The sequence below is a fragment of the Sphingobacterium alimentarium genome (assembly GCF_004342685.1).
Taxonomy (GTDB): domain Bacteria; phylum Bacteroidota; class Bacteroidia; order Sphingobacteriales; family Sphingobacteriaceae; genus Sphingobacterium; species Sphingobacterium alimentarium.
In genome coordinates, this window is record NZ_SMBZ01000019.1 from 1 (window position 1) to 57,671 (window position 57,671).

The following is a 57,671-nucleotide window of genomic DNA, read 5'->3' on the forward strand; positions in this document are numbered from 1 at the left end:
AAACGTAATAAAAGCGGTTCCACTAGTGTTCAGATTATTGATAAATCTTCTGGTCGGTATATTGTTCATCAAACTGTCGGTAGTTCTTCAGATCAACAAGAGATCGATCGTCTTATAAAAAAAGGTAAAAGGATTATTGAAAGTAATGGTGGGCAAACTAGTATTCCATTTCAGCGTTCCCAAGAACTAGACTTCATAGATACCTTTCTGAATAGCTTAGATACAATGAGTCTTGTTGGTCCAGAGTTGTTGCTAGGACATATTTTTAATGATATTGGCTTCAAATAAGTTTTGCACATACTCTAGGTATTCTTGGAGGAAAACTATCCATTGTTTTCTACGATGTAACAACCTTGTATTTCGAGGCCAGTGATGAAGATGACTTGCGTAAAAGAGGTTTTAGCAAAGATGGGAAACACCAACACCCACAAATCGTACTTGGTTTATTAGTAAGTGAAAATGGGTACCCACTGGATTATGATATTTTTGAAGGGAACAAGTACGAGGGAGAAACCCTGCTTCCCATCATTGAACATTTCACTTCTAAATATTCATTTGAAAATTTGGTTGTTGTTGCTGACTCAGGTCTGCTATCTAAGAGTAACATACAAAAACTTAAAGATGGCGGCTATCAGTATATTTTAGGTGCTCGTATAAAGAATATGGGAAACAGCATAACCGAGCAGATCTTGAACCTTAAACTGGGGGACAAAGAGAGTGCAGAAATTAAAATGGAGGGGGAAGATAAATTGATTGTTGGCTATAAGAAAAGCCGTGCCTCAAAGGATGGGAAGAATAGGAAACGAGGTCTTGATAAACTTGAAAAGGCTATTCAAGGTGGGAAGTTGGGGAAAAGCAATATTAACAATAGAGGATATAATAAATACCTGACAATGAGCGGAGAGGTAAGTATTTCAATAAACCATGATAAGTACAATGACGATAGTAAATGGGATGGATTGAAGGGATATATGACGAATTGTAATCTTTCAAAAGAAGACGTAATCAAACAGTACAGCTTATTGTGGAATATCGAACGAACCTTTAGGATATCCAAATCAGATTTACAAATAAGACCTCTTTTTCATCGGCTCAGAAAAAGGATAGAATCGCACATATGTATCTCGTTTGCGGCGTGCAAAGTCTACAAAGAACTGGAACGGCTACTGAAAGAGAAAAACGCGGGATACAGTGCAGAACAAGCAATCGAGATAATCAAAACGATCTACAAAGTGAAAATACAGACCCCATATTCTGAACAGATATATGAAAGACTGATTATCAAAAATGATGATCAAAAAGCAATTGTTGATTTCTTTGATCTAGACCTAAATTGAGAAAATTTATCTTGGGTGTCCCATTGCACAAAACAGGAGACAGTGAATAGAAAATATGTAATAAAAAGAATAGGGCTGAGAAATCAGCCCTATTCTTTTTATTATTTAACTCGCGATAATTGATATTTTTCTGCTAGATCACCCTTAATTTCATTGCCAGAAAGATCCAGTTGCAACAAATAGTCTGAATTGACTTTATATTGATAGTCCACCCCTTCCAGGCTGAGCGTATTTTTCTCCATAGACCACTCCCCTTTCTTGACGAATTGATCATTTGATTTACCTTCGTAGATATACCGAAGGACATAGGAGTTATCTGGGTTCAATTCCAACATCGTATTGATAGCTTCGCAATCTACGCAAGGTAAATTGCCGCTGTACATACCAGAAATATTCACGGACAACTGCTTCATAGCTTCATTATTTTCCTTGGCCGCAAGGCTTTTTTGATTGTTGACACAACTAAGCGCTATTGTCAACAATAGGAAAACAAAAGATATGTAAATGAGCCAACGCATAATACTCTCTTGTAGGCAAAAATAATACCAAAACGTTAGTTTTTTTTCCTTTGTCTAAAATTTAACAATCTTCGTCTTCATCGAGCCCCATCAGCATATTCAACGCACCCATTAATTCACTCTTAGCATGCGCATTACGTAGTCGTGTGGCGAGAAGAATTCCTTGCTTATACACCTCTTCTGCTTTAGCTGAATCACCCTGCTTTTCCAAGAATTTCCCAAAATGGTAATATGTCCCTACGTAGTCAGGAAAGTTAGTCACTAGATTCTCAAAACCTGCGATTACCCGCGCATTATCGTTGGCCTTTAGGTATTCCATAGTCAATGCATAATGCAAGAATGGATCCTGTGGACTTTCACGCAAAAATTCTTCTAATTGTTCTATCCGATTCATAGTACAAAAATAAACTATTGCAGTACAAAAGGATAGAAACATGGAAATAATTTATTATGCACGCATAGGAATTTAAAAACTATTGACTATATTTGATATATAAACTTGAATGATAAGCATAAACCTTTAAATCATTAAAACATGAAAATATTAGTTTGTATAAGTAATGTTCCAGATACAACATCTAAAATTACATTTACTAACAATAACTCTGAATTCAATACGGCTGGCGTTCAGTACATCATTAATCCTTATGATGAGATTGCTTTAGCGAGAGCCATTGAATTGACAGATGCAGGCACTAGTGGTACAGTAACTGTGATCACCGTTGGCGATGCTTCGACAGAGGCTACTATTCGCAAAGCCTTGGCTATTGGTGCTAACGATGCCGTACGTGTGGATGCGCTTCCTTCGGATGCATGGTTTGTAGCCAATCAAATTGCAGATTATGCGAAAAAGAACAATTTCGATTTAATCCTTACGGGTCGCGAATCTATTGATTACAATGGCGCGCAAGTTGGCGCAATGGTTGCCGAACTTTTGGGTTTACCTTCTGTCTCTATAGCCAAAGGACTAGCTATTGAAGGCAATCAAGCACGCCTCGAACGTGAAATTGAAGGCGGCAAAGAAGTCGTATCTGCTACGCTGCCATTAGTAGTAGGAACAGCAGAAGGCGTTGCAGAACCAAAAATCCCGAATATGCGTGGTATCATGGCTGCTCGAACCAAACCTCTCTCCGTTGTCGAGCCTATAGCCGTACAGCCATTAACTAAAATCAACAATTACAGTACGCCTCCGGCGAGAGGAAACGTCAAATTGGTTGACGAGAATAGTATTAATGAGTTGGTGAATTTATTACATAGCGAAGCTAAAGTTATCTAACGTAGAATCAGAATTAATTATGTCAGTTTTAGTATATATAGAAAATACAGATGGCCAACTTAAAAAGTCAGCTTTTGAAGTTGCTACCTATGGAAAAGATATCGCAACACAATTAAATACCGAAGCAATTGCTTTATCCATTGGCGATATTTCAACCGATGAATTGTCAAAGTTAGGCGCTTACGGTATTTCGAAAGTGTACCATGTCACGAATGATGATTTAAAAACTTTTGTAAACCAGGCTTACGCATCTATTGTAGCCGCTGCAGCGAAGCAAGAGAATGCATCAGTGGTGGTATTATCCAATACCTTCAGCGGAAAAGGATTAGCTCCACGCTTAGCTACTAAGCTGGAGGCAGGAATTGTGTCGGGTGCGATTTCGTTACCGACGATCAATGGTAATACTTTTGAAGTGCAAAAGACTGCGTTTTCAAATAAAGCTATTGCGACTGTAGTGGTAGACTCGGCTGTCAAGGTAATCACGATCAATCCAAATAGTTATACCGTAAAAGAAGTGGGTGGCTCTGCTGCCTTAGAAAACTTTACAGCTCCTGTACAATCGAGCGACTTCAGCACGGTGGTGAAAGATATCGTGCGTGCAACAGACAAAATCTCATTGCCTGAAGCAGAAATCGTAGTTTCCGCAGGGCGAGGTATGAAAGGGCCAGAAAACTGGTCTATGATCGAGGAACTTGCAGAAGTATTGGGAGCCGCTACGGCATGTTCGAAACCGGTTTCGGATGCTGGGTGGAGACCACACTCAGAGCACGTAGGACAGACAGGTATCGTGGTGAGCCCGAATTTGTATATCGCAATCGGTATTTCTGGGGCTATACAACACCTTGCAGGCGTAAGTTCTTCTAAGACTATTGTAGTGATTAATAAGGATCCTGAAGCACCATTTTTCAAAGTGGCAGACTATGGAATCGTTGGCGATGCCTTCACAATCGTTCCGAAATTGATCGAAGCACTTAAAGCACATAAAGGAAACTAAACAAAAATCCTTACTATAAATCATGGTAGCATGTACAAAAAATCGCATGCTACTTTTTTTTTGGCATTAATATTCACATCTTTGTATCATTGAAGGTGTTCGGATGAAGAAACTTAAGTTAGATATCGTTGGCTTATCGTATAGCCAAACACAGTCAGGCGCATATGCACTCGTCTTGGGCGAAATTAACGGCAATAGACGTCTTCCTATTATCATTGGAAGTTTCGAAGCGCAGGCGATTGCAGTCGAAATCGAGAAGATGACGCCAAGTCGTCCCCTTACACATGATTTATTCAAAACATTTGCCCAATCTTTCGATATTACGGTAGATGAAGTCTTGATTTATAATCTTGTAGATGGTATTTTCTTTGCCAAATTAATCTGCAGCCAAGGAAGTCAAACTTTTGAAATTGATGCACGTACTTCCGATGCCGTAGCGTTGGCTGTGCGATTTGAATGTCCCATTTACACATACGATTTCATCATGTCCGCTGCAGGAATAGTCATAGAGAGTAATGATTTCGCCTTTTTGGAAAACATGAATACTCCCGCTAGTGATGAATCCGCCCCGGCAGCAGCAGCACCGCAAGAATATAACAAACCAAAAGAGGTGTCTCCCTATGCCTCTTTGACGATGGAGCAACTCGAAAACACACTAGAAAAAGCGATTGCAAACGAGCAATACGAAGTTGCTGCAAAAATTCGTGACGAAATAGAAAGAAGAAAATCATAATTTAATAATATGTCAATCAAATTGAGACTCACCATCATGAACTTTCTTCAGTTCTTTGTATGGGGAGCATGGTTAATCACAATAGCAAACTATTGGTTCGGGACAAAGAGTTGGGATGGAACACAATTCGGTGCTATTTTTGCCACAATGGGAATCGCTTCCCTATTCATGCCTACGCTGATAGGGATTATAGCCGACCGTTGGGTGAATGCCGAAAAATTGTACTCTCTTCTTCATTTCCTCTATGCCATCTGTTTAATTTATCTTGCCCAAGTCGATAATCCAAGCACTTTCTTTACGGTCATATTAGCGGCGATGTGCTGTTATATGCCGACGCTGGCTTTATCAAATTCCATTGCTTATAGCTCGTTAACGGCTGCCAAGTATGACTTGATCAAAGCCTTTCCACCGATTCGGGTGTGGGGTACCGTGGGATTTATCGCTGCCATGTGGATTACGAACTTATCGGGTAATAAAGCTACGGAATTCCAATTTTATATTGCGGCAGCAGGATCTATTGCGCTTGCTGTGTATTCCATTTTTATGATTCCAAAATGTCCACCACAGCGCCTTATCAAAGAGAATGCGAAATGGACAGAACTGCTGGGCTTAGAAGCCTTCAAGTTGTTTGCCAATTATAAGATGGCTCTCTTCTTTATTTTCTCCATGTTTTTGGGTGCAGCTTTGCAATTGACCAATGCGTATGGTGATGTATTCCTAAGCGAATTTGCCTTTTATCCAAAATATGCTTCCTCGCTGGTAGTGGAAGGATCTACTATTATTATGTCCATCTCCCAGATCTCGGAGACCTTATTTATCTTGGCTATACCTTTCTTTCTGAAAAGGTTTGGGATACGTAATGTTATGTTGTTTGCTATGGTAGCTTGGGTGTTGCGATTCGGCTTATTTGCTTATGGCAACCCTTCTGATGGACTATGGATGATTATTCTGTCCTGTGTGGTGTATGGACTGGCTTTTGACTTCTTCAATATATCAGGCTCTCTATTTGTGGAAAGTTCTACCGATTCAAAGATTAGATCTTCTGCTCAAGGATTGTTTATGATGATGACTAATGGTTTCGGTGCTGTATTTGGCTCTATCTCATCAGGATGGCTGATAGACAAATATTTTACACACGGCTATAGCAATGCGAATGAACTAGCCAATCGTCTAGAGACTACAGTGGACAATTCTAAATTCTTAGAGTTCATCTCTAGCCGAGGTATCAATATCGAGAATGGTTTATTTAATGAAATAATAAACTTAAAGGACTGGCACAGTATATGGCTTGCATTTGCAGCCTATACGCTAATCATCGTGATTGCTTTTGCTTTACTATTCAAGCACAAACACAATCCGAATGATATCGAAGGTGTAAATCATTAAGGGAAATAAAAAAGGGAAATCAAATCTGATTTCCCTTTTTTTATGCTTATTTAATTTCTGTTTATTTAGCGAGCTTGTGCTTCGGCGATCATGGTAATCACGGCGTCAATTGTGGACTTTGCCGCATCTTTCATTTTCTGTGTACCGTTATAATCAGCATCTAAAACGACTTCTTTTGATTTTTCTTTGTATGTATATTTTAAAATATAGCGAGGAACATTTTTACCATCCGCCTCAGCTGTTCGAGTAGTAGTCATATCATCATCTACGTTCCAAAATCCCAATTCCATAGCCTTGCGGTGTAAATACAGTAAATCATCTTTGCGCATTTTTACGGTATCTTTCATCACGCGGTTATCTTTTGTCAAATACTGATATTCAGCAGTCTTTGAATCATATTTATTGAGCATCTCTCCAGGCAACCCATATGTCAACTCAATGGATTCGAAATCAGAAAAACGGTAAGGAGCATTTTTTACCATTGCAGAATAGTACACCCAACAATAAATGATGAAAGGTACAATCACACAAATGGCTAGAAAAATTCTTTTTGATCTACTTGTCATGTTGTTTTAATAAAAATGTAGGCAAAAATACACAAATTGTGGGCATTATCCCTTTGTTTGTATACTAACCTTTTACAATTGACATTGTTATTACTTCCAAGCTAAATTTGAGGTGTACCGCATCGCGTAAAGTATTTGTAATACCAGGTATCTTTTAGGTTGGAAATGACAACTCCTTGCTTGGTCGAGACATGCACAAACTTGTCATTATGCAAATAGATGCCCACATGATCAATATTTTTCCCTCCAAAGGAGAAAAATACCAAATCCCCTTCCTGAAGTTGATTATCATATTTGCGTTTGACTATTTCAGCCATATCGCGGGAGGTGCGCGGCAGGTTCTTACGGTATACTTCTTGATAAATCATGCCTACGAAGCCGGAACAATCAATACCATTTTTACTTTGACCGCCCAAGCGATGGGGACTTCCCATCCAATCGTCTATATACGCGTAGAGATTCTCATTCAATTCTTTAGGATTCGCATCCAACAATTCAGCATAATATTGTTTAATATTCGCTCTTTTGCCTGAAGGTCGTTCTATTGTGGTTTTCGTAGGTCCGGTGATGGTGGATTTTTTTCTAGCACCACAAGAACTCAAAATCAAGGCTATACACAGGGGAAAGACAAGCAATCCTACTATTTTGGAGGTCATTTTATGCATAAACAAATCTACATTTCAAATGCAATATAGTGGATTCTTTTTATCCACATTAGTTAACTACTTTTGCAGGATGAAACATTTAAAAGGTGCTCTAGCCGTGTTTATAGGAGCTGCAAGCTTTGGGGTATTGTCTACTTTTGTGAAAAAAGCATATGCCGCAGGTTTTTCTTTGGGTGAGGTGACAGGCGTTCAAGCATTATTAGGAATGCTTATACTGTGGATAATTTTTATCGTTATGAAAGTTATCAAAGTAGATTTTAACAAATACCCCCGCAAAACAGCAAGTTGGAAAATAATGATGGCCGGCATTTCAACAGGTATCGTGAGCATCATCTATTATAAATGTGTACAGCTAGTGCCTGCATCCATCGCAATTGTCTTGCTCATGCAATTCATTTGGATCGGCGCGCTTATAAATTATCTGGTATTCAAACAAAAGCCTACCAAAAAACAAAGCATAGGGATTGTACTCATTCTCGCTGCCACACTTCTAGCTACTGGCGTATTCGAATCAGCTATTCAAGATTTATCTGCTCTTGGAATTTTCTATGGTATACTTGCAGCCTTAGCGTATTCGATATTCATTATGGTCAATGGAAAAGTCGGCAATGACTATCCTCCTGTACAAAAAAGCGCCTTGATGGTAACGGGTGCCTGTATACTGATTTTTGTTGTACTTCAACCTTTTTCATTGTTGCAGACCACTGTAGATTTAGAAATTTACAAGTATGGGGTTCTATTAGCTGTTTTTGGAACCGTACTGCCTCCTTTTCTATTTGCCTATGGTATGCCCAAGATTGATTTGGCTTTAGGATCTATATTGAGTGCAGTGGAATTGCCTGTAGCGGTAGCCATGTCATATTTTGTATTATACGAAAATGTATCCCTGCTTCAATGGTTGGGTGTCGCTTTTATTTTGGCCGTAGTGATCTGGACGAATTATAATAAAAAGTCTAATTTGTTATAAAAAGATCTCCTGAGCAAACTTTTATTTTAAAGGGATTCGGACAATACGCCCAGTGTTTGTTAAAACAGCACATATCGTATCTTCCAAAGACTGTGAAGGCATACCCGATGGATTACACTTCAGTCCTGCAGGCTATAGACAATTAGGAAAAAATTACGCGAACACTATTCTCAATTTATATCATTATTAGTTTCAGTAAATGTGGCCACCCTCGGCCACATTTACTTTAACTCCGCACTGTCTTAATTCTCGCTAATTCTTTACTATTTCATTGCTTTTCATCAATACTTTGGCGTTTTCTGCAATTTTTATAAACTCTGCGCGGTATCCCTCTTCATCATATCCTTTACTTTGTTTAGCACGCTGAATGAGTGCGTCAAAACTAGACTGTTGCTTGAATGAGGAATTGCGCAAAAGCATACCCAATTCAGCTACTGCTGACGCAAATTTGAAATCCGTGCTCATAGGCTGTACCGCATCATGCATCACAATATGCTGCTGCAAATTGGATTTATTCCCTTGAGGATCCTTGTATCGAAACTTAATAGTAGCAAGCTCGGATGAATTATTGGTATTCGACTGGTCTTGGCTCTTTTGATATTTCAAAGGATCTACATTTCCTACCTCTTCCGATTGAACACCCGCGGGAATGATATCATAAATAGCAGTCACCACATGCCCCACTCCCATATCACCACCAACTTTCTTGTCATTATTAAAATCTTCTGCATCCATCAAGCGGTTCTCATAGCCTACCAAACGGTAATATTGTACATATTTCGGGTTGAATTCTACCTGTATCTTGACATCTTTGGCGACCGTGAACAGTGTACCACCAAACTCATTAATCATTGCCTTACGTGCCTCCGCAATATCGTTAATGTAAGCATAGTTGCCACGACCTTTGTTGGCCAATAGTTCCAACTTACTATCCTTATAATTTCCCATGCCATATCCCAGGATGGAAATGTTTACACCGGATTCACGTTCTTTTTCTATTAATCTTTCCATATCCGAATCACTCGACGCGCCGACATTAAAATCCCCATCTGTAGCCATCACGATGCGATTATTTCCGCCCTTAATAAAATTTGTGCGAGAGAGATTGTAGGCCATTTTCAACCCATCACCGCCTGCAGTAGATCCACCCGCTTCCAGCCCGTCAATGATTTCCTTTATCTTCATTTTCTGATTGCCCGCTGTACTTTCTAGACGCACAGAAGCATTCCCTGCATACGTCACTATCGCTACCTTATCTTTATCGCGCAACTGATCGACAAGTAGTTTCAGAGAAGATTTCACTAAGGGCAGCTTATTCGCATCATACATCGAACCCGATACATCGATCAAAAAGACAAAGTTGGACGATGGAAGATTTTCCGTAGGAATATCTTTTGCTTTGAGAGAGACCCGCAACAATTGGTGTTTGGAATTCCATGGTGATGGAGAAAGTTCCGAATAAATAGCGACAGGGCTATTGCCCTGGGGCGAAGGCATATCATATTGAAAATAATTAATCATTTCTTCAATACGTACGGCATCAACGGGAGGTAAATTCCCGCCATTCAAAAATCGTTTTATATTGTTATAAGAAGCCACATCTACATCCGCTGCAAATGTTGATAATGCTTCCTTGAGCGGACTTATAAATTTATTTTCTTTAAATTCTGCGTAAGATTCGGTGTTGGCTGGTGTCCGGCGCACCTGGCGTACAGATAGACCAGCTACATTACCTTGCAAGACGCTGCCCACTTGCATAGCTCTTTTTGGTTGAGATGCGTAAGCTGTCACAACGACCTCATCGAGTTGAGTCGGCGCACTTTGCAAATAAATTTTTATTTTTTCTCCTTTTTTGACGATATGCGTGGTGGGTTCATACCCAATAAATAAAAAGGTTAAGGTATCATTTACAAATGATGATATCGTGAATGCACCACGCTCATCGGTGAGCACTTGGTTGTTATTACTGGATTTTACCATGACACCACGAAGGGCCGTTTTACTATCCATATCACTCACCGTACCTTCGATTGGCATCAAATTTTGACCTTTAGCTACTATAGCCGTAAGTGTCAGAAGAAGTATCCATAGCTTTTTCATATTGACTCAAGATTTAATTTTTCTTAACGGATGCAGGAAGAATGAAATTTCCATAATCAAGAAAAAAAAATTATTTTGAGCCTGATTATGAAATTACATGACTCGTCCATTTCGAATGAAACAGATGAATCTTTATTGGCTAAATACTTGGCCGATGAAGATTTGACTTCGCTAGGTAAGTTATACACGCGACATAGCGAGATGGTGTACTACGTCTGTCTGCGCTATTTCAAGGACGAGGAGAAAAGCAAGGATGCAGTGATGCAGCTTTTCGAACAGCTGATCGCTAAAGTAAAAAAACAGGAAATAAAAGTATTTCCGAAATGGCTTTATGTAGTGACCAAAAACTATTGCCTCATGGAATTGCGGTCTTCCAAAAATAATTATGAAATTTCGACGGATGAATTTGTGGAATTTCCACTTCATATGCATCCATCAGAAACGTACGAAGAAAAAGAAGTACGATTATCGCAATTAGAACATTGTATTGAAAAGCTACCTGACAAACAACGTATTAGTATTGATTTATTTTTTATCAATCAAAAATGCTACAAAGAAGTCGTTGACATCACAGGATATAGCATGAAAGATGTGAAAAGCTATATACAGAATGGGAAGAGGAATTTAAAAAATTGCATGGAAAAATCAGATGAGTAGATTTACTTCAGATATCAAATATTTGCGTCAATATGTGAATGGCGAACTTTCTCCTGCAGAGATGCATGAGATCGAACGGGCTATGCACGAAGACGAAATGTTGATGGATATCATCGAAGGGTTAGAACATGAGAAAATGCAAGGGTATCCAAACCCTATTGCGGACCTACAGTCTCAAATCAAGTCGAGAGCCCTAAAAGAAAATTCCACTACCCTCTTTACCTTCAAAAAACTGGCGATTGCGGCCTCCATTATGGTTGTCCTATCGGCTGCGGCTATTTATTTCTTCACCCCGCGTATGGATGTAGAATTAGCCAATACGGTTATTAAACCTGCCGAAGTTCCTACAGAAATACAAAATAATAGTGATGTTGCTTTAGATTCTTCATGGATTGCACACTCCGAACAGGTAGAGCAATCCCAAGGTATGACTGCGGCAACGTCCAGCCCACAATCAAAAACTCCAGCTGTCGTACCGTCCAAAAAAATTGACCCTCAAACTCTAATTGTATATGAAGCAAAACCGAAACTTCCCGTGGTAATCGAGGGGTCTAGAAAGTTCGATCTTCCTCAGCAAGAGATCATACATACAAATGAAGGTCGACAATCACAGATGCCGCAAACGGAACTATTGACTTCGCGCGCTGTTGCTGCCCGCCAGCCTACTCCTTCTACGACTTCTGTGGCTAAATCCCAGGCAGATCTGCAACGAATGAACTTGGATCCAAAAACTAAGGCGGATCTGATGAATATTTTAGCCAAACAATCCCAAGAGGAGAAAACGGAGGTGACGGAAAAACTTGCTGAAAATACCATTAGCGATATACTATTTAATGGAAATTCATTAGCAAATCGAAAAACCGAAGAATCCATTACGCGGTCCTCCACAGCATCGGAAAACATTCTACCAAAAACCATTCAAAATGGTAATCCTACGGTGGGCTGGAAAGCTTTTCATCAGTATATCAGTGAGCAACTTCAAAAAAGAGGATTTGTACATTATTCGGCAAATATTTCCTTTGATTTGGACAAGGCAATGAAACCGACTCATATCGAAATCAAAACTTCATCAGACCCTAATCTGAATAACCATATTTTAGAAATCCTAAAAAAGGGGCCAACTTGGGAAAATAAAGACCCAAATCACCCCATTTTTATACGCATCGATTCTGCTGACAACAAAAACTAGTACCCATGCATAGCATATATGCTATTCGGTGCTGAGACGAATAGGAAGCGTAAATGCGACACGAACAGGTCTGCCATTTTGCACCCCAGGATTCCATTTTTTAGCACGCAGTAGTAGTTTCACCGCTTCTTGTCCTGTGCCAAAGCCCATATCTCTCAATACTTCAAATGAGCTCAGACTTCCATCTTCCTCCACCACAAACTTGATTTGAATCAATCCTTTTACATTATTATCTGCTGCAGATTGTGGAAATGTATAATTCTTAGCAATCCACTGCACGAATGCACTCATGCCTCCTTTTGGCGTCGGCATGACCTCCACACTGATGAATGGAGTGTTGTCTTTGCCTGCAGAACCTTCGATATCACCCATAGAATTTCCTCTAGAACCTCCATCGCGTGTGGAGGTCCCAAAGGTTCCACGTGTAATGAGCTCACCTCCCGGTTGACCTTTCATTCGGATGGAAGCTACTAGCTTTCTCTTGTCTAGCACTTCCGACTGATCTGCAATATCTTCCTCGGCTTTAGGCTGTGCCGTAGGATTGATCTCTGTGAATTTTACCAGATCCCGGGCCGAAATATCTTGTGCTACTTGCTGTACTTTCGTGATCGCCGTTTGTTCTTCCGCTATAGGTTCCTTTGGGACTTCTTTTTCTATTGTTAAAGTTACAGGTTGTGATATTTCTTCTAAGGTCGGGGATATATCCTTCGCATTCGGCCGAGATATAAACGATAAACCCGACAGCCCGAGCGCAACACAGACCACAATCAACAAAGCCACCGTAGTCGCCTTTCCCGAAAACAATCTTAACTGATAGGCACCGTAGGCCTTATTGCGATTAGCAAATACAATATCTAACCACTCTTTTGAATAAATTGAAGATTTGAATGACACCATAGCTTTAGAATTAAGGTTTATAACTACTTTAATACATGATGTTGTGTTTCGATGAATTCCATAAAAAAAGCTCCAAATTTAATTTGGAGCTTCTTTAAGTATTGTTTATATGCACTAATGCAATCGTGAGATTACTTTAGAATAGACTTTGACAAGTACAAAACCTGTTACACCTAAGCCTACCATACCTATTACAGCTACAGAAGGGTCGTTCAATAATTGTATCATAATTTATCGGTTTGAGTTAGACTAATATATTAAATAATTTTATTTACAAAAAAAATAATTACTATTTTTTATTAAGTTTGTAGTGATGAGACTGCTAATATATTTTATGTGTTTGATTTTCACCTTTGTTTCCATTGGTGGGAATATTTATATACATAAGTGTGAAGAGGCCACATTACTTAGTATTTATGAAAAGGTAGGTATAAACAGTTGTCCGTTTTGCGCGCAACATCATCAGGAAGAACATGCCAATGATTCGCATTGCGCTGGGGAGTGTAAAGATGACGTGTTGCCTATCGATCAACTGAGTCATACCGAATTGAGCACACAGCAGGCTTTTTTTGCGCATATTTATCCCGCTATTATTCCATTGTTATGGATTACAGCGTTCCCCACCCCTGCTGAGCATACGACTTATATTTCTTCACACGAATATTTATATGCGTATTCGGACTCATCCCCGCCTATATATCTTTTAAACCGTATTTTCAGAATCTAGGATTTTCTATTCCCCAATATTGATTAATCAGTTCTCGCTGATTAATAAATCATTTATTGCATTAGAATAGAAAATATCATGAACACATATATAAAATCATTTTTACTAGTATTTTTTTCATTCCTTACTATTACTTTATATGCCCAATCCGATAGTACGACAACATTTGATGTTGCTGGAAATTGTGGAATGTGTAAACAAAGAATAGAAAAAGCCGCCAAACTACCAGGCGTAGAGCATGCGGAATGGAACCTCCAAACCCATAAGGTCACCGTTAAGTACAATTCCAAAAAGGTTAAATTAGCTCAAATTCAGCAAGCAATAGCGAATGCAGGGCATGACAATTCGGGCTATAGAGCTCCAGATGAGGTCTACGAGAAACTGCATGAATGTTGCTTTTATGACCGACCGAATTTTGGTAATAAAGAAGATCATGTCCATGATGATCACGACGACCATACGGGAAATAATCACCAAAATGAGCAAAATAAGGAAACTCATGACGATCATGCTGACCACGACCATGAGCATATTATTACAGGAGTAGTCGTTAATGAAAATCAAAAAGCCGACTTATCTCCTATTGCAAACGTCAATGTAAAATGGCTTGAAGGTCCACAAAGTAGCACTACTACCAATGAAAATGGGGTTTTCAAAATCAAACATGACAAAGGAAATAAAAATTTAGTATTCTCTTTTGCGGGAATGCAGGCAGATACAATCGAAGTGAAGAATCTTCACGAGGTATTGGTGGTACATGCACAGAATAATGTCCTTTCGGAGGTAGTCGTGTCCCGACGCAAAAAATCCAACTATATCAACGCATTGTCCGCTAATCGTGCGGAGATTCTTACGGCACAAGAACTTTTTAAAGCGGCATGTTGTGACCTGAGCGAAAGTTTTGAAACGACGGTGTCGGTAGATGTAGTGAGCAATGATGCGGTAACCGGTAGCAAGCAGATTCAGTTGTTAGGATTAAGTGGTATATATACGCAACTAACGGTTGAAAACCTGCCTGGTCCGAGAGGTTTTGCTACACCATTGGGATTAAATAGTATTGCGGGCACTTGGATTGAGTCCATAGAGATTAGTAAAGGTATCGGATCGGTTGTGAATGGTTACGAGAATATGGCTGGGCAAATCAATGTGGAACTTAAAAAGCCTCACAATTCGGAAAGACTATATTTCAACACGTATGTCAACAATATGGGACGTACGGACGTCAATCTTAATCTTGCTCAGAAGATTAATGAAAAATGGTCGGTAGGCCTCCTTTTGCATGACAATTTCATGTACAACAAAAACATGAACTTCAGTAACAATGGATTTAGAGATATTCCGGTAGGTAATCTATTTTCCGGTATCAATAGATGGCATTATGAAAATGGCAAAGGTACTATAGCACAATTCGGCGTTAAATATCTAAAAGACAACCGTACAGGCGGTAAAGTAGATTTTAACAAGAGTCTTGACAAAGGTGACACCAAGGTATATGGATTAGGCTTTGACAACGAACGTATAGAGGGTTTCGCTAAAATCGGTTATGTATTCCCGAAGAATCGCCTGAGAAGCATCGGATTCTTAGTATCTGCTTCCAATTACATCCAAGACAGTTATTTCGGAATTCGCAATTACAATAGCGAGCAGACCAACGGTTATGCCAATTTAATATTTCAAGATATCATCGGTAGTGTGGCGCACAAATATAAAGTTGGCGCTTCCCTCACCTACGACAAATATAATGAAAATATAGAGTCCAATGTATTTGACCGCAGCGAATCCGTAACGGGCGTTTTCGTAGAATATACGTACAGTCCGAATGAAAAGATGGATGTGGTATTGGGTCTACGCGAAGACTATAATTCCTTGTATGGGTGGTTCACTACACCTCGGTTAGTGGCGCGTTACAATCCATTCACAGGTAATACCATTCGATTTAGCACAGGACGTGGTCAGCGGACGGCTAATATCTTTGCCGAAAACTTGAGTATGCTTGCGTCCTCGAGAGCGATTAATTATGCGGAATTACAAAATCAAAATAATGCCTACGGACTGAAACCAGAGGTGTCTTGGAATACAGGCATTACCCTTGATCAGAATTTTCAATTGTTCGGACGAGAGTCAGGACTATCCGTAGAATTGTTTCACAATAACTTCCAAAATCAAGTCGTAATCGATTGGGAAAATCCACGCACGGTATCCATTTATAATTTGGAAGGAAAGTCATATTCCAATAGTGTGCAAGCAGAATTTAGATTCATGCCCGCTCCGCATTTTGAAGCACGAATGGCTTACAGATTGTTGGATGTACAGACCGATTATAAATCAGGCAAATTGCAAAAGCCGTTGACTGCAAAACACAGGGGTTTTATTAACTTAGCTTATAATCTACATAGCGGATGGAGCTTTGATTATACTTTCAACACGGTAGGGTCCAAACGTATCCCGTCGACACTAGGTAACCCGGATCAATATCAATTGGCTGCGAACTCAGATGCCTACATCACTATGAACGCACAGATTAGCAAATCTTTTGGTGTAAATAAAAACTTCACTATCTATGTGGGAGGAGAGAATCTTTCCAACACATACCAAAAAGATCCAATTTTAGCAGCTGAACAACCATTTGGTCAGCACTTTGACACCAACCTCTTATGGGGTCCATTGACAGGAAGAATGTTTTATTCCGGTATTCGATACCATATCAAATAATAAAAAAGGAGGCTAAGCTAGTCATGGTCGGAAGAAATTCCGACCATTTTTTATGTTTTGAAAACTTTAGCTGGGTCTCCTCCTGCAAATATAATTAGAATGGCCGTTATCATACCTCTAAGCCCCATTACTATTCTTCGTTTGGCTGTTTTTTAGCCCAAATTATTTGATTTTTTATAAATCAACAAAAGCATCGCTGCTATCATTGTCATATAGACCATCACTTCAATTCCGTTCCTGTTCATTGAAACCAAATGACTTAGGTTGAGTTCTTGTTTCAGGAACCTGAAAAACACTTCAATATCCCAGCGTTTTCTGTAATAATCAGAAATTTCCTTGGCTGATAGTTGAAATTCGTTAGTTAGAAACCAAAATTCCTTGTTTGTTTTTTGACTTTTAATGACCACCAAACGAAACTCAGTTTCTACTTTCTCTTGCCGAAAATGCACTTTGCCTCGTTGGTTTTGTATGGGACTTCCGGTATAAAGCTTTACCTTGCTATCTTTTAGTACTTCCCAGTCATTCCATTTTAGAGGTTTTTTCGGCTCGAGAAATGATTCCATCTCTTCAAATTTTCTGTTATCTTTCGAACGAATGATAAATTTCACAGATTGTCCATCAAATTCTTTCATTGACCGTGTTGATTGCAAGCCTCTGTCTATGACATAAATATTGTCGTGATATTCTTCTTTCTTTACTTGTTTTAAAATAGCTTCCGGGAGTGCGGACTCTTCGGAAGAGTATTTCTGAGCAGTGAAAACTTCTACTCCCGAAGGTAAAATGCCGTCAAACGAAAAACTAAACTTCACTAATTTCTTACCGCTTTTCTGGTCAATGCCTTCTTTTAGCTTCGTGCAAGCATCAGCAACAATAGTGCTGTCAACTCGTATAAGATTATACTTTTCGATTTCGGTCTTCGAGTAAACCCCTGAAAACCGCTGGTAAATCTGCTCATAGATTTCTTTGAAATAACTGGGATCAATCTTGGAAAGTCTATCGGAGATAGAGCTTCTGCGAGCCCTTTCTTCTTCTCCCAATCCAAATAGGGCTTTTAAATCCACTACTGTTAAAAGTATCTTCTAATGTTCGCTGACTTAATCTTTCGTTATCGAAAATACAGAACAAAAGCAGATAAAACATCTTTATCCCATGGAGCACTTTGCTATAATAATCAACTTTAGTGGTTGCCGAAAGATGGCTTAAAAGAGCTTCGGGTATAAATGCTAAAACTTGGCTGAGAGAGATTTTGTGATCTTTAAATACGGACATACTATATAATTACTAGTGATAAATATACAAAATTCAAACTAAAAAAAACAAAATAAATATTTGATAATCAATTAATTAAGATAATTTCCTGTTTTACTAAAACACAAAAAAGTCGGAAGAAAAATCTTCCGACCATGACTAAGGCTAAGCCTCCTTTTTTATTTAATCAATTCTTTAATCTCTTGGTATAAGCGAACCGTGGGTAATCCCATCACATTTTCATACGAACCCTCAATGGATTTTACAGCGATACGTCCTATCCATTCTTGGATGCCATAGGCACCGGCCTTATCTAAAGGCTTATACTTTTGGACGTAATAATCAATCTCATCAGTATGGAGTTTTTCAAAATGAACGCGTGTCTCTTCCGTAAAACTTTGGGACTGACCTTTGTAAGACAGTGCCACACCCGTATAAACGGTATGCGTTTGGCCAGATAGGGATTGCAACACCTCTACCGCTTCTTCGGGAGATGCTGGCTTACCCAATGTATTGCCGTCTTCATCAACGACTACTGTATCTGCCGTAATGACTAGAGTATCCTGCGTCACATTATCTTTAAACACGGCTAATTTTTGCAAAGCAATATATTCAGCCGCTTGTGCTGGAGGCACCGATGATGGAATGGATTCGTCTATACTTTTCACGACCACATCAAAATCAATATCCAATGAGGCTAAGAGTTCCTTTCTACGCGGTGATTGCGAACCTAATATCACCTTTATATTTTTAATTGTATTTAGCAACATATTAGACACTTGTAGTAAATACATCAATATGCCATTTTTCCTGCAAACGCAAAGTCTTCTCAATAATATCCCTTGCGACGCCTTCCCCGCCTTTGAATTTGGAGATGTAATGACTGATTTTCTTAATATCCTCTACAGCATCAGATGGAGCCACCGCCACGCCAACTTGCTTCATACAAGCATAGTCGGGCATATCGTCGCCGACAAATAAAACCTCAGCTAGTGTATATTGGTAACGCTGTAACAATGAGGACATAACAGTCCATTTATCACTTATGCCTAGAAAGATTTCCTTGACACCCAAACCTTCAAATCTCTTCTGAATACCCAGCGATTTGGCACCTGTAATTACAAAAATATCAAACCCTTGTTTGATCGCATATTGAATAGCATAACCATCTTTTACATTGAATGTACGAAGTTGATTACCTTCTTCTGTGACTAAGATATTGCCGTTAGTAAGTACGCCATCTACATCTAAGACGATGCATTTTACACTTTTTAGTTTAGTATATATCATTTCAGAGGCCAAAGTAAATGCTTAATTTCTAGTATGCAAATATAATTTTTACTCAAAATAGTCAAATAATTATTTTGCACAACACCTAAAATCATAGGAGTGTCACAAACTAGTTGTTTTTACAACTTTTAAAAAGAAAACTCTTGACGTGTGTCAAAAGTTGATGTACCTTTGTACCAACAATTCGGAAATAATCTGGATTGTTCTTAAAAAAGTCTTTTCATAATTTAGGTTTATAATTGGTTAGTAGCAAACCTTGGCGCCCATCGTCAAGGTTTTGTTTTTTTTAGCCTAAGCCCAATTATATTCCTCGCAACTATTTCTTGTCATTACTTTTTGGCGTCGATATTGACGAGCGCATATCAGTATCTGCTTGGATGTTTTGCATTTTATAATAATCCATTACACCTAAGTTTCCACTTCGGAAAGCTTCGGCCAATGCAAGTGGGACTTGTGCCTCTGCTTCTATCACCTTAGCTTTTGCTTCTTGTGCTTTAGCACGCATCTCTTGTTCGTTAGCGACAGCCATTGCTCTACGCTCTTCAGCACGCGCATTTGCCACTTTCAAGTCAGCTTCGGCTTGATCCGTCTGCAATTTCGCACCTACGTTTTCACCGATATCAATATCTGCAATATCAATAGAAAGAATTTCGAATGCGGTACCTGAGTCAAGACCTTTGGATAATACCGTTTTGGAGATTTTATCTGGATTTTCTAATACCTCTTTATGGTCTTTTGACGAACCAATTGTCGTTACAATACCTTCACCGACACGGGCAAGGATAGTTTCTTCGCCCGCACCACCGACCAACTGATTTATGTTGGCACGAACTGTTACACGTGCTTTAGCAATTAATTGAATACCATCCTTAGCTACCGCCGCTACTGGAGGTGTATTAATTACCTGTGGATTTACGGACAATTGCACCGCATCAAATACATCACGTCCAGCCAAATCAATCGCTGTAGCAAGTTTGAAATCTAATGGAATGTTGGCTTTGTCTGCTGAAATTAAGGCTTTGATTACTTTATTTACATTTCCACCGGCTAGATAGTGGGTTTCGATATCGTTGGTAGTGATACGCAAACCTGCTTTAGTACTGGTAATCATGGCATTAGTCACCAAAGAAGGTGAAACTTTACGTAGACGCATGAGCACCAGATTTAACAAACTGATACGTACATTTGAAAGTTGCGCCGTAAACCAAAGGTTTACTGGCAAAAGATATAGCAATACGGATAGAGCTATGACCGCTCCTACGATCGTTAGAATTACACCAAATTCTGGATTCATATTTATGTAATGTTTAGTTTAAAATTACCTTCCTAAAGATATTAATTAATTTTATTTATCTAATTTTTTATCTTAAAAAAGCTAAAATCTCTTAATTTTACGAAAACATTATTAACTACGTTCTCTTTTTATTGCGTCCAATTATTAATTTTACCCCCGATCTAAATATTAGAATGGATATAAACATCACCAAGAATTCGAACACTAAAATCATGAGTAGAAAGAACACCCTGAGGGCTCAATTGACTACAAGCAGTATAATTTCTTTGGTATTAATGCTCGTGGGATCAGCATATTTATTTTTTAGCATCAATAGATTTGTCAATACAAATAAAGATGTGCTATTTCATACCCAAGAACAACTATATATTGCTTCTGCAATTAACGTTCACACCAAAGAACTTATTAAGGTCAATATTACCTATCCAAATAACCAAACAAGACGTCTATCCGAAATAAAAGCTCCTATTAACAAATTAAGAGATGAACTCTTGAAGCTGCAGGAGTACCGCGGCGAGATTGGTACGACCGAAACAATCATCTTACACGTCAACGAAATAATCAATAAAGCCGAATCGAATGTAGAAGATCCCGAGGCGCACTTGGCTTATTGGCAAGATAAGGATTCACATTCCCTCAATTTGGTCAACAGCTACATCCAAGACCTTATTGAGTATAGGGTGAAGATGATTGATGCGAATGAGCGCAAGTTTAATATTGCCAAATATATTATCGCCTTTCTGATTATCGCTGTTATTTCATTTATTGCATTCACCTTCCGCAGGGTTGTTCAAGCTTTAAATAAACTTCGCGAAACCACAGACAACCTTACCGTCATCAACAATGAATTCTTACTGGCCAAAAACGAAATCGAAAAATCGAATTGGGTGCTAGAGAAGAGTTCATTGATTTCCGAAGGCATTAGTGGATTAGATGATGAACGGGAAATATGTAATGTGGTAATCCAAATCATAAACAATCACCTCAGCACACCTGCCCTAGCGATTTACATCCGTCAGCCTCAGTCACAAGCCTTCCGATTATCAGGAAGTCACGGTATTAACAAGTCGTTAGCTGTCAAAGAATTCATGATGGGCGATGGTTTTTTGGGTAAGGTCGTCGAAGATCAGGCACAAGTATTACTCAAAAACCAACAAAAATCGCATCTTAATATTCAGAGCTCATTAGTAACCGAAAATGAATACACGATATTGTATTCACCACTAGTGAATGATGGGGAGACCATAGGACTTATAGAGATTGCTATCGCAGATTATTCACAAGCAACCGCTGAAAAATATGATGCCTATTTCAAACGCATAAGCCGTTCGATAGCTACGCGTATTAAATTTGGTCAGAATCACTTAATGGTTCAAGAGCTATTGGACGAAACCCAAAGGCAGACCGAAGAGCTTGAAGCACAACAAGAGGAATTACGTATTACAAACGAAGAACTCGTACACAAGACCAATCTTTTAGAATCTTCAGAAGAAGAATTACGTGTCCAACAAGAAGAATTGACACAGACCAACCTCGAGCTTAACAAAAAAGCCGAAGAACTCGAAACCCGAAATAAAGACCTCAATCATACCCAAGAATTAGTGGAGCAAAAAATTCTTGAAGTAGAATTGGCGAGTAAATACAAGTCCGAATTCATGGCCAATATGAGTCACGAACTACGTACTCCACTAAATAGTATATTGATATTAGCCAAGCTGCTACACGATAACAAGCATCAAAACCTCAATACCGAACAGGTCAAATATGCAAAGGTCATTCACGATGCGGGTGCCGATTTGCTGGAGTTGATCAATGAACTATTGGATTTAGCAAAAATCGAAGCAGGCCACGTGGATCTCAACATCAGTAAAATTCGTTCTGAAGAATTTATACATAATATTGAAGACCTATTTAAAGCTATCGCCAAAGACAAGAATATTGCCTTCAATGTGTCGATCGATCAGGATATTCCCGCCGAATTCTTGTCCGACGAATACAGACTACAACAGGTCCTTAAAAACTTCCTATCGAATGCTTTCAAATTCACCGAAGCAGGTGGCAATGTTGACTTCACGGTAAGTTTACAATCCAACAATTTGTCATTTGAAGTCAAAGATTCGGGTAAAGGAATTTCGAAAGAAAAGCAAGACTTAATCTTTGAAGCATTTAGACAAGAAGACGGCTCGACCAGCCGCAAGTATGGTGGCACAGGCTTAGGATTGTCGATAAGTAAGGAGATCGCAAGTCTATTGGGAGGTCGCATCACATTAAAAAGCGAACTTGGCGTAGGTAGTACTTTCTCTTTGATTATCCCTATCCAGACAGCGGAAGCTTTCAATATCCAAGAGATTGCCCCGAAAAGAGAAAAAGTAGAAAAAGTGGCTACAAAAGACTTAGCTCAGCCGGAGGCAGAAAATACGCCAGTATTGAATGAGGATAATCGTACCATCCTCATTATCGAGGACGACATCAACTTTGCAGATATTTTGAAAGGATTTGCTGAAGAGTACGGATTCCATGTCATCGTAGCACACGACGGCGCTAAAGGGATCAATATGGCAAAAATGCATATGCCTTCAGCAATCATCTTGGATGTCATGTTGCCTATTGCCGATGGTTGGGAAGTATTGCGTACACTCAAGGATGATGAGCAGACCAAGCATATCCCTATCCACATGATGTCGGCCGCCACTTTCTCTAAGAAAGATTTTATCGAAAGAGGTGCTATCGGTTTTATGCACAAGCCTGTGACCGAAGAAACCATCCAAAAAACTTTTGAGAACATCAATATCAACATCAGTAACTCGGTGAAAAAGATTCTTTTGGTCGAAGACCAAGAATTGCAGAGTGAATTCATCAAAAATTCATTTTCGGGACATAATATCAATGTGATCCAAACGTTCTCTCTATCATCCGCATGGGCTAAATTGAACGAAGAAAAGAACATAGATTGTATAATCCTGGATTTGAGCTTGCCGGATGGCAATGGCTTAGATTTGATCGAAAGAATTAAAGACAATGAAGCGCTTTCTCAAATTCCAATCATTATCAACACCGCTTATGAATTGCCTAAAGAGCAGTATGACAAAATTTTGTCTGATGCGCGGGCTACGATTCTGAAATCCGACAAATCGAGTGACCGATTAATCGATGAAGTGAATTTATTCTTAAATAAATTGAATTCGAATGCGCAGCAACCTGCCGTATCGGTTCCAACGATTACGCAGACCAACAATTTGAACGGCAAGAAAGTGCTTATTGCCGATGATGATATGCGTAATGTGTTTGCACTATCGACGAGTCTGCAGAATTACGATATGAAAATTGAAATCGCCAATAATGGCAAGGAGGCCATCGAAATCTTACGCAATCCTAATCACGGTGTAGATATTGTCCTGATGGATATCATGATGCCTGAGATGGATGGCTATGAGGCTATTCAGATTATTCGCGAAGAATTAAAATATAAAAATCTACCGGTTTTGGCAGTGACAGCAAAAGCGATGAAAGGTGATAGGGAGAAGTCCATCCAAATAGGTGCCAATGATTATGTGAGCAAACCTATTGATATAGATAAGTTGACATCATTGATGCAAGTATGGCTGGGATAAGTAAGGGCTTTTTTATAGAATTCGAAGATTTAGAGGAGATAATTTATATACTCAAAAATATCTCGGAAGTGGATCTATCTGGGTATTCGAAATCCTCACTGAAGAGACGAGTAGAGCGTTTTCTGCAAGTGGAGAAGATGGATCTTGTGGATCTCAAGAATGCAATTATCAATGTGAAGGACTTTCACAATTATTTCATTCAGGAACTGGTGGTCAATGTGACCGAAATGTTTCGCGATCCTGAATTTTTCATTTCACTCAAAGAAAATGTAATCCCCTACCTCAAAACTTATCCGCAAATACGGATTTGGAGCGCAGGATCATCAAGTGGCGAAGAGGCTTATTCTACCGCCATCCTATTGAATGAATCGGGGATCTTGGAAAGAAGTTTTATCTATGGCACAGATATAAGCCCAAAAGCATTGGAAACAGCGCGTAAAGGAGTATATTCTCTAAATAAGATTAAATCATATACAGAAAATTATTTAAAGACCTCCCCCCGTTCAGAATTCGCAAACCACTATACAGCGATGTATGATGCTGCGATTATTAATAAGGAATACCGAAGCAAAGTGCTTTTTTCATCACACAATTTGGTGACTGACCACGCTTTCAATGAGTTCCAGCTGATCATGTGTCGAAATGTGATGATATACTTCGACAAAGAACTACAAAAAAGAGTATTAAATCTTTTCTACGATTCGTTAAGTTTATTTGGTTTCTTATGTTTAGGTTCTAAAGAGAGCCTCTATGCTCATGATATCAAAAATAATTTTAAAGTGATAGATAAGCGCTACAATATCTATCAAAAAATTAAATAAAAATGGTGAGTGCTTCTGAGATTATACTTATAGGCGGATCGGCAGGTTCGTATGTTCTGATTGCTGAATTACTGGAGTCATTACCGGAATATTTTGATGCCGCCATATGCGTTGTACTCCACAGAAACAAACAATTCGACACACAGATCGAAAGAAGTTTATCACGTAGACTGTTACGTAATATTTCTCCAGCCATCGACAAAATGGATATTTGTAAAAATTATGTGTATTTTGCTCCTGCTGGTTATCATTTGATGGTCGAACCAGATTATACATTTTCATTGGATGGCTCCGAGCATATCAATTACTCGAGACCATCTATTGACGTACTATTTGAGACTGCTGCTCAAATATATCGCGAATACTGTACCGCCTTTCTCCTATCTGGAGCAAACCAGGATGGCGCCCGCGGTCTAAGCATTGTCGAAGATTTTGGGGGGAAAATAATTATTCAAAACCCGGATCAAGCATCTATCAACACCATGCCTCAAGCTGGTATTAATGAAACACAAAACCCACAGGTATGGGATAATGCACAAATAGTATCATTTTTCAAAAATTTAAATAAGCAGTCATGAAAAAAATCAATTTATTGATACTTGACGACAAAGAAGAAAACATCATTAGCTTAGAGGCGCTGTTAGCAGATATAGATAATATCAATATCATCAGTACTACTGACCCCAATGAAGCGCTCAAACTATGCTGGAAAAATGATATATCAATAGCATTAGTGGACGTGCAAATGCCCGAAATTAATGGTTTTGAGTTTGTGTCTTTGCTAAAAGGAAACCCCAAGACGAGCCATATTATCGCGATCATGGTGACCGCGATCTCCAAAGAGGACAAATACCTGATCAAAGGATTGCAAAGTGGAGCCGTCGATTATCTATACAAACCTCTCAACCCCGAAATTACGATCGCCAAGGTCAACGCTTTCATAAAACAAGTACTCATTCAAGAAGAGATATTTCAAAAAAATACAGAATTAGAACAGTCGAAATTAGCGTTGATAGAAGCGAACAAAGAAGCAGAACATGCGCGCAAATCCAAAGAAATATTCTTGGCCAACATGAGTCACGAGATACGCACACCGATCAACGGAATAATGGGTATCATCAATATGTTGAAAAGCTCTTCTTTAAACGCCGAACAACTGGATTGGGTAAAAAGACTGAGCAATGCCTCCAATTCGCTTCTTATGATCATCAATGACATTTTGGATATTTCCAAAATCGATTCGGGGATGATGAAAATTGAATATGAAAATTTCAACTTACGCGATCTAGTCGAAGATACGGCGAATATATTCCGAATGAAGGCCGCCAATAAAAAGTTGAATTTCGAGGTTCATTTGGCTGAAGATCTACCCAAAATAGTACATTTTGACTCCTTACGTTTACAACAGATATTGACCAACTTTATTTCGAATTCCCTCAAATTTACGCACGAAGGTAAAATCGATATCAAGGTGGATATTCTGTCCAAAAATGGAGATAGTAATAAAATAAAGTTTGCCGTCACCGATACCGGAATTGGTATTAAACCCGAATCCGTCGATAAAATATTCCGAGAATTCGAACAAGGCGACGATCGCATTACAAAAAAATTCGGAGGTACAGGATTAGGATTGGCGATTGTAAAACGACTAGCCAACCTCCTGAAAGGAGAAGTGGATGCCCAAAGTAACTACGGTGAGGGTTCTACCTTTTCGTTTATCGTCGAAATGAAAGAAGTCCTTGAGGGATCATTGGCTAAAAAAGAAGAAATACTACAATACACTCAAGTAGAAAAGCTAAATAAATTAAAAGTGCTTATCGCGGAGGACAACGATCTGAATAGTTTTATGCTGGCGCACATGTTGCGCACATGGGATTGCGAAGTCACTATAGTCAAAAATGGTCGACTTGCCCTTGATGCCATCGATAAAGACAACTTCGAAATAATATTGATGGATACGCATATGCCGGTCTTGAGTGGATTTGAGGCCATTACCGAAATCCGGAATAGCATGGATCCTTTGTTGCGGAAAATTCCGATTATCACCATATCTGCATCCGTAATGGAGCATGAGCAGAAGGCGGCTTTTGAAGTCGGCGCGGACGATGTGATAGGCAAACCTTTCAACCCGATAGAGCTTTATAATAAAATTGTCAAAGCTGTTAGTATGAGCAAAAAATAGGCAGTTAATTTTATCAAAACAAGTATAAATTTTCTATATTTGATTAAGAAACTATATAAAGATTATGAAAAAATATTTTTTAATTCCAGCAGTGGCTGTAGCATTAGGATTGGCTTCATGTGGTGGTGATAATACGAACAATACAAACACAACAGCGACCACCGAACAATCATCGAACGATGCAACACCAACGGTAGAGGGAATCGAAAACGTTAACATTTCTAACTCGTGGACTGTAGAAGGAAATGATAACATGAAATTTGATACAGAATTAATTCGTGTAAAAGCGGGTGAACCACTTGAAATAACATTAAAGAATGTAGGTTCATTACCGAAAGAATCTATGGGTCATAACTTTGTTATCCTAAAACCGGGAGTAGATGTAGCTACTTTTGGTGGTGAAGCAGCAGCAGCAGCAGATAACGAGTATATTCCAAAATCATCGTTATCGTCTGTGGTAGCTCACACAAAATTATTAGGTCCTGGTGAGCAAGATAAGATTTCAGTTACTTTAGAAAAAGGGGTTTATGAATACATTTGTAGTTTCCCTGGACACTTTGGTATGATGAAAGGTAAAATCGTAGCAGAATAATTCACTGACATCAGTATATTTAAACTATTTAAAGGCACATTCAGTGCCTTTTTTTATGCCAACATAATTTGGCATTACTAAAGGATAACCTTAACTTTGTAACAAAAATATAAAATAGCAATTATGCAATACGACGTTATAGTAATTGGTAGTGGTCCAGGCGGTTATGTTGCGGCCATCCGATGTGCCCAATTAGGTTTAAAAACAGCAGTTATTGAAAAATATAGCACTTATGGTGGTACATGTCTAAATGTAGGATGTATTCCTTCCAAAGCTTTATTGGACACTTCAGAGCACTATCACAATGCGGCTCATGCTTTCGCGGATCATGGTATCGCAGTGAAAGACTTGAAAATTGATGTAAAGAAAATGATCGATCGCAAAAATGATGTGATTGCACAAAATACAGCGGGTATTACTTACCTATTCAAAAAAAATAAAATCGACACTTACGAAGGAACTGGTTCTTTTGTAAATAAAAATACCATCAAAATCAGCAAAAAAGATGGTGCTACAGAAGAGATCACAGGTAAAAATGTAATCATCGCTACAGGTTCAAAACCTACAGCATTGCCTTTCTTACCTATCGACAAAAAACGTATCATCACGTCCACAGAAGCGTTGAACCTTACTGAAGTTCCTAAACACTTAATCGTAATCGGTGGTGGTGTAATAGGTTTGGAATTGGGTTCTGTATACGCACGTCTTGGTGCTAAAGTATCAGTGATAGAATATGCTAAATCTATCATCAGCACAATGGATGGCGGTCTTGGTAAAGAATTGCAACGTGTATTGAAAAAATCACTAGGTATGGAATTCTTCTTAGGACATAAAGTGACAGGTGCTACTGCTAAAGGTAAAACGGTAACAGTGACAGCGGAAGATGCGAAAGGTCAAGCTGTTTCTTTCGAAGGGGATTACTGCATAGTTTCTGTAGGTCGTGTGGCTTACACAAAAGAATTAGGTTTAGAAAATATCGGCATCACTCCAGAAGAGAGAGGTAACAAGATCACCGTGAATGATCACCTTGAAACAAGTGTAGAAGGTGTATACGCGATCGGGGACGTAGTGAGAGGTGCTATGCTTGCACACAAAGCCGAAGACGAAGGTATCTATGTAGCTGAGCGTATCGCTGGTCAAAAACCACATATCGATTACAACTTGATCCCAGGTGTAGTATATACATGGCCAGAAGTAGCTTCAGTAGGTAAGACTGAAGAGCAATTGAAAGAGGCTGGTGTGAAATATAAATCAGGTTCTTTTTCATTCAAAGCATCAGGACGTGCTAAAGCATCCGGAGACACAGATGGTTTTGTAAAAGTATTGGCTGACACAGAAACAGATGAGGTATTGGGTGTACATATGATTGGCCCGCGTGCAGCGGATATGATTGCAGAAGCAGTCGTAGCGATGGAATACAGAGCATCAGCAGAAGATATCGCTCGTATCTGTCACGCTCACCCTACATATACGGAAGCATTAAAAGAAGCTGCTCTAGCAGCAACAGCTAACAGAGCGATTCACGCTTAATCACTACATATAAAAAGAGGCAAATTAACATTTGCCTCTTTTGTTTATCTATCCACTTTAATCTACCACGACTATGAACTTTCACACCAGAAAATGGGTTAAGCCGGAGGATCTAAATCCGAATGGCTCGCTATTTGGAGGCACGCTTTTACGTTGGATTGACGAAGAAGCGGTTATTTATGCGATTGTACAATTGAGCAATCCACACGTCGTTACAAAATTTATTTCTGAAATTAATTTTGTAAGCTCTGCAAAACAGGGTGATATTATTGAGCTGGGCATTACAGCCACCGAATTCGGAAGAACTTCCATTACGTTGACCTGTCAGGTACGTAATAAAATCACAAGAAAGACAATTTTATCGATCGACAAATTGGTTTTTGTGAATTTAAACGAAGAAGGTATTCCTACGCCACACGGCAAAACTGAGATTACCTATGCTTATATGAGTATCAACGACTTGCCGAAAGATTAATTATCTTCTGGCAAGTATGTCTTTTTTCACATCTCTTTCAATCCAAAAAGATACGATAGGAATTAAAGAAAGTACAAAATACTTTACGACACGGGATAATTTCCAGCCATACGTATTCCAGCACATCAAGAGTAATATGACGAAGATTACCACCAGAAAGCCGTGAATAGAGCCTGCTATTCTAACTGCCTCCGGGATATCGGCAAGATATTTTAAGGGCATAGCAACAAAAAATAGGATTACGGTAGAAATAGCTTCCCAAAGCGCAACTTGTTGAAAAATTCGTAACATATTATTTTTTATCTGTTTAATTGGCCGCTAAAATAATTAATTAAAATGGTCAATAAGAACCGTTTACTGATATTGACGATTGACTGACAATGTAGCTTCTCCCCCGGTTAATTGCGACTCCAATTCCAAGAATCTATTCGCCACCAAATTCTTAGTTACCAACACCCTAGGTTATTTAAGCAGTATGTCAGTCTATTCTCTAATTTTTCCGAATACATAATTAGCTACGCATAATATATGGGTAAGCCAAAAAAAAAATGTATTTTTGGCTAAAATTTGAAAAAGAAAAACTAATTCAAAAACTATATGAACTACGACATTATTGTGATTGGATCTGGACCGGGTGGCTATGTTGCTGCTATCCGTGCATCTCAATTAGGTTTTAAGACTGCCATCGTAGAGCGTGAAGCTTTAGGTGGTATTTGTTTGAACTGGGGATGTATTCCTACTAAAGCTTTATTAAAAAGTGCTCAAGTATTTGAATACTTAAACCATGCTGAAGAATACGGTATTAAAGTACAAGGCGGTGAAGCTGACTTTGGTGCAATCGTAAAAAGAAGTCGTGGTGTTGCCGAAGGCATGAGCAAAGGTATTCAGTTCTTAATGAAAAAGAACAAGATCGATGTGATCATGGGTACGGCCAAAATAAAAAAAGGTGGTAAAGTCGAAGTGAAAGCTGCCGACGGAAGCACTAAAGAATACACAGCCAAACATACAATCCTGGCTACTGGCGCACGCTCCAGAGAATTGCCTAATCTTCCACAAGATGGCAAAAAAATCATTGGCTACCGTCAAGCGATGAACTTATCACAACAACCAAAATCTATGGTGGTAGTTGGTTCGGGTGCCATCGGTGTTGAATTTGCATATTTTTACAATGCTATCGGCACGAAGGTTACTATCGTTGAATTCATGGACCGCATCGTTCCTGTTGAAGACGAAGAAGTATCCAAACAATTAGAAAAATCCCTTAAAAAGGCTGGAATTGATATTTTAACGAAATCTGAAGTAACTTCAGTAGACACTTCAGGTGCTTTATCTAAAGTTAATATCAAGACAGCTAAAGGTACGGAAGTTATCGAGGCGGAAATTGTATTGTCTGCTGTAGGTATCGCTCCAAATATCGAAAACATTGGTCTTGAAGAAGTAGGTGTCAAAGTGGACAAAGGACGTGTATTGGTAGATGATTTCTACAAAACCAACGTAGAAGGTGTTTATGCTATCGGTGATATCGTGAAAGGTCAAGCGTTAGCTCACGTAGCTTCCGCAGAGGCAATCACGTGTGTGGAGAAAATCAAAGGTCTTCACGTAGATCCTATCAACTACAATAACATTCCTGGATGTACATACTGTTCACCAGAAATTGCTTCTGTAGGTCTAACGGAGAAAGCTGCCCGCGAAGCAGGTTATGAAATCAAAGTGGGTAAATTCCCATTCTCTGCATCTGGTAAAGCTTCTGCTGCCGGCGCAAAAGATGGTTTCGTAAAAGTAATCTTCGATGCGAAATATGGAGAATTTTTAGGTGCGCACATGATTGGTGCCAACGTAACTGAAATGATTGCGGAAGTAGTAGTTGCTCGTAAATTAGAAACTACAGGTCACGAGATTATCAAATCCGTACACCCTCACCCTACTATGAGTGAAGCAATTATGGAAGCAGCAGCTGACGCTTATGGTGAAGTAATTCACTTATAAGAATAAAATATACTGTAACAAAAAAAGGATGCATTAATGAAATGCATCCTTTTTTTGTATTTATATAGTATACAGATATAGTTATTGATAGACCAGCTTTGAGGCGAGTATATGATTTGGGATCGGCGCATCACTCTCCTTTTTGTCAATTAATTGAAAAAGTATTTTAGCCGCTTGGGCGCCCTGTTCTGCGGGATACTGTTCGATACTTCCTAACGGTGGATTGTCCATATATTTCCACATAGAATAGTTCGCAAAACTGATCACATGTACATCATGCCCCAAGTAAATGCCTTTTTCCTTTGCAAATTTGATGATATCTAAGGTTACATAATCGTTGAACGCCAATATCGCTGATGGTCTATCCGCTAGCATACGGAGCTTCTCCATCGCTGCATAATTTCCTTCCTCGGATAAGTCCGAATATACCACATACTTGTCATCAAATGGCAATCCATGATCTTCCAATGCTTTTTTGAAACTCAACATGCGCTCTACTGATGCGTTGAGTGTTTCAGGACCATTAACGAGGGCAATCTGCGTATGTCCTCTTTCGGCAAAAGCCTGGACAGCTTCTTGAATACCTGTAGAAAGGTCACAATATACTTTTGGTACTTCGACATCCTCTGGTACACAATCGAAAAACACAATCGGTATTTCATATTTATGCAGACTTTCGATGAAGTCTAGGTTCGTCGTATTCTTACCTAACGACATTAAGATACCGTCCACACGATGTGTTCGGAAGCTATTGATAATATTCAGCTCACGCTCAGGATTGTCTAAAGATTGACCTAGAAGCACCGTAAATTTTTGATCTCCGGCCACTTCTTCGATAGCGCTAATTGCGGACGCAAAAAAAGGTTCGGACAACTTGGGAAGAATAACGCCTATCGTAAAGGTTTTACGTTGTTTAAAGAAAATAGCGGTCTGATTAGGCTCATATTTGAGTTCTTCAGCCAGCTTCTTTACACGCATAGTCGTCACCAAACCTATACTAGGATGATCATTTAGTGCACGCGAAACAGTAGAAGGTGATATTCTAAGTTTACGTGCGATTTCCTTAATGGTAATAGGTTTATTCGGTTTACTCATATATTTTGGTATTACTTCTTATTCCTTTTGACTTTTTAAAGATACTCATTAAAAATGAATCTTCTTGGTCGGAAATTTATACATACCCTGAATTTTGCGAGGACCAAAGCCTTCTCGGGAGATTTTACGCTCGATATCCATTTTACCTTGCACAGAGCGTGGTTGTGTCGCTCTGAAGACTCCTGTTCGAATATGTTCTAACGCTGTGGCTAACATCGTTTCCTGTGCATTCCCAAAGTCATAGAAAGATTGATACTCCCAGACATGATGATTGGGCTTCAGACCGTCAAAATAATCGCCATAACCGTTTTTATTATACATCTGAAAGGATGTTACGTACAGCTCGTTGCTAGCGCTTACAATTTCAATAGGAAAAAACCCTACTGGTTTGCCATATGTATTCTTAGCTACGGCAGCACCGTTCTCTTCGCGGTAGGTACCAATAACATATACATCCATCACAGGACTAAGAATATTAATAAGAAGCTCACTTGCGGAAGCTGTTTCCTCCGACACCAAAAAGTACACTCTGGACAGATTCAAGCTTCCCTTCTTCGAAAAATAAACTGGACCAAAATCTTCGCCGGCTTCATCCCAGCCAAATTCTTTCAGAATAGCATTAATTTTGTACGTGTACATGAGTTGGGAGGAAGCTGATGCTGGTACGAGCATATCGGATAAATATTCAGTGGTTAGCACCGATCCTCCGCCATTATAACGCAAATCAATTACAAGATCGTTTACACCTTGTGTTTGTAGATTCTCAAAAGTGCGGTTTAATCGGGCATCGAAACGCTGGAAACCCGCATCTGTAACGACCCATGCATCCTGCGAAAGAAAGGAACTAATCCCGACATAGCCCACCTTTTTTGTTCCTGCTTGCAGCACCGTATCCACAAATACTGCATCGGCATAGTGATTACTTCTGTAAACAATTTCCACCGAGTTAATCACTCCTGCGGGTGTTTTGTACTCTACGGTAAGTCTAGAGCTGTTGAGATAATTATTAAGGGTATTAAAATTATTGGCTTTTTGGGAGTTGTAATCGATTTTACTATCACCGTTTAATTTGAGAATTTGATAACCTCTGCGAAGCCCCGATATGTAAGCAGCAGAATTTTTCTCCACAAAACGAAAAAAAAGGTCGGCGTTTCCGCTGGAAGATTTTTCGACATAGGCCACATCCATTCCCAATCCCGACACCAAGCCATTTTGAATAGCTCCAGACACAAATCCACCTCTATCGAGAAAGCTGTACCAATCGTATGCTTTGCTCTCTCCTTTGCCATGTTTATAAATTATATCTTGATAAAAAAAGAAAGAATTGCCGCTGCCCGCATTGGAAGGTACAGAATTGCCTACAACACTTGCTTTGGTGCGATACATCAGATAGCCTAATACATCATTAGCAGAATTGAAATATTGGGTATAGTTTTTCTTCAGAAAATCCGTAGAATCCATATCATTGAGTTTAGCCGTAGCCGGCTCAATAACAGATTCCCATAGGGATAGGTATTTGTAATAATACCAAACTGAATCCTTCAGTTTATTTTCGTATTCGTCATCTACATGCGTTTTTGACTTATCAATAGCAAAGCGTTGACTACTCTTCTCATCGTCATCTTTTTCACAAGATAGAAGTACAAATGCGCATGCTAGGATGGCCCCTATATATGTACGAATATTCATGATTATTATATTTAGCCGATCAGAAGCATATCGTCTACCGATACACCGAAATCATCTGCAAGATAGGGATTTACATCAATATTTCGATGAAGTAATTCATCAAGAAAATAGATTTTGATTCTATCTTTATAAATATCAAGTTCGGCCCAATTGATGAATTTCAGTTTATTCAATTGTTCAACCGGATTGCCTTTTGTGAGAATAGCTACCTTTTTATCGGCTTCAAACAATTGTTTCAACAATGTTTTGGTATTATCAAATAGCTCGAGTCTCAAGGGTAGTTGCGCATTGGCACGCAGTCGCTCGAGATTTTCGCGATACTTCTCATCTACATGATAGATCTCTTTTACCGCATCGAATACTTTGTCTTCTCCATGATGCAGGTGGACTTTTTTCATCAGCTGCGCTAATTCATTGGCCTTGGCCGTTCCTTCAGTAAATTCATAAAAGCTACCAAACAGATAATACACCTGCAATACATAATCTTGCTTTGGGAATAAGACATCATCCAGCTCAAAAACGTAGAGCGCTTTATTCAAGTCTATATGCTCAACTTTCTCTGTATTCATTTATCGGGCTATAGCTAATAAAAATTCCATCCCCGAATCAGACATTACGCCCAATCCATTTACTGCGACCTCGACCGGTTGACCAGTTAACAAATCATGATTATCGACAATCAGACTGAGCGGCATATCTTTAGTTGGATTAGGTAAGATATCCAGTACTTCTAGATCCGCCTTAGCGGGACAGATTACCGTAATTCCATATTCATCAAATAGCATCGTAGATTCGGATAATGATTCTATTTCAGCAAGCTGCAAAGGCAATATATATTCGCAATTATGGTCCAAAGCCAGCTTAAGCATTTCGTGCGAAAAAGTAGGATTTAAGCCTTTCGGAATTTGTACATAATTAGCTTTCATAAAGTCCGGCAAGGGATCCGAAGTACAAGCTATAATTTCAAATTTATCAGCCAGAATCTTTGCTATACGCAATCCCAGAACATGGGTGGAACTTGTTAATAATATTTTTTTCAAAATGCGCTAAATTATCTTTGTATTAGTAAATATTACCATCTTTCATATGCACCGTACGGTCGGATATATTGGCCAAATCTTCGTTGTGTGTGACAATGATAAATGTATGCCCCATCGAAGCGCGCAAATCAAAAAACAACTTGTGCAGGGCAGCCGCATTCTCCGAATCCAAATTACCTGAAGGCTCATCCGCCAAAATAATTTTAGGATTATTAATTAGTGCTCTAGCGACAGACACGCGCTGCTGCTCGCCTCCAGAGAGCTGAGAAGGCTTGTGGTGCGCCCTGTCCGCCACACCCAGCAAGTCCAGCAGTTCCATTCCTTTTTTCTCCGCCTCATGCGGTTTTGCTCCACCTATAAATGCTGGAATACAGACATTTTCCAATGCAGAAAATTCGGGAAGCAAATGGTGAAACTGGAATACAAAACCAATATGATTGTTCCTAAAAGCGCTTAAATCCTTTGCTGAAAGCTTATGAATAGGTACATCATCGATATAGATTTCACCTTTGTCAGGCTTATCCAACGTTCCAATAATATGCAGCAATGTACTCTTACCGGCTCCCGAAGCACCGACAATACTTACAATCTCTCCCCGATCTACAGTGATGTCGACCCCTTTTAGAATCGGCAGGCTCCCATAGGCTTTATAGATATTAGATGCTTTTAGAATCATAATTACGAAATTAAGAAAAAGAATCCTATTGGTGGAGGTATAAATATAATCTAACGGAAGAACACATAAAGTATGCAAATAAATTCTTGTCTCTTAAGAATAAAAGTCCTATTTTTACGTCAAATTTTTTATCAATGAACATTCACGAATATCAAGGAAAAGAAATACTTAAAAGTTTTGGCGTTAGAGTCCAAGAAGGAATAGTTGCTGACACTCCAGAACAAGCAGTAGCTGCTGCTCAAAAAATGAAGGAAGACTTCAACTCGGATTGGGTTGTAGTAAAAGCGCAAATTCATGCTGGTGGCCGTGGTAAAGGTGGTGGTGTGAAATTAGCTAAAAACCACGATGAGGTATTACAACGTGCTACTGATATCATCGGTATGCAATTAGTAACTCCACAAACTGGTCCTGAAGGCAAGAAAGTAAATAAAGTATTGGTCGCTCAAGATGTTTACTATCCTGGAGAAAGTGAAACAAAAGAGTTTTACATGTCGGTATTACTAGACCGTGCAACTGGTCGCAATATCATCATGTACTCTACAGAAGGAGGTATGGACATCGAAGAGGTAGCTGAGAAAACTCCTCATTTGATCTTCAAAGAAGAAATCGACCCTAAAGTAGGTTTACAAGGTTTCCAAGCACGTAAGATTGCCTTCAACTTAGGCTTATCAGGTGCTGCGCACAAAGACATGGTAAAATTCGTAGCTGCTTTGTACAAAGCTTACGATTCTATCGATGCATCTATGTTCGAAATCAACCCTGTATTAAAAACTTCAGATGATAAAATTTTGGCAGTAGACGCGAAAGTAAACTTAGACGAGAATGCTTTGTACCGTCATGCTGACATCGCTGCTATGCGCGACATTACAGAAGAAGATCCAACAGAAGTAGAAGCTGGTGAGTCAAACTTGAACTATGTAAAACTTGACGGTAACGTAGGTTGTATGGTGAATGGTGCTGGTCTTGCTATGGCAACTATGGATATCATCAAATTAGCTGGTGGTGAACCTGCTAACTTCTTAGACGTAGGTGGTACAGCGAATGCTGAAACAGTGAAAGCTGGTTTCAACATTATCTTAAAAGACCCTAACGTAAAAGCTATCTTAATTAACATCTTCGGTGGTATCGTTCGTTGTGACCGTGTAGCGCAAGGTGTAATCGACGCTTACAATGAAATTGGCAACATCCCTGTTCCAATCATTGTTCGTCTTCAAGGTACTAACGCTGCTGAAGCGAAAAAATTAATTGACGAATCAGGTCTTCAAGTCTACTCTGCAATTTTATTAAAAGAAGCTGCTGAGTTAGTAACGAAAGTATTAGAAAGCAAATAAGCTTTTTTACCCTCATAGTGAAAGCGGTCAAATAAAATTTGACCGCTTTTTTGTTACACACGATCTTCAATATTGGCTTATATTTTGAGATAATGAATATATGAGAAAGATATTAGCCATTATATTTTTATTTGGACTTGTAGTATTGATGGGACATTGGATTAAAACCCGATGGGTGCCTAAGACCGAAATCGTAAGTTCGCATCATATCCTTTTAGAAAAAATTGAAGCCATTGGTAAACTTGAGCTCGTCAAATATCGTTTCAGCGATGTCATCGAACATACCAACAAAACAGACTTTCTACCTGACGCAAGTGTACTCTTAATCGTAAAAGCAGATGCAGTAGGCTGTATTGACTTGACCAAACTCACTGAGTCTGACATTTATGCTGAAGGGGATTCGGTACACATCAAGCTGCCTGCGCCGGAGATTTGTTATATCAAAATTGACCATAAACATTCTAAGGTCTACGATACCAAACTTGCATTTTTCCGCGAAGCTACATTGGTGGATGAAGCTTACAAATATGCAGAGCAAGAATTGGCCAAGCAAGTCAGAGAATCCGACATCCTAAAGCAAACTAGACAAAATGCTTTACCCCTATTGAAACCAATTTTTGAAGGATTGGGCTATAAAAAAGTCAACATAACCTTTTAATAGCTGTAACCTTACCGTCTTTCAATCTTAAATAGTATTGAAGTAAAATCATTAAATATTATATATAAAAAAGCAGGAGTGACAATTTAGTCACTCCTGCTTGCTTTGGCATCCACCTATATGTATGCGTATGCTATAATTTAAGAATTGCTATTTCGTAGCACATGGGATTTTCTTCTTACCGACCCCTGTAGATTTCATGACAGTCAATCCTTCTACCCTAGTGGTAGCCTTAATGTGGTTCGTCTGATCGCTACCTTTCCAATTTACGGTATTGAAACTTAGTCCATTTTTTAAACGTAATGGGTATAGTTCACCTTTTCTTACTACCATAGATTAATATTTCTCCATATCTACTGATGCCAATACGTAGCAGCGGTCTTGAAGATGTTCCTTCCATACTATAAATAGCACGAATTTTTCCACCCTCCACGTTAGTGCCTTCATATTGACTTCCATCTGCGAATTCAATGTTTTGAGAAGTTAAGGCTGCATTGGTCTGGAACTGAATTTCAGTCAGAGTGACATCAGTACCTAATATAGGCTGACCATTTACAGATAAATTCAAGGCATTGTCCAAATGCGTGATATCGTACACAAATCCATAATCCGCACCTGCCTCTATATAATCAAATGAAATTACAGTACCATTTTTCTTAAATGAACCATCAAACATGACACCTTTCTGTCCATTTTTGATTACTTCAGGATAATACCAATTTAACCCCTTCAGATCCGATACATTCTTGGTACATGTCTTCAATGTAAGGATTAAATTATACCGAACCCCAAGTTTAAAGCTCAAACCTTTCACCTCAAGCCCTTTGGATTCACCATCTGCTTCTAATGTAGCTATTTTAAAGACTCCACCATTGATCAAATTTTGGTTGATAGCAGTAGCCTCACTTGTGATCGTACGCACTCCTCCGGCAGGAATAATAGGAAAAATTACAGGCTTCCCTGCTGTCGCATTAGAACCAAAAGTAATTGAACCATCCATTAATTTTAATTCTACATTCAAAGCCACCGGGCTGAATGTAGAATTAATAATGTTCGTGATGGCACCAGTCATCAGATTATCCATCTTCAATGTCGTGGTAATCTCACAGAATTTCGGCGTCAGACGCGATCTTTTTGTGGGGATACCACTTCGAGCTTGCTCTCCACATACATGTCGTCACTGATCCTATGGATATGGATCTGCTCCTCCTCCGCTTGAGTATGCGTACTGGCAGATAAATCCAAGCCTTCTTCATAATTCACTCCGTCAAGATTGAGATTAACAAGAGCTTGTCCATCCGGAAGAGTTTCGTTTTCAGTTCGTTCGCGAAAAAAATAAAGTCAAACAAATTATCCCCCTGACAAGAAAAATTTATTTTTTATAGTATTAAATTTCATAATCATATATTTTACTTGTAAGCACTTGGTTACCAATCGATCGTTTTATTTACATCAGGATCATCTTCCCATGATTCGTAAATATTGTCATAGGGATCTGTTGGTGTTACACAAGCAGAATGATTAGCTATACCGCCATCTATACTGATTACGAGTGCCTCAAAATGAGGTTTGAAATAAAATCTCTTTATTTTCATATGAATTATAATATTTTAACTAAAAGGGCTTAGCTTGTTAGTATGATAAAAAACCAGTTTAAATATATAACCTAAACACTGTATTAGTTATTTTTTATGCCAAAGATTTTCCTGTGTAAAAATTATTCTGCAATTCAAAACCGAAGGTTAATAATTTTGATTATTAATATTTAACTAATTAAAATTTAGGGAAATGTATTCGTGAGATTTATTAATTACCAAAGAATAATATTACGTATGCCGGTATATACTTACTATATAAGGAGATTATATAGAGTTATTTAAATAAAATAAAGAGAGAGTTAATCTTTTGGCTTTGCAGGTTTGACAAACCACAGTCTTCTCCAGAGTTCGCCTAGCGAATTAAATTCTTGACGGTACACTAAACCTAGAGCGGTTATGTACTCTGCATCCAATGAGCGAATAAGAAAATTGCGGGTGTAAGGTCTATTGTATGCACGGAAAAGCAGGTTGCCATCTTGGCGCAGCTTATAGGTCAATTCAGCATCTGTGGTAATACCCTGACGGAAAAAGGTCAAGTCCGTCGCTTCATAATTCGTGCGATCAGTTATTCCTCCGGACAAGACCAATCTATCATTTAGCAAGCGCAAAGAGGCTGAAGCATCATTGAATGATCGAATATTCAAGTCCAAAAAATTCACATTCAAAGACTGAGAAATAATATTATTCAACTGATTAAAAGCGATTTCAGTACCGGCGGACAGCAATGTATTATTCACTTCCCTACCGATTTCATTGGATGAACTTGGCGTGAAGCTTCTTCGTACGATGAGACTTAATGCTTGCTGATTGACATTATTCGCATCACTCAGGTAACTTTGCAATTGATCCTTAATGTATGGGTTTTGCGGAAAATTAAGATCGAACGTGACATCCGGCTGCTCTAACGTACCTTTGATAAGCATATCCGCTTGTGCGAGCACACGCTCATTGTCTCCTGCATGGCCAGCAGCATTAAACAATGGTCCAATAGCTGTACGTTGCTGATAGATGGCGTTTAGATTGATAACAGCCTCTGTGGGTTCACCCGTCCAACGTATTGTTCCTCCTTCTTTGATGTCAAAATACTTATTGATAAAATCTTGCGCGGTAAAGTGAAACTTGCCCTGCGTAACGATATAATCGCCAAACATTTCAAAATCTCCGAGATTAGAAATTTTCATCGCTATTGTACCGCTACCACTGCCACGCAGGGAGCCCATAGTCGTTTGAAGATTAACTTCAGCATCTGGCGTAAAATTCAGGTTCATATTCATGGTCAGACCGTTGAAAAGATTTCGTTTTACGCGATTCTCATTTTCGGAAGAGTCTGCACTGACGAAATAAATAAAATCATTATCTGAAATCGTCATAGCGGAATTGAATGGCAAAGTGATATAAGTACCATTCTCCGATCGTGCGTCTATATCAATATTAATGGAAGAAGTGTACCCTTTGAATCGAAATACCCCAGTGGCAAAGGCAGTACCATAGTATTGGTTATTATCCTTGTAACTGGTGTTAAGAATCATAATTTTGTTACCACTGATATCCACATCGATATATGGATTGGCCAATTTTTGGAGATTAACCATGCCATTAGCCACAGCCGAGTTTCCTCTGCTGTCACGCAAAGTCAGATTCTGCAAAATGATCGCATTATTCTCTACCAAAGCAATCTGATTGTCCACGAGATAATGCGTATTGAGGTAGTTGACCGTAAATTCTGCAGCATTAAATCTTCCTAACCCCGTTATTTTAGGGTTTTTAAATGTGCCTTTTATTTCGACATCCGCATTTCCTTTTCCTTTTAAGTTGGAAACTAATTTTTTCAAAAAGGGTTGAAATATAGCTAGATCAGTTTCTTGGAGTTTACCTTTTAAATCCAGTTTTTCATCCTCATTAAAGAAATTATATTCCCCATTGATCAGTACACCGCGCTGCAAATCATCTAGCAACTGCATATCAATCAGCATGTTGCCTGTCACAGGATTAAAGTTCGCTTCCAACCCTAACTTACCAATAGCCACCTCATTATATACAATAGGGCTAGTCTGTATATTCATCGAGGCAACAGGATTTTTAAATACAGAAACAATATCAACTTTACCATCCATCATGCCTTCGAGATGAATACCAAGTGGCTTAGTAATCCCCTGTAAGGAAGCTAAATCAAAATTTTGGAACAGCATATTCAACTTATCATTCTCTTTGGAGAGAACACCATCCAATTTGACCTGCTGTTTGTCCTGATTCAATACAAGATCAGATATATATATTTTGCCTTGCGAAATATGCATTTTTGCATCATCATTCAAGGACCATTTTTCGCTGTTAAGTACGATGTATGAAGGTCGGAAATGTATGTATGCGGGAGCATTGTGTGCGAAGTGTATGTCGCCGTTGAGATTGAGGTAATTGGTCGCATGCTTTTCGGACATTTCCACATTAAAGACCAAACTATCATTTGCCAACACATTTCGAATAGCGACATTATTTATGTACGTACTATCTGCAAAATTCACTCTATCTGCTTTTATATCTAGTGAAAAAGCACGGTTATCCGCATTTTCTTGAACAGAAAGATTGCTCACTTTTATTCCTTTGTATAGCAGAGAAGGACTGAATGCCACAAATTTCGCCTGGTAATCCTCTGAAGAAAATTGCGCATCCAGCAGTGCTCCATCATCCAAGGTAAGCGAAGGATCAAGCAGAGCGGATATCGGCTGGAAAGACTTGACATTGATAGCCAGATTAAAATTCTGTGGATTATAATGCTGCGTCTCTAAATTAATCGCCGGCGCATAGCGCATAGCCAAAGATTTGAAATATGGCACAATAGTATTTAGGTCAATTACGCCAACCATCTCGACATCCAACACATCCGAATTCAAACTTAAGAGACGGCTTTTTTCGTTTCCTTCGGCTTCAAAATTAACCGTTGGAATAAAGAAATCTCCTTTGCTCGTGCTGAAACTAACCGAATGCGCATACAAATGTCCTTCTAGAGTATTTATGCTATTACCGACGAGATTGGTATTGAGAGTCGCATGTTTTAAGATGACGCTATCCTTGTTCAACCAACCCAGTTTGTTAAGCGCCGCATATTTAATAGCCGCATCCAAGATATAGTTGGGCGTGCTATTTTTCCAATCTATACTCGAATTGTAGGTCAACTGGATATTTTTATCATCGACAGTTCCCTCAATAGCAAGTGCTTTATCCGCAAAAGTTCCTTTTACATATATATTTTCATACGAATATGTTGGAGTCGCTATATTGTGAATATTTCCTTCAAATTTTACATCCAAGTCATCCAAATTGAGACCCGATCCGTGAAGGGCTAGGTTGAAAGTACTGCGTTGCACAGATTTTAGATGTAGCACATCACCCAAATTAAAATTGGAAGCCATTAGCTTGCCATCATAAGATAAACGATCCTGGATTTTCAAATGCGCATCGGCTCGCACAGCTCCTGCTACCGTCGTCAGCAAACCCTTTATATCGAAATCATTGTACAACCCTAAAAAGGTTCCCGTATAGTGAAGGTCTTTCAGGTTATGCAATTCAGAAGGAAGCACCAAAGACTTATTATTAGCTAATTTTGGAACAAAATATTCAATATCCTTAGCGGAACTCACCAATTCTTTCACATTAAAACCAAATACAGTTTTATTGATATTGGGTAATCCCTTAATTGTAAAATCACTCTTCAGAGAAGTGTTATTGCCTGTTGCTAATTCGACATTGTTTGCGCGGATATCGGCCACGGTGCCGTTGAGATTTGCATTTTTAATATGCGTACTAAACTGTACGGTATGCATGGACGGCGCAAAAAACTCTATGTCTCGGGAATCTATGTACGAATCTTCCAATTGTGCAGTGACGCGCACATCCTTAATAAAAGAAGTAAAGTCACTAATATCCTTATAATCGAATACCACATAATCTTTCAGCGTCGATTCATTGGTACGGATGAGTAAGTTTTCAAACTTCATCTGCTGCTCGCCATAGGAAGCGTTGGAAGAAAGCTCACGGAGATGAAACCCTGATTTTTCTTTAAGGGTTAAGTGAGAAATATGTGCAGATGTAATTGAACCGAGGGAAATATCATCGACCAAACCCGAAAGCTCTGTCACATACAAATCGCCAAAATCTACTCCACTGTGAGGAGCGTTAATCTGGTGGTTGACCATTCGGAATTTGTTATTCACCAACTCAATTTGTGATAAAGTCAGTTCCAACTTTTGCTTCTGGGTCTTGGGTTCCGTCTTTTTAGGAGCAAAATACTGAACATACTTACTCAGATTCGTACTGTCCTTATAGATTTGATAGTTGAGGTACGCCTCGCGCAGTTTGATTTTTTCGACGGTGACTTTGTTGTCAAAAAACTTGAGCAAATCCAGATTTGCATCCACAGCTTTGGCATACAGCGTCGTATCGCCATTGTGCTCTATGACGGCCAGATTTTGTAATGTCAATGTCGAAAAAGGTTTGAAGTAAACCCTTTCCAAGCTTATTATCGCTTTCAGCTCTTTACTTAGAAACTTGGCTACATGCCCCGTGAGGTAGGTTTGTACGGAAGCAAACTGCAGTGAAAATACAGCAAGCATTACCAGTAATAAGATACTAGTAAGCGTCCAAAGCGTTATTTTCAGTATTTTTTTGATACTTTTGTGCGTTAAATAAATTCTTCCAAAATGGCTGTTATCCTCGGGATCGAATCTTCATGTGATGAGACTTCTGCGTCTATCTGTGTAAACGGTGAAATCAAATCAAATATTATTGCTACACAAGCGATACATGCCAAATATGGTGGTGTAGTACCCGAATTGGCTTCGCGCGCGCATCAGCAAAATATAATCCCGACAGTAGATCAAGCGATACAGCAAGCCAAAATTACAAAAAATGATGTAGATGCCGTAGCTTTTACGCGCGGACCTGGACTTTTAGGTTCACTTTTGGTCGGAACATCCTTTGCTAAATCTTTTGCCTTAGCTCGAAATATCCCTTTAATCGACATCAACCACATGCAAGCGCATATTTTAGCGCATTTTATTGATGATCCAAAACCACAATTTCCTTTTCTATGTCTGACCGTTTCGGGTGGACATACACAGATTGTATTGGTAAAAGATTACTTTGATATGGAACTCATCGGCCAAACCTTGGATGATGCAGCTGGCGAAGCGTTTGACAAAACAGCAAAAATTCTAAATCTTCCGTATCCCGGAGGCCCCCTGATTGATAAATATGCACAACTTGGTAATCCTGATGCTTTCAAATTACCTGAGCCACAGATTGCGGATTTGAATTTTTCTTTTTCGGGATTGAAAACCGCCATTCTCTATTTGGTGCAGGGCGAAATCAAGAAGAATCCTAATTTTTTGGAAGAAAACATGCATGACATCTGTGCATCGGTGCAGCAGCGAATTGTCTCTATCCTCTTGAATAAATTAAAAAAAGCAGCCAAACAGACTGGCGTGAAAGATATTGCTATTGCGGGTGGCGTATCGGCCAATTCGGGCTTACGTAATTCCCTTTTGGCAATGGGCGAAAAATATAAATGGAATGTTTTCATTCCAAAATTTGAGTATTGCACGGACAATGCAGCTATGATTGCTATTGCGGGATATCACAAATTCCTGAAAAGTGATTTTATCGGGCAAGATGTAACGCCTTTAGCGCGCATTCCGATGTAAAGTTCAAACAAAAACGCAGCGTATGAGTACACTGCATTTTTGTTATATATATTTGGCTAATAAATACGACCATTCTTCTTCGAGATTACCTTCGAAAACCGATTGTCTCGCGCGATTGTACCAATAGCGCGCATTCCACATATCCCCTTCTACACGATGCAAGTATGCATGTATATGGGCAGAAACAGGGTCTTCCAAATGATCTATCAGGTCATGCGCCTTTTGCCAATTGCCTTTAGCATCCCACCATAATGCTTGCAGCTGAATTTTCAGATCCATCGGCGGTTTATCTTCTACTAGCGAGTGTTTAAAGTCTTGAATCGTCATCATATTTAAAGATAAGGAAGAAAAAATTAATACTATATTTATACGTTATAAATCCCATACAATGGAACAACCTAAAGATTATATAGCCTTAAATAAAGATTCCTGGAATAGAAGAACGGAGTACCATGTCAAATCCGAATTTTATGATATGGACAACTTTCTAAATGGGAGTAGCTCTTTAAATCCCTTCGAATTAGCTTTATTGGGCGATCTAAATGGTAAATCAGTATTGCATCTGCAATGCCATTTTGGACAAGATAGCATCTCCCTAAGTCGCATGGGCGCAAATGTGGTGGGGGTAGATTTGTCGGATAAGGCCATAGATACCGCCAAACAAATCGCCTTGCAAACAAACTCATCTGCTCAATTTATATGTTGTGATATTTATGATTTACCGCAACATTTGGATCAACAATTCGATATGGTATTCACAAGCTACGGCACTATTGGGTGGCTTCCCGATCTGAACAAATGGGCGGGAATTATTTCCAAATACCTGAAGCCTGGTGGACAATTTGTATTTGTGGAGTTCCATCCTGTCGTGTGGATGTTTGATAATGATTTTGAGAAAGTAGGATATAACTACTTTAATACAGGTGCATTAATCGAAACTGAAACCGGTACGTACGCGGATAGAGAAGCGGACTTGGAGCAAGAATATGTGTGCTGGAATCATAGTCTGAGTGAGGTGATGGGTAGTTTAATCCAAAATGATCTGACTATTCGATCATTTGAAGAGTACGACTATTCGCCATACAATTGTTTTCGTCATACCATCGAATTCGAACCTAAAAAGTATAGAATAGCACATTTGGACAATAAAATTCCGATGGTCTATTCGCTTGTAGCTACCAAATAACAAACGCCCGAAATATTCGGGCGTTTGTTATTTTATTTGTCAATTCTATTTGAACTTACCAGCCAATGCAGCCAATTTTGCGGCCATATCGGTTTGTGGTGCCTTCTCTTCTTTCCGTTCTGAACGTTTGCGTGGAGCTGCTTTATCTTCGGTTTTCATCGACAAAGCAATGCGGCTACGTTTTTCATCCACTTCAGTAACAGTCACCACCACAGGCTGCTGTACTTCCTGACTTGTCCCCTTGTAGAACTAAGAAAATGTATTTATTTGATAATCAGTTTTTTATTTAATAAAAAATCGTAATTTGTCGCACTAAGGGTGTTCTATGTTGCGAATTCGTACAATAAAAACAGGTTCTGGAGCAAGAGCTGTTCAGGTGATCTATTATTTAAACCGCAAAAGGGTTATTTATAAACATATTGGTTCTGCTAAGACCGATTCCGAACTGGAACCCATGCTAGTGGTAGCCCAAGATTTCATTGACAATTACGCACCAACACTACCTTTTGAAATAGAAACAAAATTTGATAACCTACTTTACCTTGATAAAGCCGATTTCTTAGGAGTCTACTATACTTATTTGTACGAGATTCTCTCAGCAATCATTAAAAAAGTGGGGTTATCGGTGATAAATAAACAATTTCTTTTAGATCTGGTCATTATGCGGATACTGGATCCTTCCTCAAAATTACGTTCTATAGAATTACTTGAAACCTGTTTTGGTATCAAACATAACCGGAAATCTTTCTACAAATCAGCCCGAAATTGGTTAAGCTTAAAGGAAGAGGTCGAACAAATCGTAATTAAATTTCTCAAGGAGAATTATGATTTCAATTTCGAACTATTGTTTTACGATGTAACTACATTGTATTTTGAGACATTTGATGCTGATGAATTTCGAAAGCAAGGGTTTTCAAAAGATAATAAATCCCTACAGCCACAAATTTTAGTGGCCTTAATGGTTACTCCAGAAGGCTTTCCTGTAGGTTATGAGGTATTTCCAGGAAATACCTTTGAGGGGCATACCATCCTTCCCGTGGTTAAGGCTTTCATCCAAAAGCACAGTATTAAACAGTTTACAATAGTAGCGGACGCTGCTATGATCAGTAATGATAATGTGGAAGAGCTTAGAAAGGCAGGTATTAATTACATTGTTGGTGCCCGATTGGGCAATATTGGGAATGAGCTCTTCCAACGGATTCATAGTAATTTAGTCCGAGAGGATGTAAACACTATTCGACTACAGACAGAAAAGGGGTATTTGATTTGCAGCTTCTCAAATACAAGATATCGAAAGGATAAGTATGAAATGGAAAAGCAAATACAGCGTGCAGAAATCTTACTGAAAGAGCCTGGTAAAATCAAGAAAGTAAAATTTTTGAAAACCGATAACAAAGAACCTGCATTGAATAATGAATTGATCAATCGAACAAAGATTCTTCTTGGAATTAAAGGCTATTACACAGACCTAGAGGAGTCTATTGTAGATAATGAGACCATAATTAGTAGATATCACGATTTATATAAAATTGAGCAAGCCTTCAGAATCTCTAAAAATGACCTCAAAACAAGGCCCATTTTTCATTTCAAGGAAGAGCCAATAAAATTACATTTACTAATCTGTTTTATGGCATTAGTCATTTCAAAGCACATTGAATTAACCACCAATGTTTCTATCAAAAAGTTTGTAACTGAACTCAAAAAAGTGACCGACGCTAGAATGTTTAGTCAAATCACTAACAAGGAAATGAGAATAAGAGCCAAAATGATGCCTATAGTGGAGGATTTAATACGGAAATTAAATCTGCCGCACTAAAAGGGACAAGTCAGGAGCTACCAAATAACAAACGCCCGAAATATTCGGGCGTTTGTTATTTTATTTGTCAATTCTATTTGAACTTACCAGCCAATGCAGCCAATTTTGCGGCCATATCGGTTTGTGGTGCCTTCTCTTCTTTCCGTTCTGAACGTTTGCGTGGAGCTGCTTTATCTTCGGTTTTCATCGACAAAGCAATGCGGCTACGTTTTTCATCCACTTCAGTAACAGTCACCACCACAGGCTGCTGTACTTTTACGATTTCATGTGGATCGGACACAAAATGATTTGCCAATTGGCTCAAGTGCACCAATCCATCCTGATGTACACCAATATCGACAAATGCACCAAAATTGGTTATGTTGGTCACAATGCCAGGTAACTTCATGCCTACTTTCAAATCCGAAATCGAATTTACACCTTCGGTGAAAGAAAAAGCTTCAAATTGCTCACGCGGGTCTAAACCTGGTTTCGCTAGCTCGGCCATGATATCATTCAAAGTAGGTAAACCCACCTCGTCCGTGATGTATTGTTTCAAATCTATGTTCTTGCGCAATTGATCATCTTTCATCAGCTCAATAACTTGAACACCCAAATCTTTGGCCATCTGCTCCACCAACGCGTAGCGCTCAGGATGCACGGCCGAAGCATCCAATGGATGTTTGGCATTGCGAATACGTAAGAAACCAGCTGCCTGTTCAAAAGCTTTATCCCCTAAGCGAGGCACTTTCTTCAGGTCTCGACGGGAACTAAATGGTCCGTTCTCTTTGCGGTAGTTGACAATCTGTTGGGCCAATGCAGGACCTAACCCGGAGATATAGGCCAATATTTGCTTAGAAGCGGTATTCAATTCAACACCCACAGCATTCACACAAGACATGACTGTATCGTCCAAAGCCGTTTGCAATTTATTTTGGTCTACATCGTGCTGATACTGACCGACACCGATGGATTTAGGATCAATCTTGACCAATTCAGCTAGAGGATCCATCAATCGACGACCAATAGACACGGCGCCGCGAACAGTAACATCGTAATCCGGAAATTCTTCACGTGCCACATCCGAGGCAGAATAGATAGAAGCCCCCGATTCGTTGACCATAACGACAGTCACCGTCGACAAGCCCAATTTGCGAACGAAATCTTCCGTTTCACGACCAGCTGTACCATTACCGATGGCGATAGCTTCTACATCATACTTCGACACCAGATACTTAATCATACGCTCTGCCTCTGCCACACCGCCAGCTCCATTATGAGGGAAAATAGCGGTATTCTCCAACAAATTTCCTTGCGCATCCAACACCACAGTCTTACAGCCCGTACGGAAACCTGGATCAATAGCTATCAGGCGTTTCTGGCCAAGTGGCGCAGCCAATAACAATTGACGAACATTATCCGCAAATACTTTTATCGCTTCCTCATCCGCACGCTGACGGGTCAACACACGAATTTCTGTTTCCATTGACGGCTTCAACAGTCTTTTATAGCCATCGTACAAAGCCAACTCTACTTGTTTGGAAGCTTCATTTTTACCTTTTATATAAATAGATTCTATTTTCGGGATTACCAAATCTTCCTCTACTGCGATATCCAAATACAATAACTCTTCCTTTTCGCCACGACGCATGGCTAATACGCGGTGCGACGGCGCTTTGGCTAATGGCTCTGACCATTCGAAGTAATCTTTATACTTTAATGCAGCTTCTTCTTTCCCTGGAATGACACGCGACACGAAATCACCTTTCTCCAAAAAGACCTTGCGTACACGTGCGCGTACCTCAGCATCTTCCGCTATCGCCTCAGCAATAATATCGCGCGCACCTGCTAAAGCTTCTTCCGTGTTATGAACACCAACTTCTTCGTTGATAAATTGTTGGGAAAATGATTCAATATCTCCGGACTGCTGTTGAAGTAAAAAGTCCGCAAGCGGCTGCAATCCTTTTTCACGTGCAATAAGCGCACGTGTACGGCGCTTAGGCTTGTAGGGTAGATAAATATCTTCCAACGAAGACATGGTTTCGGCTCCTTTGACTAGCGCTTCTAGCTCCGGAGTAAGTTTCCCTTGGTCTTGGATAGATTTTAATATTGCTTCTTTGCGCTTATCCAAATCACGTAATTGCTGAATACGATCGCGAATAGCAGTAATCTGTACCTCATCCAGTGAACCCGTCATTTCTTTACGGTACCGCGATATAAATGGAATAGTCGCTCCCTCATCCAATAATGCTAAAGTAGTGCTTACTTGCTTTTGGGTGATGGACAATTCCTTCGAAATAATAATTTCGTGTGACATATATAGTAATTTATAAAATCGAATATAATAACAAGAAAGCTGCTGAAAATAACCTTTCAACAGCTTTCTAATATAGTATTTTTCTAAATATTACGCGTTTTGCGATGGATTTTCTTTTGCTGAATCTGTAGCTACATCTTCCTTAGGTTCCCCTTCGGTAGCATTCTTCTCGTCTTCCGAAAAATAATCATTGTAACCATACTTGTAGTATTCAGTCTCATCTACAGGATGAGCTCCTGGATCATGTTGAACCGAATTTTCAGGTTGTGTAAATTGAGGGAATTTCTTTTCCTCTACCGGCGTCTCTGTTGAGGCTACTTGTTCGCCGGACTCTACTTGTTCCGTTGGAGCCGGTGTTTCCACTGGAGTGGACTTATACGTTGGTTTATCTTCTACCGTAACATCCAAATCCTTCTCAAAATTGTTAATCTGATCTGAGATTTCACGTTTGATATCCTCCGACGCATCTTTAAATTCGCGAATACCCTTACCTAAGCCTCTTGCTAGTTCAGGTAATTTTTTTCCTCCAAATAATAACAAGATAACGATTACGATAAGAATCATCTCTTGGGTACCTATATTCAAAAAAGCTAATGTCATCTTTTTTCTATTTTACATTTTCTATGATTGCTAAGGTAAGTGTATTCTACTTTTTGACCAATAGTTATTTGTAAATATTTAGACACATTTGAAAACCCCTTAGTTTGCAAGGAAACTTTCGTACCTTTGCAGGCTATTTCCAAAATATATGTTTACTAGTATTAAAAAACACAGATCGTATTATATAAGTGCATTAGCTTTAGCGGGTCCGTTAATTATTGCTCAATTGGGTCACACGCTAGTGCAGACCTCAGATACCATGATTATTGGTCACTTTTTAGGCAAAATATCACTTGCAGCATCATCATTGGCGCACTCGGTATTTATGATGGTATTGGTATTTGGATTGGGTATTGCTTATGGATTGACACCTCTTATTGCGCAAGCGAGTGGCAAAAACAATAAAGAAGAGATTTCTAAGCTTCTTTCCAATAGTATATGGGTAAATATCATTGTTAGTATATTCCTCTTCTGTGGTGTATTCTACGGGTCGATGTATGGCATGCAACATGTAGATCAGGATCCAGCGGTAGTAGAAGAAGCGAAACCTTATTTATTTGTATTGAGTCTTTCCATCTTCCCTTTGATGATATTTAACGCGTTCAAACAATTTGCAGAAGGATTGGGATTTACGAAGCAAGCGATGCGTATTACTATTTGGGGTAACGTATTAAATGTTGTTCTAGCCATTATTTTTGTGAAAGGTATGTTTGGCATAGAACCCATGGGTATAGCGGGGGTTGGTATTGCGACTTTGATAGACAGAATATTGATGATGATCATCATGGGAGGGTATGTTTTGAAGTCAAAATACTTTAAGGAATACATGTTTCACTTCAATTTTTTCTCTGTACAAATAAAGCGCATTAAAGCTATTTTGAAAATTGGAGCTCCTGTCGCATTTCAATACACCTTTGAAGTAGGATTATTTGCGGGAGCATCTCTTATAGCTGGAAAAATCGGTGCATTAGATCAAGCAGCTCACAATGTGGCTTTGACGCTAGCATCGATGACGTATATGATGGCCACAGGTATTGCTAGTGCAATCACTATAAAAATTGGAAACAGCTACGGAAAAGAGAACTATGACAGGTTAAAAACATTTGCCAAAATAGCATACCGTATTATTCTGGGCTTTATGATATTTACCGCAATTATTTTTGCTGTATTCAACCATACATTGGCGTCATTAATGACTACAGATAAAGAAGTAATCGCGTTGGCTGCTCAGTTGCTAATTATCGCTGGATTATTCCAACTCTTTGATGGCACGCAGGTCATTGGTCTCGGTATTCTTCGCGGTATCGGTGATGTGAATATCCCTACCTTAATCACATTATTTGCTTATTGGGTTATAGGTTTACCTAGCGGCTACTATATGGGCGTAGAATTAGAGATGGGTGTGCAGGGTGTTTGGTACGGACTAACGTTTGCGCTATTGGTATCTTCTATCCTATTATATATGCGATACAAATATATGATTCGCAAAAAGTTTGCCCTGTCGTAATTATTGGCAGGAAATTGCACCATCAATATTGAGTAATGGGCTGAGGTATGGTATGTCCCAATTTGCTCCTCTGAGCAAAAACCACACGCCCATTAGGATATATAGAGCAGGCAATAAAGAAGCAAATTTAAACTTAAACAGTTTTCTGGGAAGATGTGTGAAAAAGGAAAATAATAGCATCAAAGGCAAAGTTCCTAATCCAAATAACACCATAAACTGAAAACTCGACACCATATCATCAGCATTCATGGCTGAAGCTAATGCCATGTAGACCATTCCACAAGGTAAAAATCCATTCATCATTCCGGCAATAAATGCACCGTTGGGTTTATACAGCCATTTGCCCATAGCTTTGGCAAAAGGTTGAATAGCTTGAGTCTGAAACCGGGCGAGCGCGGGCAACTTATGGATATATGCATACGAAAGACCGATTAGCACCAGTATGGCTCCTGTCACCAACGAAAAACCTTGTTGCCAACCTTTCATAACAACAGAAGAACCTAGCCAACCAAATAATAAACCGATAAAACCATAAGTCAATATTCTGCCGACTTGATAGAGGATTTTATTGGTAGCTACTGCGAAGGACAACTGTTGATTCTGCTGCAGCGCAAATAGCAATGGCCCACACATGAGTGTACAATGTATACTCCCAAATAAACCCATAAAAAATGCCAGCAGATTGTAACTCATTGATACTATTGTATGTATAAAGATTGTGAATGTAGATAGCTTTTTTTGCTATTTTCCCACGAAATATCCAGGGACCAGTTTCCTTTTACAAAGGTCGTAATCGGCAATTTGAATTGCGTATCTGCAGTGGCAAAAGGTATTTCTCTATCCAAACCACCATCCGAAGGACGCTTAAATATAAGCTTGCCCTGATTATTCGTCGTTACAAAAGTAATCGTCAGTGTATCCTTTCCGAGCAGAATGTTCGGCTTAGCATTGTCATTGATAAGATTTTGTTTGCTATCGTAAACTTGGTCATACGATAGGCTATTTTCATAATAATCATTATCAATAAGTGTATCTGAATCATGGCTCACCATATATATGCTCACCCCTATTATGAAGAGCATAAATGCAGCTAATCCGATCACTATCTTACTTCCCCAATTCATAGTTTTATCTTTTATTTTCCTGGAGGACAGATAAATGTTGTTTTCAACGATTTTATCTCCTCTCCATTTGAGAATATATGTACCCTTGTATTTGTCTTGTAGGTACTGATATTATTTTTGTCCGCTATTAGGAAGAAAGAGATTTTTGCGGTACCATCCTTATGCAAAGTATCTATCTTATTGACGATCTGAATATCAAAATTGTCATTCGCTTCGAGCTCAAAGGGTATATCTCGTCCACTTTTATTCAATACTTCCATCGTGTACAGATTACTGATTCGGCCGTCAGGCTGGGTTTGATAGGTACTTCCCGTAGCACGCAGGACAGTTCCATCGATAGGCGCACGGCTGAATATAAGGAAAAGGAATACCCCCGTTAAAAGCACTAAAATTATACTGTACAAAATTTGTCGCATAGGATTTTTCTTAAAATCCTTTTTCCCTTCTATCTGTCCCAACGAATAAAAACCAATCAAACGCTTTGGTTTTCCGATTTTATCCATGACTGTATCACAGGCATCAACACAAGCTGTACAATTGACACATTCCAGCTGAACACCATTTCGAATATCTATACCTGTAGGACATACATGTACACATAGACCACAGTCCACACAATCCCCTTTTGCGGCTTCATCCTTCTTACTTAATTTGCCTCTAGGCTCTCCGCGTTGCTCATTATATGCGACGGTCAGACTCTGGTCATCCAAAAGCACTCCTTGCAACCGCCCATACGGACATATCGTAGTACACACAATCTCGCGCACATGCGCAAATACACCATAGAAAACCAACGTAAAAACAATCATCGCAATAAATCCGCCCAGATGCGCATCAATCGGTTCGGTGATTATTTTGTACAACGCATCTACGCCGATGATATACGAGAGAAATATATTGGAGATAAATAAAGATATAAGCAGGAAAATACTGTGTTTAAGCAGTTTTTTCCATGCACGCGCATCGGTGTTAGGCCCCTCGTTAAGTTTCTTTTGTTGTGTCCAATCTCCTTCGATCAGATATTCTATCCGACGGAATATTAATTCCATGAATATGGTCTGCGGACAGGTCCAGCCACACCACACCCGCCCAAATATGGCGGTAAAGAGGACTATTCCGACCATGATAATCAACATTCCGAAGACGAATATATGCAGATCCTGCGGAAAGAATATATTGCCAAATATGGAGAATTTACGCTCCACAATATTGAACATCAAGAATGGATTCCCATTCAATTTAATAAAAGGAGCGATAAATAGAAACAGTAACAAACCATATCCCACCCACTGTCGGTAATTATACAATTGGCCGGAAGGCTTTTTTGCATAAATCCAATTTCTTTTTTTTCCTTTAGATGGTAAGACCGGACCCTCACTATTATTAACTACTGCTTCCATATCGCTCTCTCTTCTATATAATAATTAAACGCTATTTTACTTCTTCTTCGGGGTCGGAACTTCCTTCCGCCTCATAACTTTGCACTTCGACGCCCTCAGCAGCCTTAGCATTGGCTGGCTTTGTATCACGCAGGCTGATAATATAGCTTGATACTTCAGCGATTTGGCCAGGAGTCAACGTTTGTTCCCACGGCACCATTCCCTTTTCAGGCACACCATATTTAACCGTTTTGAAGATATCTTTGACTTCTCCCCCATGTATCCAGAATCTATCCGTTAGGTTAGGACCGATAGTACCTTCACCATTTGCGCCATGACACGCCGCACAGTTTGCCGTGAAAATCGCTTTTCCGGCAGGAGCTAGCGCAGCATTGTATTCCACCGTGCTTTCATCAACCAAGTTGGCTGCTTGAGCCAAATATTCTTGCTTAGCTTTCTCGGCCACAGATAGCTCATGTAGATACTCCTGATCTTGGTTCATACCCCATCCGAAAACATGATACACAAGCAAATAGATAAAACCAAAAATAATAGAGCCATAGAATAAGGCATTAAACCATACTGGAATGGGATTATCCAATTCGACAATACCATCGTAGCTGTGATCGATCATGAGATCTTTTTCCTCTTCCATAGGTCGCACACCCAATAGCTTATTCCATGCCGCAGCCCTGTTCAGCTTACGCTGAGCCGCTTTCGCCTGCTTCTCTTCTTGCTCCTTTTTTACGACCTCTGGCATTGTGACACTCAAGATGGATTTCATCGCTTTATTCACAACTAGTGCTGCAAAAAGTAGCGCAATCATAACTACAATCAGTGTAATGACGAGTATATCACTATACAGATTGACCGTTCCTAATTTCCATTGTGATACCTCCGCAACAGCCTCGGCACCATTTACCATTTCATTCATATTTCTAATTGCTATCGGATAAATGATTAGATTTTGGTTCTGATTCGTCGAAAGGAAGTTCCTTCATATATTGGATATAGTCTTTCTTCATAAAGAATAACATCAATCCTACTACGATGAAAAATATGAGGAAAATCCAGAGTGATGTCATTAAATAGATTTCATCACCTTGTAAATTTGTAATTTGCTTGAACATAACTTCTATTATTTGTTGTTAGCTGTCGAGTTATTCGCTTTGATATCCGTCCCTAATCGCTGTAAGTAAGCAATCATCGCGATTATCTCGCGGTCGGATTTTACTTCCACTTGATTATTAGCCAAATCTTGTGCTATCGCTTGTGCCTGAGCTTCGAGATCCTGTAGAGCACCTTGCACTTCCGCATCTGTATAAGGTACACCGAGTGTTTTCATAGCTTCCATCTTGGCTACTAATGAAGAATTATCCAACTCTTGATCAATCAACCATGGATAGGCCGGCATAATACTTCCTGGCGACGTGATTGTCGGATCCATCATATGATCAAAATGCCATTTGTGTGGATATTTACCACCTATACGGTGCAAATCAGGTCCTGTACGTTTAGATCCCCACAAGAATGGTCTATCATAGATAAACTCACCTGCTTTGGAATATTCACCATAGCGCGAAGTTTCTGAACGGAATGGACGAATAGTTTGCGAGTGACAATTGACACAACCCTCACGTATATATAGATCACGGCCTTGCAATTCTAAAGCAGTATATGGTTTTACACTAGCGATGGTCGGAACATTACTTTGTATAGTGAATGTAGGAATCATCTCTACTATACCCCCAATCAAGATAGCAATCAAGGCCAGCACCATAAATAATACAGGTTTTCTTTCTAACCTTCTGTGTGTAGAACGTTCAGTGGTAACCAATGGCTCTAAAGCTGGAGCTTCAGCAGCTTCATTCGCTAATAGACGCCCTTTCTTCATTGTTTTAGTTAGGTTGTAAGTCATCAGAATTACACCACTCAAATACAAGGCTCCACCTATTGCACGCATCATGTGCATAGGAAGAATTTCCAATGTAGTCGCTAAGAAGTTAGGGTATTTCAACACGCCTTCTGGAGTAAATTCCTTCCACATCAGACCTTGTACTACAGCTGCCCAGTACATTGGAATCGCATAAAAGAGAATCCCTAAGGTACCTAACCAGAAGTGCACATTTGCTAATTTTTTGGAATACAATTCGGTGTTATATACACGTGGCAACAACCAATAAAGGATAGCGAAAGTCATAAAACCATTCCAACCTAAGGCTCC

53 protein-coding genes and 1 pseudogene (1 of these 54 running past the window's edge) are annotated in these 57,671 nt (G+C 39.2%); 24 read left to right on the forward strand and 30 right to left on the reverse strand.

Annotated elements, in window-relative coordinates:
* Window positions 1-1,337: pseudogene (locus EDC17_RS08275) on the forward strand (IS1634 family transposase); the annotation flags it as partial.
* A 101-nt stretch (window positions 1,338-1,438) separates the two neighbouring features.
* Here the strand turns inward: EDC17_RS08275 and EDC17_RS08280 are convergent.
* The gene (locus tag EDC17_RS08280; protein WP_132777620.1) at window positions 1,439-1,855 is read right to left on the reverse strand and encodes a copper resistance protein NlpE; all 417 of its coding nucleotides are present in this window, start codon (window positions 1,853-1,855) and stop codon (window positions 1,439-1,441) included.
* Between the two features lie 61 nt (window positions 1,856-1,916).
* Entirely contained in the window at window positions 1,917-2,249 is a 333-nt protein-coding gene (locus tag EDC17_RS08285; RefSeq protein ID WP_132777621.1) for a tetratricopeptide repeat protein, read from the reverse strand.
* 141 nt (window positions 2,250-2,390) lie between these two features.
* On the opposite strand from EDC17_RS08285, the gene EDC17_RS08290 reads away from it, so the two are divergent.
* From EDC17_RS08290 to EDC17_RS08305, 4 genes are all read left to right on the forward strand, one after another.
* A complete protein-coding gene (locus tag EDC17_RS08290; protein WP_132777622.1) occupies window positions 2,391-3,131 on the forward strand; it encodes an electron transfer flavoprotein subunit beta/FixA family protein in 741 nt (246 codons plus the stop codon).
* Window positions 3,132-3,150: 19 nt separating this feature from the next.
* Window positions 3,151-4,125, forward strand: a complete 975-nt coding sequence (locus EDC17_RS08295) for an electron transfer flavoprotein subunit alpha/FixB family protein (protein ID WP_132777623.1) — start codon at window positions 3,151-3,153, stop codon at window positions 4,123-4,125.
* A 103-nt stretch (window positions 4,126-4,228) separates the two neighbouring features.
* Window positions 4,229-4,858, forward strand: coding sequence for a bifunctional nuclease family protein (locus EDC17_RS08300; RefSeq protein ID WP_132777624.1), 630 nt, complete (start codon window positions 4,229-4,231; stop codon window positions 4,856-4,858).
* A gap of 9 nt (window positions 4,859-4,867) precedes the next feature.
* Complete coding sequence (locus EDC17_RS08305; protein ID WP_132777625.1) at window positions 4,868-6,244, forward strand: nucleoside permease; 1,377 nt, start codon at window positions 4,868-4,870, stop codon at window positions 6,242-6,244.
* Window positions 6,245-6,309: 65 nt separating this feature from the next.
* On the opposite strand, the gene EDC17_RS08310 is transcribed toward EDC17_RS08305, so the two are convergent.
* Together EDC17_RS08310 and EDC17_RS08315 are read right to left on the reverse strand one after the other, a co-directional pair.
* Window positions 6,310-6,810: a hypothetical protein gene (locus EDC17_RS08310; RefSeq protein WP_243646089.1), complete on the reverse strand. Its 501-nt coding sequence runs from the start codon at window positions 6,808-6,810 to the stop codon at window positions 6,310-6,312.
* A 101-nt stretch (window positions 6,811-6,911) separates the two neighbouring features.
* The gene (locus EDC17_RS08315; RefSeq protein ID WP_132777626.1) at window positions 6,912-7,466 is read right to left on the reverse strand and encodes a C40 family peptidase; all 555 of its coding nucleotides are present in this window, start codon (window positions 7,464-7,466) and stop codon (window positions 6,912-6,914) included.
* Between the two features lie 79 nt (window positions 7,467-7,545).
* On the opposite strand from EDC17_RS08315, the gene EDC17_RS08320 reads away from it, so the two are divergent.
* A complete protein-coding gene (locus EDC17_RS08320) occupies window positions 7,546-8,442 on the forward strand; it encodes an EamA family transporter (protein ID WP_132777627.1) in 897 nt (298 codons plus the stop codon).
* Window positions 8,443-8,694: 252 nt separating this feature from the next.
* Here the strand turns inward: EDC17_RS08320 and EDC17_RS08325 are convergent, their stop codons facing one another.
* Window positions 8,695-10,542 carry a vWA domain-containing protein gene (locus tag EDC17_RS08325; protein ID WP_132777628.1) on the reverse strand — a complete coding sequence of 616 codons (1,848 nt, stop codon included), beginning with the start codon at window positions 10,540-10,542 and terminating at the stop codon, window positions 8,695-8,697.
* Between the two features lie 87 nt (window positions 10,543-10,629).
* Here EDC17_RS08325 and EDC17_RS08330 point away from each other — a divergent pair, with 87 nt between their 5' ends.
* Together EDC17_RS08330 and EDC17_RS08335 are read left to right on the forward strand one after the other, a co-directional pair.
* Window positions 10,630-11,199 (forward strand): RNA polymerase sigma factor, encoded by a 570-nt coding sequence (locus EDC17_RS08330; RefSeq protein ID WP_132777629.1) that lies wholly within the window; start codon window positions 10,630-10,632, stop codon window positions 11,197-11,199.
* Entirely contained in the window at window positions 11,192-12,388 is a 1,197-nt protein-coding gene (locus tag EDC17_RS08335) for a hypothetical protein (RefSeq protein WP_132777630.1), read from the forward strand. Before EDC17_RS08330 ends, EDC17_RS08335 begins: the two co-directional genes overlap by 8 nt.
* Before the next feature lie 21 nt (window positions 12,389-12,409).
* Here the strand turns inward: EDC17_RS08335 and EDC17_RS08340 are convergent, their stop codons facing one another.
* The gene (locus EDC17_RS08340; protein ID WP_132777631.1) at window positions 12,410-13,285 is read right to left on the reverse strand and encodes an energy transducer TonB; all 876 of its coding nucleotides are present in this window, start codon (window positions 13,283-13,285) and stop codon (window positions 12,410-12,412) included.
* Window positions 13,286-13,598: 313 nt separating this feature from the next.
* On the opposite strand from EDC17_RS08340, the gene EDC17_RS08345 reads away from it, so the two are divergent.
* Both EDC17_RS08345 and EDC17_RS08350 read left to right on the forward strand, forming a co-directional pair.
* Window positions 13,599-14,012, forward strand: a complete 414-nt coding sequence (locus tag EDC17_RS08345) for a hypothetical protein (protein ID WP_132777632.1) — start codon at window positions 13,599-13,601, stop codon at window positions 14,010-14,012.
* Window positions 14,013-14,090: 78 nt separating this feature from the next.
* Window positions 14,091-16,724 (forward strand): cation transporter, encoded by a 2,634-nt coding sequence (locus tag EDC17_RS08350; RefSeq protein WP_132777633.1) that lies wholly within the window; start codon window positions 14,091-14,093, stop codon window positions 16,722-16,724.
* A gap of 152 nt (window positions 16,725-16,876) precedes the next feature.
* Here EDC17_RS08350 and EDC17_RS08355 read toward each other — a convergent pair whose 3' ends face one another.
* From EDC17_RS08355 to floA, 4 genes are all read right to left on the reverse strand, one after another.
* Complete coding sequence (locus EDC17_RS08355; RefSeq protein WP_243646090.1) at window positions 16,877-17,785, reverse strand: IS4 family transposase; 909 nt, start codon at window positions 17,783-17,785, stop codon at window positions 16,877-16,879.
* A gap of 366 nt (window positions 17,786-18,151) precedes the next feature.
* Window positions 18,152-18,742 (reverse strand): Maf family nucleotide pyrophosphatase, encoded by a 591-nt coding sequence (locus tag EDC17_RS08360; RefSeq protein ID WP_207895728.1) that lies wholly within the window; start codon window positions 18,740-18,742, stop codon window positions 18,152-18,154.
* 1 nt (window position 18,743) lies between these two features.
* Window positions 18,744-19,262, reverse strand: coding sequence for a KdsC family phosphatase (locus tag EDC17_RS08365; RefSeq protein ID WP_132777634.1), 519 nt, complete (start codon window positions 19,260-19,262; stop codon window positions 18,744-18,746).
* A 316-nt stretch (window positions 19,263-19,578) separates the two neighbouring features.
* Entirely contained in the window at window positions 19,579-20,556 is a 978-nt protein-coding gene (gene floA, locus EDC17_RS08370; RefSeq protein WP_132777635.1) for a flotillin-like protein FloA, read from the reverse strand.
* A gap of 212 nt (window positions 20,557-20,768) precedes the next feature.
* On the opposite strand from floA, the gene EDC17_RS08375 reads away from it, so the two are divergent.
* The 7 genes from EDC17_RS08375 (at window position 20,769) to EDC17_RS08405 (ending at window position 29,767) form a co-directional block, all read left to right on the forward strand.
* Window positions 20,769-24,167 (forward strand): response regulator, encoded by a 3,399-nt coding sequence (locus EDC17_RS08375; protein ID WP_165894385.1) that lies wholly within the window; start codon window positions 20,769-20,771, stop codon window positions 24,165-24,167.
* On the forward strand, window positions 24,155-24,988 hold the full coding sequence (locus EDC17_RS08380; protein ID WP_132777637.1) for a CheR family methyltransferase: 834 nt from the start codon (window positions 24,155-24,157) through the stop codon (window positions 24,986-24,988). The genes EDC17_RS08375 and EDC17_RS08380 overlap by 13 nt, the downstream gene beginning before the upstream one ends.
* 2 nt (window positions 24,989-24,990) lie before the next feature.
* Entirely contained in the window at window positions 24,991-25,566 is a 576-nt protein-coding gene (locus tag EDC17_RS08385; RefSeq protein WP_132777638.1) for a chemotaxis protein CheB, read from the forward strand.
* A complete protein-coding gene (locus EDC17_RS08390; protein WP_132777639.1) occupies window positions 25,563-27,170 on the forward strand; it encodes a response regulator in 1,608 nt (535 codons plus the stop codon). Before EDC17_RS08385 ends, EDC17_RS08390 begins: the two co-directional genes overlap by 4 nt.
* A 91-nt stretch (window positions 27,171-27,261) precedes the next feature.
* Window positions 27,262-27,762, forward strand: a complete 501-nt coding sequence (locus EDC17_RS08395; protein WP_243646091.1) for a plastocyanin/azurin family copper-binding protein — start codon at window positions 27,262-27,264, stop codon at window positions 27,760-27,762.
* A gap of 123 nt (window positions 27,763-27,885) precedes the next feature.
* Window positions 27,886-29,292 carry a dihydrolipoyl dehydrogenase gene (lpdA, locus tag EDC17_RS08400; RefSeq protein WP_132777641.1) on the forward strand — a complete coding sequence of 469 codons (1,407 nt, stop codon included), beginning with the start codon at window positions 27,886-27,888 and terminating at the stop codon, window positions 29,290-29,292.
* A 73-nt stretch (window positions 29,293-29,365) separates the two neighbouring features.
* Window positions 29,366-29,767, forward strand: a complete 402-nt coding sequence (locus tag EDC17_RS08405) for an acyl-CoA thioesterase (protein ID WP_132777642.1) — start codon at window positions 29,366-29,368, stop codon at window positions 29,765-29,767.
* Here EDC17_RS08405 and EDC17_RS08410 read toward each other — a convergent pair whose 3' ends face one another.
* A complete protein-coding gene (locus EDC17_RS08410) occupies window positions 29,768-30,058 on the reverse strand; it encodes a DUF3817 domain-containing protein (RefSeq protein ID WP_132777643.1) in 291 nt (96 codons plus the stop codon).
* A 306-nt stretch (window positions 30,059-30,364) separates the two neighbouring features.
* On the opposite strand from EDC17_RS08410, the gene lpdA (EDC17_RS08415) reads away from it, so the two are divergent.
* Window positions 30,365-31,753 (forward strand): dihydrolipoyl dehydrogenase, encoded by a 1,389-nt coding sequence (lpdA, locus tag EDC17_RS08415; RefSeq protein ID WP_132777644.1) that lies wholly within the window; start codon window positions 30,365-30,367, stop codon window positions 31,751-31,753.
* An 81-nt stretch (window positions 31,754-31,834) separates the two neighbouring features.
* On the opposite strand, the gene EDC17_RS08420 is transcribed toward lpdA (EDC17_RS08415), so the two are convergent.
* From EDC17_RS08420 to EDC17_RS08440, 5 genes are read right to left on the reverse strand one after another with little or no spacing between them, the layout of a single operon-like run.
* On the reverse strand, window positions 31,835-32,848 hold the full coding sequence (locus EDC17_RS08420; RefSeq protein ID WP_132777645.1) for a LacI family DNA-binding transcriptional regulator: 1,014 nt from the start codon (window positions 32,846-32,848) through the stop codon (window positions 31,835-31,837).
* A gap of 48 nt (window positions 32,849-32,896) precedes the next feature.
* The gene (locus tag EDC17_RS08425) at window positions 32,897-34,537 is read right to left on the reverse strand and encodes a S41 family peptidase (protein WP_132777646.1); all 1,641 of its coding nucleotides are present in this window, start codon (window positions 34,535-34,537) and stop codon (window positions 32,897-32,899) included.
* Window positions 34,538-34,548: 11 nt separating this feature from the next.
* Window positions 34,549-35,106, reverse strand: a complete 558-nt coding sequence (locus EDC17_RS08430) for an HAD hydrolase-like protein (RefSeq protein ID WP_132777647.1) — start codon at window positions 35,104-35,106, stop codon at window positions 34,549-34,551.
* Window positions 35,107-35,577 (reverse strand): hypothetical protein, encoded by a 471-nt coding sequence (locus tag EDC17_RS08435; RefSeq protein ID WP_132777648.1) that lies wholly within the window; start codon window positions 35,575-35,577, stop codon window positions 35,107-35,109. It lies immediately after the preceding gene.
* Between the two features lie 22 nt (window positions 35,578-35,599).
* On the reverse strand, window positions 35,600-36,250 hold the full coding sequence (locus EDC17_RS08440; protein WP_207895729.1) for an ABC transporter ATP-binding protein: 651 nt from the start codon (window positions 36,248-36,250) through the stop codon (window positions 35,600-35,602).
* A 137-nt stretch (window positions 36,251-36,387) separates the two neighbouring features.
* On the opposite strand from EDC17_RS08440, the gene sucC reads away from it, so the two are divergent.
* Both sucC and EDC17_RS08450 read left to right on the forward strand, forming a co-directional pair.
* Window positions 36,388-37,584, forward strand: a complete 1,197-nt coding sequence (gene sucC / locus EDC17_RS08445) for an ADP-forming succinate--CoA ligase subunit beta (protein ID WP_132777650.1) — start codon at window positions 36,388-36,390, stop codon at window positions 37,582-37,584.
* Between the two features lie 100 nt (window positions 37,585-37,684).
* On the forward strand, window positions 37,685-38,242 hold the full coding sequence (locus EDC17_RS08450; protein WP_132777651.1) for a DUF4230 domain-containing protein: 558 nt from the start codon (window positions 37,685-37,687) through the stop codon (window positions 38,240-38,242).
* A 150-nt stretch (window positions 38,243-38,392) separates the two neighbouring features.
* Here the strand turns inward: EDC17_RS08450 and EDC17_RS08455 are convergent, their stop codons facing one another.
* The 4 genes from EDC17_RS08455 to EDC17_RS08465 all read right to left on the reverse strand — a co-directional run bounded on the left by EDC17_RS08455 (window position 38,393) and on the right by EDC17_RS08465 (window position 44,450).
* On the reverse strand, window positions 38,393-38,575 hold the full coding sequence (locus tag EDC17_RS08455) for a hypothetical protein (RefSeq protein WP_132777652.1): 183 nt from the start codon (window positions 38,573-38,575) through the stop codon (window positions 38,393-38,395).
* A complete protein-coding gene (locus tag EDC17_RS08460) occupies window positions 38,556-39,326 on the reverse strand; it encodes a hypothetical protein (RefSeq protein ID WP_132777653.1) in 771 nt (256 codons plus the stop codon). Before EDC17_RS08460 ends, EDC17_RS08455 begins: the two co-directional genes overlap by 20 nt.
* Before the next feature lie 343 nt (window positions 39,327-39,669).
* Window positions 39,670-39,837: a hypothetical protein gene (locus EDC17_RS16855; RefSeq protein WP_165894386.1), complete on the reverse strand. Its 168-nt coding sequence runs from the start codon at window positions 39,835-39,837 to the stop codon at window positions 39,670-39,672.
* 302 nt (window positions 39,838-40,139) lie between these two features.
* Window positions 40,140-44,450: a translocation/assembly module TamB domain-containing protein gene (locus EDC17_RS08465; RefSeq protein WP_132777654.1), complete on the reverse strand. Its 4,311-nt coding sequence runs from the start codon at window positions 44,448-44,450 to the stop codon at window positions 40,140-40,142.
* Between the two features lie 87 nt (window positions 44,451-44,537).
* Between EDC17_RS08465 and tsaD the strand changes: the two genes are divergently transcribed.
* Window positions 44,538-45,539, forward strand: coding sequence for a tRNA (adenosine(37)-N6)-threonylcarbamoyltransferase complex transferase subunit TsaD (gene tsaD, locus EDC17_RS08470; RefSeq protein WP_132777655.1), 1,002 nt, complete (start codon window positions 44,538-44,540; stop codon window positions 45,537-45,539).
* A gap of 42 nt (window positions 45,540-45,581) precedes the next feature.
* Here the strand turns inward: tsaD and EDC17_RS08475 are convergent, their stop codons facing one another.
* A complete protein-coding gene (locus EDC17_RS08475; protein ID WP_243646092.1) occupies window positions 45,582-45,869 on the reverse strand; it encodes a hypothetical protein in 288 nt (95 codons plus the stop codon).
* 58 nt (window positions 45,870-45,927) lie between these two features.
* Between EDC17_RS08475 and EDC17_RS08480 the strand changes: the two genes are divergently transcribed.
* Window positions 45,928-46,725, forward strand: a complete 798-nt coding sequence (locus EDC17_RS08480; protein WP_132777656.1) for a class I SAM-dependent methyltransferase — start codon at window positions 45,928-45,930, stop codon at window positions 46,723-46,725.
* Window positions 46,726-46,770: 45 nt separating this feature from the next.
* Here the strand turns inward: EDC17_RS08480 and EDC17_RS16860 are convergent, their stop codons facing one another.
* On the reverse strand, window positions 46,771-46,935 hold the full coding sequence (locus tag EDC17_RS16860) for a hypothetical protein (RefSeq protein WP_165894387.1): 165 nt from the start codon (window positions 46,933-46,935) through the stop codon (window positions 46,771-46,773).
* Window positions 46,936-47,050: 115 nt separating this feature from the next.
* Here EDC17_RS16860 and EDC17_RS08485 point away from each other — a divergent pair, with 115 nt between their 5' ends.
* Window positions 47,051-48,541 carry an IS1634 family transposase gene (locus EDC17_RS08485; RefSeq protein WP_132777657.1) on the forward strand — a complete coding sequence of 497 codons (1,491 nt, stop codon included), beginning with the start codon at window positions 47,051-47,053 and terminating at the stop codon, window positions 48,539-48,541.
* A 73-nt stretch (window positions 48,542-48,614) separates the two neighbouring features.
* Here the strand turns inward: EDC17_RS08485 and EDC17_RS08490 are convergent, their stop codons facing one another.
* Complete coding sequence (locus EDC17_RS08490; RefSeq protein WP_132777658.1) at window positions 48,615-50,837, reverse strand: Tex family protein; 2,223 nt, start codon at window positions 50,835-50,837, stop codon at window positions 48,615-48,617.
* Between the two features lie 90 nt (window positions 50,838-50,927).
* On the reverse strand, window positions 50,928-51,437 hold the full coding sequence (tatA, locus tag EDC17_RS08495) for a twin-arginine translocase TatA/TatE family subunit (protein ID WP_132777659.1): 510 nt from the start codon (window positions 51,435-51,437) through the stop codon (window positions 50,928-50,930).
* Window positions 51,438-51,585: 148 nt separating this feature from the next.
* On the opposite strand from tatA, the gene EDC17_RS08500 reads away from it, so the two are divergent.
* Window positions 51,586-52,944: an MATE family efflux transporter gene (locus EDC17_RS08500; protein ID WP_132777660.1), complete on the forward strand. Its 1,359-nt coding sequence runs from the start codon at window positions 51,586-51,588 to the stop codon at window positions 52,942-52,944.
* Here EDC17_RS08500 and EDC17_RS08505 read toward each other — a convergent pair whose 3' ends face one another.
* The 6 genes in view from EDC17_RS08505 to ccoN are tightly spaced (at most 31 nt apart) and all read right to left on the reverse strand, a layout consistent with a single transcriptional unit that may run on beyond the window.
* Window positions 52,945-53,637: a sulfite exporter TauE/SafE family protein gene (locus EDC17_RS08505; RefSeq protein WP_132777661.1), complete on the reverse strand. Its 693-nt coding sequence runs from the start codon at window positions 53,635-53,637 to the stop codon at window positions 52,945-52,947.
* 5 nt (window positions 53,638-53,642) lie between these two features.
* Window positions 53,643-54,068: a FixH family protein gene (locus EDC17_RS08510; RefSeq protein ID WP_132777662.1), complete on the reverse strand. Its 426-nt coding sequence runs from the start codon at window positions 54,066-54,068 to the stop codon at window positions 53,643-53,645.
* 11 nt (window positions 54,069-54,079) lie between these two features.
* Window positions 54,080-55,468: a cytochrome c oxidase accessory protein CcoG gene (gene ccoG, locus EDC17_RS08515; protein WP_132777663.1), complete on the reverse strand. Its 1,389-nt coding sequence runs from the start codon at window positions 55,466-55,468 to the stop codon at window positions 54,080-54,082.
* A 31-nt stretch (window positions 55,469-55,499) separates the two neighbouring features.
* Complete coding sequence (locus tag EDC17_RS08520; protein WP_243646093.1) at window positions 55,500-56,381, reverse strand: cbb3-type cytochrome c oxidase N-terminal domain-containing protein; 882 nt, start codon at window positions 56,379-56,381, stop codon at window positions 55,500-55,502.
* A gap of 4 nt (window positions 56,382-56,385) precedes the next feature.
* Window positions 56,386-56,577, reverse strand: a complete 192-nt coding sequence (locus EDC17_RS08525; RefSeq protein ID WP_132777664.1) for a hypothetical protein — start codon at window positions 56,575-56,577, stop codon at window positions 56,386-56,388.
* 8 nt (window positions 56,578-56,585) lie between these two features.
* A protein-coding gene (gene ccoN, locus EDC17_RS08530; RefSeq protein ID WP_132777665.1) for a cytochrome-c oxidase, cbb3-type subunit I crosses the window boundary here: on the reverse strand, window positions 56,586-57,671 show its 3' portion. It continues 1,041 nt past the right edge of the window; 1,086 of the gene's 2,127 nt are visible here — the last part of the coding sequence; the start codon falls outside the window, past its right edge — the gene reads right to left on this strand; its stop codon occupies window positions 56,586-56,588.

Bases quoted from the DNA above. Each gene is read 5' to 3' on its own strand.
- EDC17_RS08465 (WP_132777654.1), bottom strand. From the start codon at position 44,450: ATGCTTGCTGTATTTTCACTGCAGTTTGCTTCCGTACAAACCTACCTC.
- EDC17_RS08365 (WP_132777634.1), bottom strand. From the start codon at position 19,262: ATGATATATACTAAACTAAAAAGTGTAAAATGCATCGTCTTAGATGTA.
- EDC17_RS08305 (WP_132777625.1), top strand. From the start codon at position 4,868: ATGTCAATCAAATTGAGACTCACCATCATGAACTTTCTTCAGTTCTTT.
- EDC17_RS08460 (WP_132777653.1), bottom strand. From the start codon at position 39,326: ATGGATAATCTGATGACTGGTGCCATCACGAACATTATTAATTCTACA.
- EDC17_RS08350 (WP_132777633.1), top strand. From the start codon at position 14,091: ATGAACACATATATAAAATCATTTTTACTAGTATTTTTTTCATTCCTT.
- EDC17_RS08290 (WP_132777622.1), top strand. From the start codon at position 2,391: ATGAAAATATTAGTTTGTATAAGTAATGTTCCAGATACAACATCTAAA.
- EDC17_RS08455 (WP_132777652.1), bottom strand. From the start codon at position 38,575: ATGGTAGTAAGAAAAGGTGAACTATACCCATTACGTTTAAAAAATGGA.
- EDC17_RS08410 (WP_132777643.1), bottom strand. From the start codon at position 30,058: ATGTTACGAATTTTTCAACAAGTTGCGCTTTGGGAAGCTATTTCTACC.
- EDC17_RS08510 (WP_132777662.1), bottom strand. From the start codon at position 54,068: ATGAATTGGGGAAGTAAGATAGTGATCGGATTAGCTGCATTTATGCTC.
- lpdA (WP_132777641.1), top strand. From the start codon at position 27,886: ATGCAATACGACGTTATAGTAATTGGTAGTGGTCCAGGCGGTTATGTT.
- EDC17_RS08380 (WP_132777637.1), top strand. From the start codon at position 24,155: ATGGCTGGGATAAGTAAGGGCTTTTTTATAGAATTCGAAGATTTAGAG.
- EDC17_RS08310 (WP_243646089.1), bottom strand. From the start codon at position 6,810: ATGACAAGTAGATCAAAAAGAATTTTTCTAGCCATTTGTGTGATTGTA.
- EDC17_RS08335 (WP_132777630.1), top strand. From the start codon at position 11,192: ATGAGTAGATTTACTTCAGATATCAAATATTTGCGTCAATATGTGAAT.
- EDC17_RS16855 (WP_165894386.1), bottom strand. From the start codon at position 39,837: ATGAAAATAAAGAGATTTTATTTCAAACCTCATTTTGAGGCACTCGTA.
- EDC17_RS08430 (WP_132777647.1), bottom strand. From the start codon at position 35,106: ATGAATACAGAGAAAGTTGAGCATATAGACTTGAATAAAGCGCTCTAC.
- EDC17_RS08485 (WP_132777657.1), top strand. From the start codon at position 47,051: ATGTTGCGAATTCGTACAATAAAAACAGGTTCTGGAGCAAGAGCTGTT.
- EDC17_RS08390 (WP_132777639.1), top strand. From the start codon at position 25,563: ATGAAAAAAATCAATTTATTGATACTTGACGACAAAGAAGAAAACATC.
- EDC17_RS08325 (WP_132777628.1), bottom strand. From the start codon at position 10,542: ATGAAAAAGCTATGGATACTTCTTCTGACACTTACGGCTATAGTAGCT.
- EDC17_RS08475 (WP_243646092.1), bottom strand. From the start codon at position 45,869: ATGATGACGATTCAAGACTTTAAACACTCGCTAGTAGAAGATAAACCG.
- EDC17_RS08480 (WP_132777656.1), top strand. From the start codon at position 45,928: ATGGAACAACCTAAAGATTATATAGCCTTAAATAAAGATTCCTGGAAT.
- EDC17_RS08505 (WP_132777661.1), bottom strand. From the start codon at position 53,637: ATGAGTTACAATCTGCTGGCATTTTTTATGGGTTTATTTGGGAGTATA.
- EDC17_RS08405 (WP_132777642.1), top strand. From the start codon at position 29,366: ATGAACTTTCACACCAGAAAATGGGTTAAGCCGGAGGATCTAAATCCG.
- EDC17_RS08340 (WP_132777631.1), bottom strand. From the start codon at position 13,285: ATGGTGTCATTCAAATCTTCAATTTATTCAAAAGAGTGGTTAGATATT.
- EDC17_RS08500 (WP_132777660.1), top strand. From the start codon at position 51,586: ATGTTTACTAGTATTAAAAAACACAGATCGTATTATATAAGTGCATTA.
- EDC17_RS08525 (WP_132777664.1), bottom strand. From the start codon at position 56,577: ATGTTCAAGCAAATTACAAATTTACAAGGTGATGAAATCTATTTAATG.
- sucC (WP_132777650.1), top strand. From the start codon at position 36,388: ATGAACATTCACGAATATCAAGGAAAAGAAATACTTAAAAGTTTTGGC.
- EDC17_RS08330 (WP_132777629.1), top strand. From the start codon at position 10,630: ATGAAATTACATGACTCGTCCATTTCGAATGAAACAGATGAATCTTTA.
- EDC17_RS08520 (WP_243646093.1), bottom strand. From the start codon at position 56,381: ATGAATGAAATGGTAAATGGTGCCGAGGCTGTTGCGGAGGTATCACAA.
- EDC17_RS08360 (WP_207895728.1), bottom strand. From the start codon at position 18,742: ATGTTGCTAAATACAATTAAAAATATAAAGGTGATATTAGGTTCGCAA.
- EDC17_RS08345 (WP_132777632.1), top strand. From the start codon at position 13,599: ATGAGACTGCTAATATATTTTATGTGTTTGATTTTCACCTTTGTTTCC.
- lpdA (WP_132777644.1), top strand. From the start codon at position 30,365: ATGAACTACGACATTATTGTGATTGGATCTGGACCGGGTGGCTATGTT.
- EDC17_RS08285 (WP_132777621.1), bottom strand. From the start codon at position 2,249: ATGAATCGGATAGAACAATTAGAAGAATTTTTGCGTGAAAGTCCACAG.
- tatA (WP_132777659.1), bottom strand. From the start codon at position 51,437: ATGACATTAGCTTTTTTGAATATAGGTACCCAAGAGATGATTCTTATC.
- floA (WP_132777635.1), bottom strand. From the start codon at position 20,556: ATGAATCCAGAATTTGGTGTAATTCTAACGATCGTAGGAGCGGTCATA.
- EDC17_RS08385 (WP_132777638.1), top strand. From the start codon at position 24,991: ATGGTGAGTGCTTCTGAGATTATACTTATAGGCGGATCGGCAGGTTCG.
- EDC17_RS08490 (WP_132777658.1), bottom strand. From the start codon at position 50,837: ATGTCACACGAAATTATTATTTCGAAGGAATTGTCCATCACCCAAAAG.
- tsaD (WP_132777655.1), top strand. From the start codon at position 44,538: ATGGCTGTTATCCTCGGGATCGAATCTTCATGTGATGAGACTTCTGCG.
- EDC17_RS08280 (WP_132777620.1), bottom strand. From the start codon at position 1,855: ATGCGTTGGCTCATTTACATATCTTTTGTTTTCCTATTGTTGACAATA.
- EDC17_RS08425 (WP_132777646.1), bottom strand. From the start codon at position 34,537: ATGAATATTCGTACATATATAGGGGCCATCCTAGCATGCGCATTTGTA.
- EDC17_RS08315 (WP_132777626.1), bottom strand. From the start codon at position 7,466: ATGACCTCCAAAATAGTAGGATTGCTTGTCTTTCCCCTGTGTATAGCC.
- EDC17_RS08300 (WP_132777624.1), top strand. From the start codon at position 4,229: ATGAAGAAACTTAAGTTAGATATCGTTGGCTTATCGTATAGCCAAACA.
- EDC17_RS08320 (WP_132777627.1), top strand. From the start codon at position 7,546: ATGAAACATTTAAAAGGTGCTCTAGCCGTGTTTATAGGAGCTGCAAGC.
- EDC17_RS08450 (WP_132777651.1), top strand. From the start codon at position 37,685: ATGAGAAAGATATTAGCCATTATATTTTTATTTGGACTTGTAGTATTG.
- ccoG (WP_132777663.1), bottom strand. From the start codon at position 55,468: ATGGAAGCAGTAGTTAATAATAGTGAGGGTCCGGTCTTACCATCTAAA.
- EDC17_RS08375 (WP_165894385.1), top strand. From the start codon at position 20,769: ATGAGTAGAAAGAACACCCTGAGGGCTCAATTGACTACAAGCAGTATA.
- EDC17_RS08420 (WP_132777645.1), bottom strand. From the start codon at position 32,848: ATGAGTAAACCGAATAAACCTATTACCATTAAGGAAATCGCACGTAAA.
- EDC17_RS08295 (WP_132777623.1), top strand. From the start codon at position 3,151: ATGTCAGTTTTAGTATATATAGAAAATACAGATGGCCAACTTAAAAAG.